General features: G+C 74.2%; 53 protein-coding genes and 1 riboswitch (1 of these 54 cut by a window edge). Of the genes, 27 read left to right on the forward strand and 26 right to left on the reverse strand.

The features are described from left to right. The first annotated feature begins 171 nt into the window (after positions 1-171). Positions 172-306: riboswitch (cobalamin riboswitch) on the forward strand. 32 nt (positions 307-338) lie between these two features. The 5 genes from ACGFZF_RS00325 to ACGFZF_RS00345 all read left to right on the forward strand — a co-directional run bounded on the left by ACGFZF_RS00325 (position 339) and on the right by ACGFZF_RS00345 (position 6,963). After that, positions 339-1,301 (forward strand): cobalamin biosynthesis protein, encoded by a 963-nt coding sequence (locus ACGFZF_RS00325; protein WP_393550080.1) that lies wholly within the window; start codon positions 339-341, stop codon positions 1,299-1,301. Continuing rightward, positions 1,298-2,803, forward strand: coding sequence for a cobyric acid synthase (locus ACGFZF_RS00330; protein WP_393550082.1), 1,506 nt, complete (start codon positions 1,298-1,300; stop codon positions 2,801-2,803). The genes ACGFZF_RS00325 and ACGFZF_RS00330 overlap by 4 nt, the downstream gene beginning before the upstream one ends. 142 nt (positions 2,804-2,945) lie before the next feature. Continuing rightward, positions 2,946-4,982: a putative cobaltochelatase gene (locus tag ACGFZF_RS00335; RefSeq protein WP_393550084.1), complete on the forward strand. Its 2,037-nt coding sequence runs from the start codon at positions 2,946-2,948 to the stop codon at positions 4,980-4,982. Next, positions 4,982-5,590, forward strand: coding sequence for a cob(I)yrinic acid a,c-diamide adenosyltransferase (cobO, locus tag ACGFZF_RS00340; RefSeq protein WP_356778961.1), 609 nt, complete (start codon positions 4,982-4,984; stop codon positions 5,588-5,590). Before ACGFZF_RS00335 ends, cobO begins: the two co-directional genes overlap by 1 nt. Continuing rightward, a complete protein-coding gene (locus tag ACGFZF_RS00345; RefSeq protein WP_393550087.1) occupies positions 5,584-6,963 on the forward strand; it encodes a cobyrinate a,c-diamide synthase in 1,380 nt (459 codons plus the stop codon). The genes cobO and ACGFZF_RS00345 overlap by 7 nt, the downstream gene beginning before the upstream one ends. A gap of 2 nt (positions 6,964-6,965) precedes the next feature. Here the strand turns inward: ACGFZF_RS00345 and ACGFZF_RS00350 are convergent, their stop codons facing one another. Next, on the reverse strand, positions 6,966-7,691 hold the full coding sequence (locus ACGFZF_RS00350) for a ZIP family metal transporter (protein ID WP_393550089.1): 726 nt from the start codon (positions 7,689-7,691) through the stop codon (positions 6,966-6,968). Positions 7,692-7,759: 68 nt separating this feature from the next. Here ACGFZF_RS00350 and ACGFZF_RS00355 point away from each other — a divergent pair, with 68 nt between their 5' ends. Together ACGFZF_RS00355 and cobC are read left to right on the forward strand one after the other, a co-directional pair. Next, positions 7,760-9,013 carry an SAM-dependent methyltransferase gene (locus tag ACGFZF_RS00355; protein WP_393550091.1) on the forward strand — a complete coding sequence of 418 codons (1,254 nt, stop codon included), beginning with the start codon at positions 7,760-7,762 and terminating at the stop codon, positions 9,011-9,013. After that, positions 9,010-10,638, forward strand: a complete 1,629-nt coding sequence (cobC, locus tag ACGFZF_RS00360) for an Rv2231c family pyridoxal phosphate-dependent protein CobC (RefSeq protein WP_393550093.1) — start codon at positions 9,010-9,012, stop codon at positions 10,636-10,638. The genes ACGFZF_RS00355 and cobC overlap by 4 nt, the downstream gene beginning before the upstream one ends. A gap of 262 nt (positions 10,639-10,900) precedes the next feature. On the opposite strand, the gene ACGFZF_RS00365 is transcribed toward cobC, so the two are convergent. Further along, on the reverse strand, positions 10,901-11,881 hold the full coding sequence (locus ACGFZF_RS00365) for an SCO1860 family LAETG-anchored protein (protein ID WP_393550095.1): 981 nt from the start codon (positions 11,879-11,881) through the stop codon (positions 10,901-10,903). A gap of 327 nt (positions 11,882-12,208) precedes the next feature. Beyond that, positions 12,209-12,928 carry a siderophore-interacting protein gene (locus ACGFZF_RS00370; RefSeq protein ID WP_393550097.1) on the reverse strand — a complete coding sequence of 240 codons (720 nt, stop codon included), beginning with the start codon at positions 12,926-12,928 and terminating at the stop codon, positions 12,209-12,211. Between the two features lie 90 nt (positions 12,929-13,018). Here ACGFZF_RS00370 and ACGFZF_RS00375 point away from each other — a divergent pair, with 90 nt between their 5' ends. Together ACGFZF_RS00375 and ACGFZF_RS00380 are read left to right on the forward strand one after the other, a co-directional pair. Beyond that, positions 13,019-15,175 (forward strand): penicillin acylase family protein, encoded by a 2,157-nt coding sequence (locus ACGFZF_RS00375; protein WP_393550099.1) that lies wholly within the window; start codon positions 13,019-13,021, stop codon positions 15,173-15,175. Then, complete coding sequence (locus ACGFZF_RS00380) at positions 15,162-15,728, forward strand: GNAT family N-acetyltransferase (protein WP_393550102.1); 567 nt, start codon at positions 15,162-15,164, stop codon at positions 15,726-15,728. The genes ACGFZF_RS00375 and ACGFZF_RS00380 overlap by 14 nt, the downstream gene beginning before the upstream one ends. A gap of 56 nt (positions 15,729-15,784) precedes the next feature. Here the strand turns inward: ACGFZF_RS00380 and ACGFZF_RS00385 are convergent, their stop codons facing one another. After that, on the reverse strand, positions 15,785-16,870 hold the full coding sequence (locus ACGFZF_RS00385) for an amidohydrolase family protein (protein ID WP_393550104.1): 1,086 nt from the start codon (positions 16,868-16,870) through the stop codon (positions 15,785-15,787). Between the two features lie 85 nt (positions 16,871-16,955). After that, positions 16,956-18,467, reverse strand: coding sequence for an esterase (locus tag ACGFZF_RS00390; RefSeq protein WP_393550106.1), 1,512 nt, complete (start codon positions 18,465-18,467; stop codon positions 16,956-16,958). Between the two features lie 275 nt (positions 18,468-18,742). Here ACGFZF_RS00390 and ACGFZF_RS00395 point away from each other — a divergent pair, with 275 nt between their 5' ends. Continuing rightward, on the forward strand, positions 18,743-19,846 hold the full coding sequence (locus tag ACGFZF_RS00395) for a pyridoxal-phosphate-dependent aminotransferase family protein (RefSeq protein WP_393550984.1): 1,104 nt from the start codon (positions 18,743-18,745) through the stop codon (positions 19,844-19,846). 104 nt (positions 19,847-19,950) lie between these two features. On the opposite strand, the gene ACGFZF_RS00400 is transcribed toward ACGFZF_RS00395, so the two are convergent. Beyond that, entirely contained in the window at positions 19,951-21,018 is a 1,068-nt protein-coding gene (locus tag ACGFZF_RS00400) for an alkene reductase (protein WP_393550108.1), read from the reverse strand. Between the two features lie 114 nt (positions 21,019-21,132). On the opposite strand from ACGFZF_RS00400, the gene ACGFZF_RS00405 reads away from it, so the two are divergent. Further along, positions 21,133-21,684, forward strand: a complete 552-nt coding sequence (locus tag ACGFZF_RS00405; RefSeq protein WP_393550111.1) for a MarR family winged helix-turn-helix transcriptional regulator — start codon at positions 21,133-21,135, stop codon at positions 21,682-21,684. 117 nt (positions 21,685-21,801) lie between these two features. Here ACGFZF_RS00405 and ACGFZF_RS00410 read toward each other — a convergent pair whose 3' ends face one another. The 5 genes from ACGFZF_RS00410 to ACGFZF_RS00430 form a co-directional block, all read right to left on the reverse strand. Further along, positions 21,802-22,848 carry an aminotransferase class V-fold PLP-dependent enzyme gene (locus tag ACGFZF_RS00410; protein WP_393550985.1) on the reverse strand — a complete coding sequence of 349 codons (1,047 nt, stop codon included), beginning with the start codon at positions 22,846-22,848 and terminating at the stop codon, positions 21,802-21,804. A 78-nt stretch (positions 22,849-22,926) separates the two neighbouring features. Further along, positions 22,927-23,640, reverse strand: coding sequence for a DsbA family oxidoreductase (locus ACGFZF_RS00415; RefSeq protein ID WP_393550113.1), 714 nt, complete (start codon positions 23,638-23,640; stop codon positions 22,927-22,929). Between the two features lie 64 nt (positions 23,641-23,704). Further along, complete coding sequence (locus ACGFZF_RS00420) at positions 23,705-24,181, reverse strand: GNAT family N-acetyltransferase (RefSeq protein ID WP_393550115.1); 477 nt, start codon at positions 24,179-24,181, stop codon at positions 23,705-23,707. A gap of 100 nt (positions 24,182-24,281) precedes the next feature. Next, a complete protein-coding gene (locus tag ACGFZF_RS00425) occupies positions 24,282-24,491 on the reverse strand; it encodes a 4-oxalocrotonate tautomerase family protein (protein ID WP_393550117.1) in 210 nt (69 codons plus the stop codon). A gap of 27 nt (positions 24,492-24,518) precedes the next feature. Then, positions 24,519-25,247, reverse strand: coding sequence for an SDR family NAD(P)-dependent oxidoreductase (locus ACGFZF_RS00430; RefSeq protein WP_393550119.1), 729 nt, complete (start codon positions 25,245-25,247; stop codon positions 24,519-24,521). A gap of 118 nt (positions 25,248-25,365) precedes the next feature. Between ACGFZF_RS00430 and ACGFZF_RS00435 the strand changes: the two genes are divergently transcribed. Beyond that, positions 25,366-26,274, forward strand: coding sequence for a LysR family transcriptional regulator (locus ACGFZF_RS00435; protein ID WP_393550121.1), 909 nt, complete (start codon positions 25,366-25,368; stop codon positions 26,272-26,274). A gap of 134 nt (positions 26,275-26,408) precedes the next feature. Here the strand turns inward: ACGFZF_RS00435 and ACGFZF_RS00440 are convergent, their stop codons facing one another. Continuing rightward, entirely contained in the window at positions 26,409-27,887 is a 1,479-nt protein-coding gene (locus tag ACGFZF_RS00440; RefSeq protein ID WP_393550986.1) for an aldehyde dehydrogenase family protein, read from the reverse strand. A gap of 133 nt (positions 27,888-28,020) precedes the next feature. Here ACGFZF_RS00440 and ACGFZF_RS00445 point away from each other — a divergent pair, with 133 nt between their 5' ends. Next, entirely contained in the window at positions 28,021-28,791 is a 771-nt protein-coding gene (locus tag ACGFZF_RS00445) for an IclR family transcriptional regulator (RefSeq protein ID WP_356605633.1), read from the forward strand. A 125-nt stretch (positions 28,792-28,916) separates the two neighbouring features. Here ACGFZF_RS00445 and ACGFZF_RS00450 read toward each other — a convergent pair whose 3' ends face one another. After that, the gene (locus ACGFZF_RS00450) at positions 28,917-29,423 is read right to left on the reverse strand and encodes a cupin domain-containing protein (protein WP_356605635.1); all 507 of its coding nucleotides are present in this window, start codon (positions 29,421-29,423) and stop codon (positions 28,917-28,919) included. Between the two features lie 164 nt (positions 29,424-29,587). Here ACGFZF_RS00450 and ACGFZF_RS00455 point away from each other — a divergent pair, with 164 nt between their 5' ends. The 4 genes from ACGFZF_RS00455 (at position 29,588) to ACGFZF_RS00470 (ending at position 34,068) form a co-directional block, all read left to right on the forward strand. Further along, on the forward strand, positions 29,588-30,574 hold the full coding sequence (locus tag ACGFZF_RS00455) for a hypothetical protein (protein WP_393550124.1): 987 nt from the start codon (positions 29,588-29,590) through the stop codon (positions 30,572-30,574). Beyond that, on the forward strand, positions 30,571-31,845 hold the full coding sequence (locus ACGFZF_RS00460) for a sensor histidine kinase (protein ID WP_393550127.1): 1,275 nt from the start codon (positions 30,571-30,573) through the stop codon (positions 31,843-31,845). The genes ACGFZF_RS00455 and ACGFZF_RS00460 overlap by 4 nt, the downstream gene beginning before the upstream one ends. Continuing rightward, positions 31,845-32,492, forward strand: a complete 648-nt coding sequence (locus tag ACGFZF_RS00465) for a response regulator (RefSeq protein WP_393550987.1) — start codon at positions 31,845-31,847, stop codon at positions 32,490-32,492. The genes ACGFZF_RS00460 and ACGFZF_RS00465 overlap by 1 nt, the downstream gene beginning before the upstream one ends. 127 nt (positions 32,493-32,619) lie before the next feature. Continuing rightward, a complete protein-coding gene (locus tag ACGFZF_RS00470) occupies positions 32,620-34,068 on the forward strand; it encodes a peptidoglycan D,D-transpeptidase FtsI family protein (RefSeq protein WP_393550129.1) in 1,449 nt (482 codons plus the stop codon). A gap of 67 nt (positions 34,069-34,135) precedes the next feature. On the opposite strand, the gene ACGFZF_RS00475 is transcribed toward ACGFZF_RS00470, so the two are convergent. Next, complete coding sequence (locus tag ACGFZF_RS00475) at positions 34,136-34,762, reverse strand: GNAT family N-acetyltransferase (RefSeq protein WP_393550132.1); 627 nt, start codon at positions 34,760-34,762, stop codon at positions 34,136-34,138. Between the two features lie 69 nt (positions 34,763-34,831). Between ACGFZF_RS00475 and ACGFZF_RS00480 the strand changes: the two genes are divergently transcribed. Together ACGFZF_RS00480 and ACGFZF_RS00485 are read left to right on the forward strand one after the other, a co-directional pair. Beyond that, positions 34,832-35,224: a hypothetical protein gene (locus ACGFZF_RS00480; RefSeq protein WP_393550988.1), complete on the forward strand. Its 393-nt coding sequence runs from the start codon at positions 34,832-34,834 to the stop codon at positions 35,222-35,224. A 73-nt stretch (positions 35,225-35,297) separates the two neighbouring features. After that, a complete protein-coding gene (locus ACGFZF_RS00485; protein ID WP_393550134.1) occupies positions 35,298-36,512 on the forward strand; it encodes an MFS transporter in 1,215 nt (404 codons plus the stop codon). Positions 36,513-36,527: 15 nt separating this feature from the next. On the opposite strand, the gene ACGFZF_RS00490 is transcribed toward ACGFZF_RS00485, so the two are convergent. Together ACGFZF_RS00490 and ACGFZF_RS00495 are read right to left on the reverse strand one after the other, a co-directional pair. Then, the gene (locus tag ACGFZF_RS00490) at positions 36,528-37,661 is read right to left on the reverse strand and encodes a hypothetical protein (protein ID WP_393550136.1); all 1,134 of its coding nucleotides are present in this window, start codon (positions 37,659-37,661) and stop codon (positions 36,528-36,530) included. Then, positions 37,658-38,587 carry a 5-dehydro-4-deoxyglucarate dehydratase gene (locus tag ACGFZF_RS00495; RefSeq protein WP_393550139.1) on the reverse strand — a complete coding sequence of 310 codons (930 nt, stop codon included), beginning with the start codon at positions 38,585-38,587 and terminating at the stop codon, positions 37,658-37,660. The genes ACGFZF_RS00490 and ACGFZF_RS00495 overlap by 4 nt, the downstream gene beginning before the upstream one ends. 203 nt (positions 38,588-38,790) lie before the next feature. On the opposite strand from ACGFZF_RS00495, the gene ACGFZF_RS00500 reads away from it, so the two are divergent. After that, the gene (locus ACGFZF_RS00500; protein ID WP_393550141.1) at positions 38,791-39,663 is read left to right on the forward strand and encodes an NAD-dependent epimerase/dehydratase family protein; all 873 of its coding nucleotides are present in this window, start codon (positions 38,791-38,793) and stop codon (positions 39,661-39,663) included. A gap of 216 nt (positions 39,664-39,879) precedes the next feature. Here the strand turns inward: ACGFZF_RS00500 and ACGFZF_RS00505 are convergent, their stop codons facing one another. After that, positions 39,880-40,848: an AraC family transcriptional regulator gene (locus ACGFZF_RS00505; protein ID WP_393550143.1), complete on the reverse strand. Its 969-nt coding sequence runs from the start codon at positions 40,846-40,848 to the stop codon at positions 39,880-39,882. A gap of 52 nt (positions 40,849-40,900) precedes the next feature. Here ACGFZF_RS00505 and ACGFZF_RS00510 point away from each other — a divergent pair, with 52 nt between their 5' ends. Both ACGFZF_RS00510 and ACGFZF_RS00515 read left to right on the forward strand, forming a co-directional pair. Further along, the gene (locus ACGFZF_RS00510; protein ID WP_393550145.1) at positions 40,901-41,131 is read left to right on the forward strand and encodes a hypothetical protein; all 231 of its coding nucleotides are present in this window, start codon (positions 40,901-40,903) and stop codon (positions 41,129-41,131) included. Positions 41,132-41,167: 36 nt separating this feature from the next. After that, a complete protein-coding gene (locus ACGFZF_RS00515; RefSeq protein WP_393550147.1) occupies positions 41,168-42,385 on the forward strand; it encodes a TerD family protein in 1,218 nt (405 codons plus the stop codon). 100 nt (positions 42,386-42,485) lie between these two features. Here ACGFZF_RS00515 and ACGFZF_RS00520 read toward each other — a convergent pair whose 3' ends face one another. After that, entirely contained in the window at positions 42,486-43,910 is a 1,425-nt protein-coding gene (locus ACGFZF_RS00520; RefSeq protein ID WP_393550150.1) for an alkaline phosphatase PhoX, read from the reverse strand. An 88-nt stretch (positions 43,911-43,998) separates the two neighbouring features. Between ACGFZF_RS00520 and ACGFZF_RS00525 the strand changes: the two genes are divergently transcribed. Then, on the forward strand, positions 43,999-44,766 hold the full coding sequence (locus ACGFZF_RS00525) for an SDR family NAD(P)-dependent oxidoreductase (protein WP_393550152.1): 768 nt from the start codon (positions 43,999-44,001) through the stop codon (positions 44,764-44,766). Between the two features lie 148 nt (positions 44,767-44,914). Here ACGFZF_RS00525 and ACGFZF_RS00530 read toward each other — a convergent pair whose 3' ends face one another. Continuing rightward, on the reverse strand, positions 44,915-46,360 hold the full coding sequence (locus ACGFZF_RS00530) for a hypothetical protein (protein WP_393550154.1): 1,446 nt from the start codon (positions 46,358-46,360) through the stop codon (positions 44,915-44,917). A 197-nt stretch (positions 46,361-46,557) separates the two neighbouring features. Here ACGFZF_RS00530 and ACGFZF_RS00535 point away from each other — a divergent pair, with 197 nt between their 5' ends. The 3 genes from ACGFZF_RS00535 to dapA all read left to right on the forward strand — a co-directional run bounded on the left by ACGFZF_RS00535 (position 46,558) and on the right by dapA (position 49,953). Further along, on the forward strand, positions 46,558-48,405 hold the full coding sequence (locus ACGFZF_RS00535; protein WP_393550156.1) for an endonuclease/exonuclease/phosphatase family protein: 1,848 nt from the start codon (positions 46,558-46,560) through the stop codon (positions 48,403-48,405). Positions 48,406-48,520: 115 nt separating this feature from the next. Next, positions 48,521-48,967: a GNAT family N-acetyltransferase gene (locus ACGFZF_RS00540; protein WP_393550159.1), complete on the forward strand. Its 447-nt coding sequence runs from the start codon at positions 48,521-48,523 to the stop codon at positions 48,965-48,967. Between the two features lie 107 nt (positions 48,968-49,074). Continuing rightward, on the forward strand, positions 49,075-49,953 hold the full coding sequence (dapA, locus tag ACGFZF_RS00545) for a 4-hydroxy-tetrahydrodipicolinate synthase (RefSeq protein ID WP_393550161.1): 879 nt from the start codon (positions 49,075-49,077) through the stop codon (positions 49,951-49,953). A 32-nt stretch (positions 49,954-49,985) separates the two neighbouring features. Here the strand turns inward: dapA and ACGFZF_RS00550 are convergent, their stop codons facing one another. The 3 genes from ACGFZF_RS00550 to ACGFZF_RS00560 all read right to left on the reverse strand — a co-directional run bounded on the left by ACGFZF_RS00550 (position 49,986) and on the right by ACGFZF_RS00560 (position 51,776). Beyond that, positions 49,986-50,213, reverse strand: coding sequence for a hypothetical protein (locus ACGFZF_RS00550; RefSeq protein WP_393550163.1), 228 nt, complete (start codon positions 50,211-50,213; stop codon positions 49,986-49,988). An 84-nt stretch (positions 50,214-50,297) separates the two neighbouring features. Further along, positions 50,298-51,281 carry a 2,3,4,5-tetrahydropyridine-2,6-dicarboxylate N-succinyltransferase gene (gene dapD / locus ACGFZF_RS00555; RefSeq protein ID WP_393550165.1) on the reverse strand — a complete coding sequence of 328 codons (984 nt, stop codon included), beginning with the start codon at positions 51,279-51,281 and terminating at the stop codon, positions 50,298-50,300. Between the two features lie 174 nt (positions 51,282-51,455). Then, entirely contained in the window at positions 51,456-51,776 is a 321-nt protein-coding gene (locus ACGFZF_RS00560) for a multidrug efflux SMR transporter (protein WP_356605671.1), read from the reverse strand. A gap of 63 nt (positions 51,777-51,839) precedes the next feature. Between ACGFZF_RS00560 and ACGFZF_RS00565 the strand changes: the two genes are divergently transcribed. Next, complete coding sequence (locus ACGFZF_RS00565) at positions 51,840-52,910, forward strand: oxidoreductase (protein WP_393550168.1); 1,071 nt, start codon at positions 51,840-51,842, stop codon at positions 52,908-52,910. Here the strand turns inward: ACGFZF_RS00565 and ACGFZF_RS00570 are convergent. From ACGFZF_RS00570 to ACGFZF_RS00585, 4 genes are all read right to left on the reverse strand, one after another. Then, the gene (locus ACGFZF_RS00570) at positions 52,900-53,265 is read right to left on the reverse strand and encodes a VOC family protein (RefSeq protein ID WP_393550170.1); all 366 of its coding nucleotides are present in this window, start codon (positions 53,263-53,265) and stop codon (positions 52,900-52,902) included. The two genes, ACGFZF_RS00565 and ACGFZF_RS00570, sit on opposite strands and share 11 nt — an antisense overlap. 64 nt (positions 53,266-53,329) lie before the next feature. Next, positions 53,330-53,668, reverse strand: a complete 339-nt coding sequence (locus ACGFZF_RS00575; protein WP_356605676.1) for a metal-sulfur cluster assembly factor — start codon at positions 53,666-53,668, stop codon at positions 53,330-53,332. Continuing rightward, positions 53,665-54,138, reverse strand: coding sequence for a Fe-S cluster assembly sulfur transfer protein SufU (sufU, locus tag ACGFZF_RS00580; protein WP_356605678.1), 474 nt, complete (start codon positions 54,136-54,138; stop codon positions 53,665-53,667). The genes ACGFZF_RS00575 and sufU overlap by 4 nt, the downstream gene beginning before the upstream one ends. A 9-nt stretch (positions 54,139-54,147) precedes the next feature. Beyond that, positions 54,148-54,710, reverse strand: partial view of a cysteine desulfurase gene (locus ACGFZF_RS00585; RefSeq protein WP_393550173.1) — the 3' portion only. The gene runs 706 nt beyond the window's last position; 563 of the gene's 1,269 nt are visible here — the last part of the coding sequence; its start codon lies beyond the right edge, outside the window; its stop codon occupies positions 54,148-54,150.

Genomic DNA, 54,710 nt, shown 5'->3' on the forward strand with positions numbered 1-54,710 from the left:
CCGTGGGGGGGGGGGCGGGCGGGTCGGGGTGCTGGCGGCCCGGCGCGGGGGGGGGGCCCCCCCCCCGGGCGGGGGGGGCCCCCCCCGGGGGGGCGCCCCCCCCGGCCGTCGTGCTGTGGGGCTTCGCACACTGTCCCACCGCAGGTCAAGGGTGAGTTGACGGGTGTTCGCACAGCGTGGTGGACTTCCGGGGCCATTACGGCGGCAGAAGAGGAAGCCCGGTGCGATTCCGGCGCGGTCCCGCCACTGTGACCGGGGAGAGCCTCCCCGGGAGTCAGGAACTCTCCCCGCCGGTCACGTCGAGCCAGGGCGCGGACCCTGAGTGAGGACACAGCGCCATGCCCGGCCGCAGTGCAGCCACAGGTGTATTCGCGTACGGCGCCGCCGCCGGTCTGGCGGTGGACCTGCTCGTCGGCGACCCCCGCCGCGGCCATCCGGTCGCCGCGTTCGGGCGGGCCGCGGGCGCCGTCGAACGGCTTCTCTGGCACGACCACCGCGGATGGGGCGCCCTGCACACCGCCGTCTGCGCCGGTGGCGCGACCGCGGCCGGCGCACTGGCCGCGCGGGCTGTACGGGACCGGCGCGCCGCCTCCGCCGCGCTGACCGCCGCCGCCGTGTGGGCCGTCGTCGGCGGCACCACCCTGGGCCGGGAGGCCCGTGCCGTCGGCGGGGCGCTCGCCGCCGGGGACCTGGACGTGGCCCGCGAGCGGCTGCCCCATCTGTGCGGGCGCGACCCGCAGTCCCTCGACGGCCCCGCGATGGCCCGCGCCGTCGTCGAGTCGGTCGCCGAGAACACCTCCGACGCGGTCGTGGGGGCGCTCGTCTGGGGCGCCGTCGCCGGGGTGCCGGGGCTCGTCGGCTTCCGGGCGGTGAACACGCTCGACGCGATGGTCGGCCACAAGTCCCCGCGCCACCGGCGCTTCGGCTGGGCCTCGGCCCGGCTCGACGACCTGGCGGGCTGGCCGGGCGCCCGGCTGACCGCCGTGCTGGCCACGGTGGCCGGCGGCGACCCGCGCGGCGCCGCCCGCGCCTGGAGGACCGACGCCGGACGCCACCCGAGCCCCAACGCGGGCCCGGTGGAGGCCTCGTTCGCCGGCGCCCTCGGCGTACGGCTCGGCGGGACGCTCTCGTACGGCGGCCGGGTCGAGCACCGGCCCGTGCTGAACGGGGCGGGACGGGACGTGGAGGTCGCGGACATCGAGCGGGCCGTGCGGCTGTCGCGACGCGTGACGGGACTGACGCTGGCGGCCTGCGTGGGCGGCCGGCTGATCATGGATGCGATCAAGCGGAGGCGGATATGAGGGGCGGACTGCTGGTCGCCGGGACCACGTCCGACGCGGGAAAGAGCGTCGTCACGGCCGGCATCTGCCGCTGGCTGGTCCGCCAGGGGGTGAAGGTGGCCCCGTTCAAGGGCCAGAACATGTCCCTGAACTCCTTCGTGACCCGCGAGGGCGCGGAGATCGGCCGGGCTCAGGCCATGCAGGCGCAGGCGGCCCGGGTGGAGCCGACCGCGCTGATGAACCCGGTGCTGCTGAAGCCGGGCAGCGACCGTTCCAGCCAGGTCGTGCTGATGGGCCGGCCGGTGGGCGAGCTGAGCGCGCGCGGCTACCACGGAGGCCGGCAGCAGGAGCTCTTCGAGCCGGTCCTGGCGTGCCTGGAGGAGTTGCGGGGCACGTATGACGCCGTGATCTGCGAGGGGGCGGGCAGTCCGGCCGAGATCAACCTGCGGCGCACGGACATCGTGAACATGGGCATCGCGCGGGCCGCTCGGCTGCCGGTGCTCGTGGTCGGCGACATCGACCGGGGCGGGGTGTTCGCCCAGTTCTTCGGGACGACGGCCCTGCTCGCGCCGGAGGACCAGGAGCTGATCGCGGGCTACCTGGTGAACAAGTTCCGCGGCGACGTGACGCTGCTGGAGCCCGGGCTCGACATGCTGCACGGGCTGACCGGACGGCGGACCTTCGGCGTCCTGCCGTACGCCCACGGCCTCGGCATCGACGAGGAGGACGGGCTGCGGGTCTCGATGCGGGGCGCCGTCCGCGAGTCGGTCGTGGCGCCGCCGGTCGGGGAGGACGTCCTGCGGGTCGCGGTCTGCGCGGTGCCGCTGATGTCCAACTTCACGGACGTGGACGCGCTGGCGGCCGAGCCCGGCGTGGTGGTGCGCTTCGTGGACCGCGCCGAGGAACTCGTCGACGCGGACCTGGTGATCGTGCCGGGCACCCGCGGGACGGTGAAGGCGCTCGCCTGGCTGCGCGAGCGCGGCCTCGCCGACGCGCTCGCGCGCCGGGCCGCGGAGGGCCGTCCGGTCCTGGGGGTCTGCGGTGGCTTCCAGGCGCTCGGGATCCGGATCGAGGACGAGGTCGAGTCGAAGGCCGGGGCCGTGGACGGGCTCGGCCTGCTGCCGGTCCGGGTCCGGTTCGCGGTCGACAAGACGCTGGCCCGGCCGGTCGGCGAGGCGCTCGGCGAGCGCGTGGAGGGCTACGAGATCCACCACGGCGTCGCCGAGGTGCTGGGCGGGGAGCCGTTCCTGGACGGCTGCCGGGTCGGCGCCGTCTGGGGGACGCACTGGCACGGCTCGCTGGAGAGCGACGGCTTCCGCCGGGCGTTCCTGCGCGAGGTGGCGGCGGCGGCCGGGCGGCGGTTCGTCCCGGCGCCGGACACCTCGTTCGGCGCGCTGCGCGAGGAGCAGCTGGACCGGCTGGGCGACCTGATCGAGGAGCACGCGGACACGGACGCGCTGCTGCGGCTGATCGAGAGCGGTCCGCCGGCCGGACTGCCGTTCATTCCGCCGGGCGCCCCGTGAGCGCCGCCGGCACCAGGACCGGCACCGTCCGCGCGTCCGCCGGCGCCCACGCGCGCACCCCCGTCGGCACGCGCCGCCCGTTCGCGCGCGAGGCGCGTGCGCTCCGGGACACCCACAGCGAACCCGAAGGAAGGATCGACCGATGAGCACCCGGTACCCGTTCACCGCCGTCGTCGGCATGGACGACCTGCGGCTGGCGCTGCTGCTGAACGCCGTCAGCCCGGCGGTGGGCGGTGTCCTCGTCCGCGGCGAGAAGGGCACCGCCAAGAGCACGGCCGTCCGCGCGCTCGCGGACCTGCTTCCGGAGGTTCCGGTGGTGGCGGGCTGCCGGTTCAGCTGCGACCCGGCCACGCCCGATCCGGCCTGCCCGGACGGGCCGCACGAGGCCGCCGCGCCCGCCGCCCGCGCCGCCCGCGCCGCCCGCATGGTGGAGCTGCCGGTCGGCGCCTCCGAGGACCGGCTGGTCGGCGCCCTCGACATCGAACGGGCCCTCGCCGAGGGCGTGAAGGCGTTCGAGCCCGGGCTGCTCGCCGACGCGCACCGCGGGATCCTCTACGTGGACGAGGTCAACCTCCTCCACGACCACCTGATCGACCTGCTGCTCGACGCCGCCGCCATGGGGTCCTCGTACGTCGAGCGCGAGGGCGTCTCGGTGCGGCACGCGGCCCGCTTCCTGCTGGTCGGGACGATGAACCCCGAAGAGGGCGAGCTGCGGCCGCAGTTGCTGGACCGCTTCGGGCTGACCGTCGAGGTCGCCGCGTCCCGCGAGCCCGAGCAGCGGGTCGAGGTCGTGCGGCGCCGACTGGCCTACGACGACGATCCGGCCGCCTTCGCGGCGCGCTGGGCCGACGAGGAGCGCGCGCTGCGGGACCGGATCGTCGCGGCCCGGGCGCTGCTGCCGGCCGTGGTCCTCGGGGACACCGCACTGCTCCGGATCGCCGCGACCTGCGCCGCGTTCGAGGTCGACGGCATGCGCGCGGACATCGTGATGGCCCGCACCGCGACCGCGCTGGCCGCGTGGGACGGGCGGACGGACGTCACCGCCGAGGACGTGCGGCAGGCGGCCCTGCTCGCGCTCCCGCACCGCAGGCGGCGCAATCCCTTCGACGCGCCCGGCCTCGACGAGGACAAGCTCGACGAGACGCTGGACCGGTTCCGGGACACGGACACGGACGACGACGATCCGGACCCGGATCCGGGCCCGGGCGACGGCGGCCCCGGCGGAGGCGGGGGCGTACCGCCGCAGGGCGAGGGGCCGGAGGCGGCCCCGGAGAGCACCGGGTCGGACGAGGGTCCGGCGCCCGCTCCCGCGCCGGGCGGGTCCGGCGCGGGCGAACGGGCCGCCGTCAAGGCCGCCGAGCCCTTCCGGACGAAGATGCTCAGCGTGCCCGGGCTCGGCGAGGGCGCGGCCGGGCGCCGCTCCCGCGCCCGTACCGAGCACGGCAGGACGACCGGCGCCGTGCGCCCCCGGGGCACGTTGACGAAGCTGCACCTGTCGGCGACCGTGCGGGCCGCCGCGCCGCACCAGAAGGCCCGCGGGCGGAGCGGTGCCGGGCTGGTCGTCCGCCGGGACGACCTGCGGCAGGCGACCCGCGAGGGCCGCGAGGGCAACCTGGTGCTGTTCGCCGTGGACGCGTCCGGTTCGATGGCGGCCCGGCAGCGGATGAGCGCCGTCAAGGGGGCCGTGCTCTCCCTGCTCCTGGACGCCTACCAGCGGCGCGACAAGGTCGGTCTGATCACCTTCCGCGGCCGGGACGCCGAGGTGGCGCTGCCGCCGACGTCGTCGGTGGACGCGGCGGCCGCTCGCCTCGAACAGCTCCCGACCGGCGGCCGTACGCCGCTGTCGGCCGGGCTCCTCAAGGCGCACGACGTGCTGCGCGTCGAGCGGCTGCGCGACCCCTCGCGCCGTCCCCTGCTCGTCGTCGTCACCGACGGCCGGGCGACCGGCGGCCAGGACCCGGTCGCGCTGGCCGCCCGGGCCGCGCGGCTGCACGCCGCGGAGGGCACGGCGGCCGTCGTCGTGGACTGCGAGACGGGGCCGGTGCGCCTCGGGCTCGCCGGGGACCTCGCCCGTGAACTGGGCGGCACCGCAGTGACCCTGGACGAGCTGCGCGCCGACTCGATCGCCGGACTCGTCAGGGACGTACAAGCCGGACACGCGACCAGGAGGGCCGCTTAATGCCACAGGGACAGCCGACCGTCGTTCCCGACGACGGTCTGACCACCCGCCAGCGCCGCAACCGCGCGCTGGTGATGGTGCACACCGGCGTCGGCAAGGGGAAGTCCACCGCCGCCTTCGGCATGGCGCTGCGCGCCTGGAACCAGGGCTGGCCGGTCGGGGTGTTCCAGTTCGTCAAGTCCGCCAAGTGGCGGGTCGGCGAGGAGAACGCCCTCAAGGCGCTCGGCGAGACGGGCAAGGGCGGCACCGTCACCTGGAACAAGATGGGCGAGGGCTGGTCCTGGATCCAGCGCGAGGTCGCCGAGGGCGAGCAGTCGCACGAGGACAAGGCACGCGAGGGCTGGGAGCAGGTCAAGCGGGACCTGGCCGCCGAGGCGTACAAGTTCTACGTCCTCGACGAGTTCGCCTATCTGCTGCACTGGGGCTGGATCGACACCGCCGAGGTGGTCGAGGTGCTGCGCGACCGGCCGGGGCAGCAGCACGTGGTGATCACCGGCCGCAACGCGCCCCAGGAGCTGCTGGACTTCGCGGACCTCGTCACCGACATGTCGAAGGTGAAGCACCCGATGGACGCGGGTCAGAAGGGCCAGCGGGGCATCGAGTGGTAGCACGTCTCGTCATCGCCGCGCCGTCCTCCGGCGCGGGCAAGACCACGGTCGCGACCGGTCTGATGGCCGCGTTCGCCGGGCGTGGTCTGGCGGTGTCCCCGCACAAGGTGGGCCCGGACTACATCGATCCGGGCTACCACGCCCTGGCCACCGGCCGACCGGGCCGCAACCTCGACGCGTACATGTGCGGCACGGGCCTGGTCGCGCCGCTCTTCGCGCACGGGTCGCGCGGCTGCGACCTGGCGGTCGTCGAAGGGGTCATGGGGCTGTACGACGGCGCCGCCGACCAGGGCGAGCTGGCCTCGACCGCACAGGTCTCGAAGCTGCTGAAGGCTCCCGTGGTGCTGGTCGTGGACGCCTCGTCCCAGTCGCGGTCGGTGGCCGCGCTGGTGCACGGCTTCGCGTCCTGGGACCCGGAGGTGCGGATCGGCGGGGTGATCCTCAACAAGGTCGCCACCGACCGGCACGAGCACCTGCTGCGCGAGGCGCTCGGGGAGTCGGGCGTGCCGGTGCTCGGCGTCCTGCGCCGGGCCCCGGCGGTCGCGACGCCGTCGCGGCATCTGGGCCTGGTGCCGGTCGCGGAGCGGCAGGCGGCCGCCGTGGAGGCGGTGGCGGCGCAGGCGGAGCAGGTGCGCGCGGGCTGCGACCTGGACGGGCTGCTGGCGCTCGCACGCAGCGCCCCCGACCTCCGCACCGAGGCGTGGGACCCGAACGGTCCGTGGGCCGGGGCTCCGGGCCGGGCGGCCCGGCGGCCGGTCGTGGCCGTCGCCGGCGGGGCCGCGTTCACCTTCTCGTACGCCGAGCACGCCGAGCTGCTCACGGCCGCCGGCGCCGAGGTCGTCACCTTCGACCCGCTGCGGGACGAGGCCCTGCCCGAGGGGACGTCCGGGCTCGTCATAGGCGGCGGTTTCCCGGAGATGTACGGCCCGGAGCTGTCCGCCAACGAGCCGCTGCGCAAGGCCGTGGCCGAACTGGCGCGCTCCGGCGCCCCGGTCGCCGCGGAGTGCGCGGGGCTGCTCTACCTGGCGCGGTCCCTCGACGGGACGCCCATGTGCGGGGTCCTGGACACCGACGCGCGGATGTCCGAGCGGCTCACCCTCGGATACCGGGACGCCGTGGCCGTGAGCGACAGTCCGCTCGCCGCCGCCGGCGCCCGGATGCGGGGCCACGAGTTCCACCGGACCGTGATCGAGCCGGGCGCGGGCGCGCGGGCGGCCTGGGGGCTGCGGCAGCCCGAGCGCCGGGTCGAGGGCTTCGTCCAGGACGGGGTGCACGCGAGCTACGTGCACACCCACTGGGCGGGAGCGCCGGAGGCCGCCGCGCGGTTCGTCGCGCACTGCGGGCCCGGCCACGGCGCGGAGTCGGGTACGTGACGTCAGCCGGACAGGCCCACCACCAGCCAGATGAATCCCACGCCCGACACCGTGCACAGCAGGGTGGAACGGGCGGGGTGTTCGTGATGGGCCTCGGGCAGGATCTCGGCGGCGGCGAGGTAGAGCAGGGCGCCGCCGAAGAACCCGAGATAGCTGCCGAGCAGTTCCTCCGGCAGGGTGAACAACAGGGTGGACGCGGCGCCGACGATCGGCGCGAGCGCGTCCGCGACCAGCATCGCGACCGCCCTGCGCCGGGCGTTCCCGTACAGGCTGGTGATCGTGTACGTGTTGAAGCCGTCGGCGAAGTCGTGGGTGATGACGGCGAGGGCCACGGTGGCGCCCATGCCTCCGCCGACCTGGAAGGCGGCGCCGAGCGCGATGCCGTCCATGAGGCTGTGCAGGATCATGGCCGCCGCCGCGGTGAGCCCGACCTGCGGGACCCGCTCGTCGGCCCCGACGCCGTGCGCGGCCCGGCGGACGGCCAGCAGCCGCTCGACCACGTGGGCGAGGAGGAAGCCGCCGACGAAGAGCAGCAGCGCCTGCGGGACGCCGAACACCTTGTGACCCGCGGCCTCCATGGCCTCCGGCAGGAGGTCGAGGCCGACCACGCCGAGCATGAGGCCGCCCGCGAGGCCGAGGACCAGGTGGCGCCGGTCGGTGACGCGCTGCGCCGTCCAGCCGCCGAACAGCGTCATGAGGAACGCGCCGAGCGCGACGAGTACGGCCATGCGCCCTTGCTATCCGATCGGCGGGGCCCCGCGCACATCACCGCGCGGGGCGCGGAGAGGCCGGCCGCATGATCACGGTGATCGGGTCCGGTGCGGGCGCGGACGCGGGCTCCCCGGCCGGCGGGACCGCGTGGGTGGTGGACGTCCGGGGCGACGTGTTGACGCAGGGGGATCTCGACCTCATCGGCACGCACGTGTCCGGGGGCGGGACGCGGGTGGTGGTGCGCGCGCTCGGGGACCCCGGATTCTTCGGGGTGGTGCGGGCGCTGGCCGCGCGCTTCGGAGCCGAGGCGCTCGACGTGCGGCCGGGCCCCGGCGCGGTGGGTCTCGCCTTCGCCCGGCTGCGGCGGTCGTGGGACGACGCCGTGGTCGTGGACGGCGCCGCCGCGGGCGTGGCCGGGGCGGCGCTGGACCGTGCGGTGAACGTGTGCCGGGCGCATCCCAAGGTGGCCGTGCTGCCGGGTCCCGGCGTGGGTCCGGCGGAGCTGGGCGCCGAGCTGGTGCACCGGGTCGAGTCGCGGACGCTGGTGGTGTTCTCGGCGCTCGGCGACCCGTTCCGTGAGCGTGTGGAACGGGTGGCCCCGCACGAGGCGATGTGCCGCGTCTGGGAGGGCGTGAACCTGGTCCTGTGCCTGGACGAGACGCGGGCGGAGCGACCGGCTCCGGCCGTGACCGGTCCGCTCACAGGGCCGGGCGGCTGGGCGCTGCCGGACGCGGAGTTCGGGGCCGGCGCGGGGGTGGCTCCCGCACGGTCGTCGGGAGCGGCTTCCGGGGCGGAGGGGCCGGACGCGACCGTCGTCGCGCCGGTGCCGCCGCCGCTGCCGTACGAGGCGCGGGCACTGGTGCTGGCCCGGCTCGGGCCGCGTGCCGGGGACCTGGTCTGGGACATCGGTTCGGGCTGCGGTTCGGTGGCGGTGGAGTGCGTCCGGCTGGGCGCGGCGGCGGTCGCGGTGGAGCGCACCGCGGGCGGTGTCGAGCGGATCCGCGGGCACGCGGCCGCGCAGGGTGCCGAGCTGCGGGTGGTGCACGGGGCGGCGCCCACGGTGCTGTCGCATCTCTCCGATCCGGACGGGGTGTTCGTCGGGGGCGGCGGCCGGGATCTGCGGGCGATCGTGCTCGCGGCGGCGCGGCGCGCGCGGCGCGCGGTCGTGGTGGCCCCGAGCGCGCTGGAGGAGGTGGCTCCGGCCCGTGCGGCGCTGGCGGCCTGCGGGTTCGCGGTCGACGGTGTCCTGCTGCAGTCGCAGCGGCTGCTGCCGCTGCCCGACGGGTCCTCGTCGCTGACCCCGTCGGCGCCGGTGTTCCTGGTCTGGGGCACCCGGTGACCGCGGGCGGGGCGGCGCAGGGCCGGCCGGCGGGCGGGCTGGTGGCCGGGGTCGGCGCGCGGTCCGGGGTCGGCGCGGACGAGGTGACGGGTCTGCTGGAGGCGGCGCTGCGGGAGGCCGGGCTGCCGGTCTCGGCCGTGCGCGCGCTGGCGACGGTGGCGACGCGCGCGGCCGAACCGGGGATCACGGGCACGGCGGAACGGCTCGGGGTGCCCGTGCGGGCGTACCCGTCCGAGGTGCTGGCGGGTGTCCCGGTGCCGCATCCGTCCGCGGTGCCGCTGGCGGCCTCGGGGACCGGTTCGGTGGCCGAGGCGGCGGCGCTGCTGGCGGCCGGCGAGGCCGGGGGCGGCGCCGAACTGGTCGTACCGAAGCGGAGATCGCGGCGCGCTACGTGCGCCCTCGCCCGTTCCGTGCCGCTTCGTCCGAACGAAGAGGCGCTCTCCGTACGGTTGTTGCCCTCGGGACACGGGTACACCGGTGGTCAGGCGGCGTTCGACCCACCCCCACCCAGCCCGGCGCCCGAACTCCGCTCACCCCCCACCATCCCCACCCACCCGACGGCGGCCATGGATACGCACGCGCACAGAGACGCCCACGATCTGCGGCACCACGGTGACGCGGAGGTACGGGACGAGAAGCTGATCGACCTCGCGGTGAACGTCCGGACGAACACTCCCCCGGACTGGCTGCGGGAGCGGATCGCGGACTCGCTGACAGGGCTCGCGGCCTATCCGGACGGCCGCTCCGCCCGGGCGGCCGTCGCCGAACGGCACGACCTGCCGGCCCGGCGGGTGCTGCTCACGGCGGGCGCGGCGGAGGCGTTCGTGCTCCTCGCCCGCGCGCTGCCCGCCCGGCACCCGGTGGTGGTGCACCCGCAGTTCACCGAGCCCGAGGCGGCGCTGCGCGACGCCGGGCACGAGGTGGGGCGGGTGCTGCTGCGCGCCGAGGACGGCTTCCGGCTGGATCCGGGGCTGGTTCCCGAGGACGCGGATCTGGTGGTGATCGGGAACCCGACGAACCCGACGTCCGTGCTGCACCCGGCGGAGACCATCGCGTCGCTGGCGCGGCCGGGACGGACGCTGGTGGTGGACGAGGCGTTCATGGACGCGGTACCGGGCGAGCGCGAGTCGCTGGCCGGGCGGACGGACGTGCCGGGTCTGGTGGTGCTGCGGAGCCTGACGAAGACCTGGGGGCTCGCGGGGCTGCGGATCGGCTACGTCCTCGCGGACCCGGAGACGATCGCCGCGCTGGAGCGGGCCCAGCCGCTGTGGCCGGTGTCCACGCCGGCGCTGGTCGCCGCGGAGGCGTGCATGTCCCGGGCGGCGCTCGCGGAGGCGGAGCTCGCCGCGTACCGGGTCGGGGTCGAGCGGGCCCATCTGCTGGCCGGACTGGCCGAGTTCGACGAGGTGCGGGCGGTGGCCGCCGCGGAGGGCCCGTTCGTGCTGGTGCGGATCGACCGGGCGGACGTGGTGCGCGAGCGGTTGCGGGCGCTGGGCTTCGCGGCGCGCCGCGGCGACACCTTCCCGGGCCTCGACCGGAACTGGCTGCGGCTCGCGGTGCGGGACCGCGTGACGACGAACCGCTTCCTGCAGGCCCTGGACCAGGCACTGCTCATCGCGGGCTGAGGGCGGCGGGGCCGGCACCGGCCCCCGGTGCGCCGCGGGGAGGGCGGTGCCGTCGGCCTCGCCCTCCCCGCGGTGTGCCACGGGCCCGACACGCCTCGGTCCGTGGCGGGCGGCACGGACCCCCCGGCGCTCCCCAGCACCGATCCGCGCGCCCCGGCTCGTCTCTGCCGGGACCTGGGGAGCGTCTTGCCCCCCGTCGGTTCCGGCTCCGCCCCCCGTTCCCCGTGTCCCTCCGCCCCTGGGACTTCGCGGCCCGGGGCCGTCAGCCGCGGGCGCGGCCGCGGGCCAGGACGAGCGCTCCGCCACCCGCGGCGAGCAGCACGACGGCGCCGCCCGCCAGGTACGGGGTCATGGAGCCGCCGCCGGTCTCGGCGAGGTTCTGGCCGGTCGGGTTCGAGCCGCCGTTCTGGGTCACACCGCTCCCGCCGGTCTGCTCGGGGGACGGCTGCCCGGTGGGCCGCTCGGTCGGCTGCTCGGTCGGCTGCTCGGTGGGCTGCCGCGTCGGCTCCTCGGTGGGACGCGTCCCCTTCGGCGTCTTGCAGGTCGCCTCGGCCAGCGTCACCACGCCCTTGACCTCGGCCACTCCCAGTTCCAGCGGGTTGACCTCCACCTTGAGCTCCAGGGCGGTGGCGGCGGCCGTGCGCGAGGTCGTCGAGGTACGGGACAGGTCGAGGGTCACCTTGCCGACGCGTGGCACGACGACCTTGGTCTGCCCGCCCGTCGACAGGGTCGTCTTCTTGCCGAAGACGGTCACGTGCCCGAGGACGTTGGCCTCGGCGACCGGCCGCCCGCCCGTCTCGCACAGCGCCTTGGCGGTGACCTTCTCGATCTCGATCAGGGACAGCAGGGGCAGACCCGGCACGTGCACCCGGGCCTTGACCAGGTTCACGTACCCCTCGGCCTTCTTCTCGTCCACCGTCGCCCTGGAGGTGGCGACATCGGCCCGCAGGATGTCGATGGGCCGGCCCTTCTCGGCCCCCCTCACCTTCACCGTGAGGGCCGTCCTGTTCTCCGTCTCGGGCGCCTTGACCTCGTTGAGGGAGGTGCGCAGCGGCACGTCCACGGTCTTGTCGAGCAGCGAGACGTCGAGGCCGGTCCGCAGGACGACGGCGGTGGCACGCCCTTCGCCGCCCGTGGCGTGCGCCGCGGGGGCCGCCAGGACCACGGGGCCGACGGCCAGCGCGGCGACGGTCGCGGCAGCGGCGGTACGGCGGACGGGCAGACGGAAGGTGTTGCTGTTCACGGTGGCGGAACCCCCACGGAAGACGAAAGGCGTCGCCGGCCGCACACCGCGGGGACACGCGGCCCGTGCGGCGTCGGCGACTTGGGACACCGGAATCTTTACGCACGGAGAGTGAACCGGCAGACACCTGACGTGAGTTCACTCCAAAGGGGGGTTTCCGTGTCCATATTCGATTCTTTCGGCACATCCGTTCCCGCAAGTCCCGCGCGTCGCACGCCGCGCGGGCGCGCGCGGAGGGATTCAACGACGCGCGCCCGCTCCGGGTAACGGAAAGTCAACCCGACGCCGCAGGTGGCGGCTTCGTGGCGACCGGCCGGAAGGCACCGCTCAGGAAGCGCGCCAGTAGCCGAGGGCGTGCACCCGCTCCTTGGGCAGCGACAGGTCCTTGCGCAGGTACGAGCCGAGGGTGCGGGTCGTGGCCGTGTCGCAGGCGACCCAGACGTACGGGTCCTCGCCGGCCAGGTCCGGAAGCTCGGCCTTCACGCGCTCGACGAGGGCGGCACCACCGTCCGCGCGCGGGACGCGGCGCAGGTCGTGCCGGTCCGGGTCGAGCCGCACCGGCAGGCGCTCGTCGGAGTCGTGCGCGGTCTCGAACCACAGGGTGGCCGGCACTCCGGGCATCGCGTCGAGCAGCGAGTTGACCGCGGGAAGGGAGGCGGCGTCACCGATCACGAACAGACGCTCGGGGCGCGGCTCCGGGACGGTGAAGCCGGTTCCCTGGAGGGTGGCGGCCACGGTGTCGCCGGGCTTGCAGGTGCGGGCCCAGTGGCTGGCGAGCCCGTCGTGCAGGGCGAACTCCAGGCTGAAGGTGCCGGCCTCCGGGTCCGGGTCGACCAGGGTGTAGGCGCGCTGGTGCGGCTTGCCGCCGCCCTCGAACCAGATCCGGACCCACATCGTCGGGTGGACCCCCGCGGCGGCGAGCAGCCCGCCGTCCGTGACGTGCACCCGGCGGTAGTGCTCGGTGACCTGCTCGGCCCCGGTCACCGTGAACGTGAAGTCCTTGCCGCGCATCAACTTGAGGACCACCCCCTCCCAGCCGTGCCCCATCGCGCTCTCCTCCCCTTGGGCCCGGGATTGCTTCCCGGACGGTCGTCACATAGGTTAGGGCAGCCTAACCTAAGAGAGATCGGGAACAGAGTGACATTCGAGGTCTTCCGGGACGCCTGGGGGATTCCGCACCTGCGGGCCGCCGGTCCGCGCGAACTCGCCTTCGCGCAGGGGCGCGTGACCGCCACGGACCGGGCCTGGCAACTGGAGGTCGAACGCCACCGGGCGCAGGGCACGACGGCGGCGTTCCTCGGAGCCGGTGAGATCGCCTGGGACACCTTCGCACGGCGGGCGCGGCTCGCCGACACCGCCCGCCGCTGCTTCGACCGGCTCGACGCCGAGACGGCCTCCTGGGTGCGCGCGTACGTGGCCGGGGTCAACGACGGCCTGCCGGAAGGAGCCGGACGGGCACCGGAGTTCGCCGCGACCGGACTCGTCGCCGGCCGGTGGGAGCCGTGGACGCCGCTGGCGGTCTGGCTGACCACCCACATCCTGTTCGCCGGCTTCCCGACCAAGCTCTGGCGCGAGGAGGTCGCCACGCGGCTCGGCGAGGAGTGGACCGAGCTGTTCGCCACCGACGGGCCGGGCACGGCGGGCTCCAACGGCTGGGTCGTGTCCGGCGGACGGACCGCGAGCGGCGCCGCGATCGTGGCCGGCGACCCGCACCGCTTCATCGAGGCGCCCGGCGTCTACCAGCAGATCCGGCTCGCCTGCCCCGCATACGACGTGGTGGGCCTCGCGGTCCCGGGCGTCCCCGGACTGCCGCACTTCGGTCACACCGGACACGTGGCCTGGGCGATCACCAACGCCATGGCGGACTACCAGGACCTGTACCGGGAACGGCTCCGCCGTGGCCCGGCCGGGGACGTGCAGGCCCTCGGCCCCGACGGCTGGCGTCCGGCGGCCGTCCACACGGAGACGATCGAGGTCGCGGACGCCGATCCGGTCGAGGTCGAGATCGTCGAGACGGACCGCGGGCCGCTGATCACCGGACCGCTGCCGCCGGCGGCGGAGGCCGACGCGCACGCCGGTTCCGGACAGGCCGCCGCGTCCGGCCAGGACACCACGGCGGCCTGGGAGGCCGTCAGCCTGCGGTACCTGCCCCGGGTGACCGGCGAGCTGGGCTTCGGCGTGCTGGGCGAGCTGCTCGCCGCCCGTACCGTCGCCGACGTGGACCGCGCCGTCGACGGATGGATCGAGCCGGTCAACGTCGTCCAGGCCGCCGACGTCCACGGCGGCCTGCTGCACCGGGTCGCCGGGCGGGTGCCCGTCCGGGACCGGGTCAACTCCCTGCGGGTGGTGCCCGCCTGGGAGGCGCGCCACGCCTGGCGGGACGCCCCCGCGCCGCTGCCGCGGGCCGGCGTCGACGGCCACGCGGTCATGGCCAACGCCCGGGGTCTCGCGGCCCCGCTCGGCGTGGAGTTCGCGCCGGCCCACCGGGCGGCCCGGATCGACACCCTGCTCACCGCGTCGACCGCCTGGACCCCCGAGGCGATGACCTCGGTCCACACGGACACCGACAACCCCTCCGCCGCGCGCCTCCTGGCCGCCGTACGGGCGACGGACCCGGCGCCGCCGCACGAGGCGGACGCCGCCCTCTCCCCCGCCGCCGCGCGGGTACGGGAACGTCTCCTCGCCTGGGACCGGCGGATGGAGGCCGACAGCACCGACGCCGGGCTGTACGCCGCCGTCCGCGGCGCCGTGGTGCGCCGCCTCGCCGGGCACGCCGCGTTCGCGCCGCTGCGCGAACGCGCGCCGTACCCCGATGTCTTCCAGCCCTGGCTCGCGCTCGGACCGCGGGTGGCCTACGCCCTGGAGACGCTGCTCGTCACCGGTCCCGTACCGGCGGCCGACGTCGCGCGGATCGTCCGCGAGGCGCTCGAGGAGGTCGCCGCCGGGCCCGAGCCCCTGGCCTGGGGCGCGACGCACCGGCTCGCCCCCTGGCAGGCGCTGGCGGACGCCGACGACGCGCAGTGGCCCGGTCTCGCCGGGGACCACGACTGCGTGCTGTCCACGTCCAGCGTCCCCGGATACACCGACCGCAGCGCCCGCAGCTCGGCCGCCCGGTACGTGTGGGACCTCGCCGACCGCGACGCCAGCCTCTGGGTCGTGCCGTTCGGGGCCTCGGGCGTCGCCGGTGACCCGCACCACCGTGACCAGCTGCCGCTCTGGCTGCGCGGGGACCTCGCCCCCGTCACCACCGACTGGAACCACCTCTCCAAGGAGCTCCCCCATGACGACCACTGAGCCCGCGCACCTGCAGACCGTCGAGGGGTTCGGCACCGTTCGCATCGACCGCATCGACCCCGAGGCCGACGCGGTCCTCATCCACGGCTGGGTCAACGAGGAGCGGGCCCGGTTCTGGGGCATGGGAGGCACCACCGTCGAGCAGGTGCGGGACATCTACGCGCACCTCGACTCGCTCACCACGCACCACGGCTACCTGGCCCGTCGCGACGGCGAGCCCGTGGCGATCCTCCAGACCTACGACCCCGCCGCCGACCGCGTCGGCGAGTGCTACGACGTGCGGCCCGGCGACATCGGGGTGCACCTCTTCCTCGCGCCGACCGCCCGCCCCGAGCCCGGATTCTCCGGCAGCCTGCTCAAGGCACTGACCGACTTCGCGCTGGCCGGCCGCACCCGCGCCGTCGCCGAGCCGGACGCCGGCAACGAGAAGGCGATCGCCCGGCTGGCACGCGCCGGCTTCGTCATGGGCCCGGAGGTCGTCCTGCCGGAGGTGGACCTTCCGGAGGTCTTCATCCCGGAGAAGAAGGCCCGTCTGGCGTTCCTGACCCGCTGACACACGCCGACCGCGAGACCCCTGGGACGCACCAGGGTGCCTCGCCCTCGGGCGGATCAGCCGATCACCCGTCCGTCGACGACGACCCGCCGCGGCGCCGCGAGAGCGCGGACGTCCGCGCGCGGGTCCTCGTCGTAGACGACGAGGTCCGCCGGGGCCCCCTCCTCCAGGGAGGGCCGGCCCAGCCAGGAGCGCGCTCCCCAGGTCGTCGCCGAGAGGGCCTCGACCGGCGGGATACCCGCCTTGACCAGCTCCTCGACCTCCGACGCGACCAGGCCGTGGGCGAGGGAGCCGCCCGCGTCGGTGCCGACGAAGACCGGGACGCCCGCGTCGTAGGCGGACCGGACGGTGTCGTAGCGGCGCTCGTACAGCCGCCGCATGTGCGCCGACCAGCGCGGGAACTTGCTCTCGCCACCGTCCGCGAGCCGCGGGAAGGTCGCGATGTTCACGAGCGTCGGCACGATGGCGACGCCCCGCTCGGCGAAGAGCGGGATCGTGTCCTCGGTCAGTCCGGTGGCGTGCTCGATGCAGTCGATCCCGGCCTCCACCAGGTCCCGCAGCGAGTCCTCGGCGAAGCAGTGCGCGGTGACCCGGGCCCCGAGCCGGTGGGCCTCCGCGATCGCCGCCTCGACCTCCGCCCGCGGCCAGCAGGCGGTCAGGTCCCCCGCGTCCCGGTCGATCCAGTCGCCGACGAGCTTGACCCAGCCGTCGCCCCGCCGCGCCTCCCGGCCCACGTACTCCACCAGTTCCGGCGGCTCGATCTCGTGGGCGTAGTTGCGGATGTAGCGGCGGGTCCGGGCGATGTGGCGGCCGGCACGGATGATCTTCGGCAGGTCCTCGCGGTCGTCGATCCAGCGGGTGTCCGAGGGTGAGCCGGCGTCGCGGATGAGCAGCGTGCCCGCGTCGCGGTCGGTCAGCGCCTGCTTCTCGCTCGTGGCGTCGTCGACGGGGCCGTGCCCGTCGAGGCCGACGTGGCAGTGCGCGTCGACCAGGCCGGGCAGGACCCAGCCCCGCACCTCCAGGGCCTCGCCGGACGGCCGGGTGAAGGTGATCCGCCCGTCGACGCACCACAGTTCGTCCCGTACGTCCTCCGGGCCGACGAGCACCCGCCCCTTCACATGCAGCACCACGCGATCGCTCATGTCTGCACTGTACGAGGGAGGGCCGACCGGCCGGACCCCGGCCGCCGGGCGGGCGGCGGGGGCCGGGCGGCGGGCACGACGCCCCCTAGTCGTCGATCACCGCCCCGAAGCGGGCGTCCGCGGCGGGCGCCCCGAACGTCGCCGCGGAGAACGTCCGCGACCCCACGGGCGTCACCCCGCCCGACGGGGCCGGGAACAGCCAGACGCAGCCGTCCGCGGTGTCCTCGCCCGGTGCCGAGACGAGCAGCTCGAAGCGGCCGTCGGCGTTCGGGTCGACGAAGCGGACCTGGCCGCCGAAGGCGTCGCCCTTCTCGATCACGCCCGGTACGGAGGTCGTGCTCTGCGTCCAGGACACGGCGCGGGCGGCCGTCGGCCCCCGGGGCGAGCCGCGCAGCACCGTGATCATGCCCGCGTCGGCGGCCGCTCCGATGTCCTCGCCGGGTGCGCCGATCGCGAGGTCCGCGTACCCGTCACCGTCGGTGTCGCCGACGGAGAGATCGGCGCCCCAGCCGTCACCGCGCTCGGAGGTGCCGGGGACGCCGGTGGTGTTCTGGGTCCACCACGCGGGCGGGGTGCCGACGCCCGTGGCCCCTTCGGGTCCCCGCGGGCCGCCGCGGTAGACGCCGACCATGCCGCCGGTCGTGCTCTCGCCGCCGTCGTCGGGGCTGTGCGGCTCACCGGTGACCAGGTCGTCGTAACCGTCTCCGTCGAGGTCGCCGGAGGCGGCGACCGGTCCGCCGCGCAGGGAGCGTTCGAAGACGAGGGCGTCGCTGCCGCCCGCGAGGTACCAGGACCAGCCGTGGCCGGGCTCGGCGCCGGTGCTCACTCCGCTGATCACCACGTCGGCGAAGCCGTTGCGGTCGTAGTCCCCGGTGGTGACGGACCGGGCGACGATGTCGCGCAGGGGCTCGTCCGCCCTGGCACCGGCCCGCGGGCGCGGCACGGCGCGGGTGTCGTGCCCGCGCGTCGCCTCCGGCGCGGGGGCGGACTCGAAGACGTGCCACTCGACGCGGCCGCGGTCGAGGGCGATGAGCTGGTCGCCGGTGGTCTCCGCGGTGAACCGGCCGGCGGCGAAGGCCGAGCCGAAGCGTGCCCCGGCGGTGGTCCCGAGCAGGCTGCCGAGCCACTGGCTCCCGCTGCCCTGCAGGCCGTACCGGCTGCCCCACAGGACGACGGCGCCACCCGCGTCCGCGGTGCGGCCGACGTCCTCGCCGGGAGCGCCGACCACGGCGTCGTCGTAGCCGTCGCCGTCGAGGTCCCCGGTGGCGACGGCGGTCCCGAAGCCGTCGCCGGCCTCGGCCGTGCCGGGCACCCCGCCGGTGTCCTGGCTGAGGACGGTGGCGCGGGCGGTGTCCAGGCCGCGGGCCGTGCCGTACTGGACGGTGACGAGGCCGGCGCCCCGCCGGCCGCCGACGCTCGCGCCCGGGGCGCCGATGAGGACGTCGTCACGGCCGTCGCCGTTGAAGTCGGTGTTGTGGTCGTCCGCGCGGGTCCCGCCGGGTACTCCGGCGTGTGCGGCGGGTGCGGCCACGAGCCCCGCGCCCGTGACGAGGAGAAGGGTCGCCGCGGCGAGGGCGGCGGAACGGTGCTTGCGCATGGAGCGGCTCCTGGAATCGGAACGATCCGGGCTGCATCGGGGGTGTGGCCGGACGGGCCCGTCCCGTCTCCGGCACAGGGTTCGACACCGCGGGCGCCGCGAGGGTTGTACGGGCGGCCGGGAGTTCGGTCGGTGAGTGCCGTACGGGCGCCCGAGGGGGTTGCCGGGGCGCGGGCGGCGGAGGGGCGCCCGCACGGGCCGCGGAGGCCGTCTCGGTACCCTGAACCGGAGCTCCACCCGCACAGAACCGAGTCGAAGAAGGCACCGCCGTGACCGTGACACACCCGCTCCTGGACCTGGCCCCGCTGACCGCCGCCCAGTTCGCGTCGATCGAGCGCCGGGTGGCCGCGCTGCTCAGCACCGAGCAGGACGTGGTGATCACGCAGGGCGAGGCGCTGCTGCCCCTGGAGGGGTGCATCCGCAGCGGGGCGCGGCCGGGCTCGACCGCGCTGAACATCGTCACCGGCCCGTACGGCCAGACCTTCGGCAACTGGCTGCGGGACTGCGGCGCGACGGTGGTGGACCTGGAGGTGCCCTTCCACACCGCGGTGACGGCCGCTCAGGTGGAACGGGCGCTGGCCGAGCACCCGGCGATCGACTTCGTGTCGCTCGTCCACGCGGAGGCGGCGACCGGCAACACCAACCCGGTCGCGGAGATCGGCGAGGTCGTGCGGGCGCACGGCGCGCTGTTCTACCTCGACGCGGTGGCGTCGATCGGTGCCGAGCCGGTGCTGCCGGACGCGTGGGGCGTGGACATGTGCATCATCGGCGCCCAGAAGGCGATGGGCGGGCCGGCCGGCGTCTCGGCGGTGTCGGTCAGCGCGCGGGCCTGGGAGCGGTTCGCCGCCAACCCGGCCGCGCCGCGCCGTTCGTACCTCTCGCTGCTGGACTGGAAGGAGCGCTGGATCGACGGCGGGCGCAAGGCGCTGCTGCACGCGCCGGCGCAGCTGGAGATGCTGGCCCTGGAGGCGTGCGTGGAGCGGATCGAGGCGGAGGGTCTGGACGCGCTGATGGCCCGTCACGCCTCCGCGGCCGCCGCGACCCGGGCGGGCGTCCTGGCGCTGGGCGGCGGTCTGGAGCCCTACGTGCACGAGGCGCGGGACGCGGCCCCGGTCGCGACGACGCTGCGCTCCCCGGCGGGTGTGGACGCCTCCGAGCTGGTCGCCCGGGCCCTGGCGGCCGACCCGTCGCTGCCGCTGATCGCGGGCGGCGGCGCGCTGGCCAAGGAGATGATCCGGGTCAACCACTACGGGGTGGACGCCACGCCGGGCGCGGTGCAGTCCTCGCTGGCGGCGCTGGGCGCGGCGCTCGGCGAGACGGGCCGGACGGTGGACCTCGAAGCCGCGCGGCGCGCGGTCACGGAGACCTGGGGCCGGTAGGGGCTGTCCCGGTGCGCGGGGACAGGGGCGGCGGAGGCACCCCGGGTTCCGGGGCGCCGCCGTCTCCCCTCACCGCCGGCGGCCGCCGGCGGCCGGACATGCGGTCACAGCGCGGGGTAGTCGGTGTATCCGCGGTGGTCGCCGCCGTAGAAGGAGGCGCGGTCCGGGGTGTTGTACGGGCCGTCGGCGCGCAGCCGGGCGGGCAGGTCCGGGTTGGCGATGAAGAGGGTGCCGTACGCGACGATGTCGGCGGTCCCGTCCTCGATCAGGGCCAGCGAGGAGGCGGCGGTCGGGCCCTCCGTCGCCGGGTTGAGGACGAGGGTGCCGGTGAACTGCTTGCGCAGGGCGAGGGTCAGTTCGCGGACGGCCGGCGCGGCCTCCAGGACGTGCAGGTACGCGAGGCCGAGCGGTTCGATCGCCGCGACGAGGGCCGTGTAGGTCTCCTCGGACTCGGTCTCGTCGATGTCGTTGTAGGGGTTGGCCGGGGAGATCCGCAGCGCGGTGCGCTCGGCGCCGATCTCGGCGGCCACGGCGCGGACGACCTCGACGGCGAAGCGGATCCGGTTCTCCACGGAGCCGCCCCACTCGTCGGTGCGCCGGTTGGAGCCGGTGGCGAGGAACTGGTGGACCAGGTAGCCGTTCGCGCCGTGGATCTCGACACCGTCGAAGCCGGCGTCCACGGCGTTGCGCGCCGCGGCGGCGAACTCGGCGACGGTGGCCCGTACCTCGTCGCCGGTCAGCTCGCGGGGAGTGACGAAGTCCTTGGGCCCCTCGAAGGTGAAGACCTGGCCGGCGGCGGCGACGGCGGAGGGGGCGACCGGGTGGAGGTCGCCGTCCAGGAGGTCGGGGTGGCCGATCCGGCCTGAGTGCATCAGCTGGACGAAGATCGTGCCGCCCCGCGCGTGGACGGCGTCGGTGACCTCGCGCCAGGCGGCGGTCTGCTCGGCGCTGTGCAGCCCGGGGGTGCCGGGGTAGCCCTGGCCGACGGCGGTGGGCTGGGTGCCTTCGGTGATGATCAGGCCGGCCGTGGCCCGCTGGGCGTAGTACTCGACGACGAGCGGAGTGGGCGTGCGCCCCTGGGCGTCGGCGCGGCTGCGGGTCATCGGGGCCATGGCGATGCGGTTGGAGAGCCGCGCGCCGGCCAGGTCGATCGGGTCGAAAGCGGTGGTCATGGCTGTCCTCCAAAATTTATGTGGTCGGCCAAATATGTGGCCGGTCGCCACTGTAACGCATTACTTGGCCGACCAAGGTAATCTGGGGACATCACCCCCGCGAGGAGCAGAGCGATGTCCGAGAGCACCACCGCACCCCCGTCCGAGCCCGTCTGTACCGGGCCGCTGCCCTCCGCCGCACAGGGCGGGCCGGTGAGCCACGGGCTGTCCCGGGTCGCTCGGCTGCACCGGATCGCGGCGGGCCGGCTGCTGAAGGACGTGGGGCTCTTCCCGGGCCAGGAGTTCCTGATGATGTGCCTGTGGGACTGCGGACCGGTCCGTCAGTCGGAGCTGATCAAGGCGATGGGACTGGACCCCTCGACGGTCACGAAAATGCTCCAGCGCCTGGAGCAGAGCGGCCATGTGCGCCGCAGCCCGGATCCCGCCGACCGGCGCGCGGTCCTGGTCGAGGCGACGGAGGAGGCGCGCGGGCTCCGCGCGGACGTGGCGGACGTCTGGACGGGCCTGGAGCGGTACACGCTGGCCGGCCTCACGCCGGACGAGCGCGGTGAGCTGGCCCGCCTGCTGGCCAAGGTCGAACGGAACCTGTGCGTCGAGATGGCCGACTGCCCCGAGCTCCGGGCGACCCGCCCCGCCGGCCCGAGCCGAACCGACACCCCGGGCTGAACCGACACCCCGGCGATCCGCCGCGTGCGGCTCCGGACATCCGCCGCGTCCGGCCCCGAAGCCCCCCGGACTCCGGGGCCGGACGCGCGGCCCGGGGCCGGACGCGACGGAAGGCGGTCAGCCGCCCAGGACGGCCAGCGCGTGGTCCACGTCCGCGGCGGAGTTGTACAGGTGGAAGGACGCGCGCAGGTTGCCCGCGCGGGACGAGAGCAGGATGCCGGACTCGCGCAGCTCGGCCTGGCGCTCGCCGAGGCCGGGGACGCCGACGATGCCCGAGACGTCCGGCACCGGCGCGTACCCCAGCGCGGTGAGCCCCTCTCGGAAACGTGCCGCGAGCGCCTTGTTGTGCGCCTCGATCCGCTCGATGCCGACCTCCTCCAGGAGGGCCAGCGAGCGGGCCGCGCCGTGGTACGAGAGGAAGGCCGGCGGCTCGTCGAACCGCCGTGCGGAACGGGCCAGTTCACGCACCGGGCCGTAGCTGTTGACCCACAGCTCCTCGCCCGTGACCCAGCCCGCGTGGATCGGGAGCAGCGAGTCCTGCGCCTCCTCCGTGACGGTGAGGAAGGAGGCGCCGCGCGGGCAGAGCAGGTACTTGTAACCGCCGGCCACCGTGTAGTCCCACTCCCCCGCCCGCAGCGGCAGCCAGCCGGCCGACTGCGTGGCGTCCAGGAGCGTCCGGGCCCCGTGTGCCGCCGCCGCGGCGCGTACCGCCGCGAAGTCCGCGGTCCGGCCGTCCGCCGACTGGACGCCGGAGAAGGCGACGAGAGCCGTCTCGGGCCGGACGGACTCGGCGAGGAGTTCCAGCGGGACGAAGCGCGTCTTGAGGTCGCCGCGGACGGTGAACGGAGTGATGACCGAGCTGAAGTCGCCCTCGGGGAAGAGGATCTCGGATCCCGCCGGCATCGACTGGGCGATCATGCCGATGTGGACGGAGACCGAGCTGCCGACGGCGACGCGGTCCGGGTGGACGTCGACGAGCCGGGCGTACGTCGCGCGGGCCTCGGCCACGATGTCGAAACTGCCGGCGCCGTCCGGCCGCCCGTCCGCCGTCTCCTCGGCGAGGAGCGTGACCGCCTCGATGGTCCGGCGGGGCAGCAACCCGCAGGTGGAGGTGTTCAGGTAGGTGTACCGGGGCGCGAACTCGGCTCCGCCGAGGGGGTCCATGACATCCATGTCCCCAGGTTGGATTCCCCCCGACCATACGTCAATTGCATATGATCAAGGGGAATCCCCAAGCAGGTCTTATACGTCGCAGGTGCCGTCCACGTCGCAGGCGCCCCCGCCGTCCGTGGCCGCGGCCACGGCGACCGGCTGGAGGGCCCGGCTCTCCCACGCCTGCTCCAGTGCCTGCGTGAAGACCTCGGCGGGCTGGCCGCCGGAGATCCCGTAGCGGCGGTCCAGGACGAAGAAGGGCACGCCGTTCGCGCCCAGCTCGGCCGCCTCGCGCTCGTCGGCGCGGACGGCGTCGGCGTACGCCGTCTCGTCGGCGAGCACCGTCCGGACCTCGGTCTCGTCCAGGCCCGCCTCCACGGCCAGCGTCACGAGCGTCTCCGCGTCGAAGACGGAGCGCTCCTCGGCGAAGTTGGCCCGGTAGGCGAGGTCGAGGAGCTGGTCCTGCCGGCCGCGCTCCTTCGCCAGGTGGAGCAGCCGGTGGATGTCGAAGGTGTTGCCGTGGTCACGGCCCTCGGTGCGGTAACCCAGCCCCTCGGAGTGCGCGTTGGAGGCGACGTGGGCCTCCATGGAACGGGCCTCGTCCACGGTGCGGCCGTACTTGCGGGCCAGCATCTCGATCACCGGGGCGGTGTCGCCCTTGGCGCGGTTCGGGTCGAGCTCGAAGGAGCGGTGGACGACCTCGATCTCGTCGCGGTGACCGAAGGCCGCGAGCCCCTTCTCGAAGCGCGCCTTCCCGATGTAGCACCACGGGCAGGCGATGTCGCTCCAGATCTCGACGCGCATGTTCTCGGCTTCTCTCCGGTCTCGGGGGTGGGTCCGTGGTCGGGAACACCCCCGGACGCCGGATTCATTCCGCCGGGGACGTCACTGTGAGGCGAAGCACGAGGTGGGAGCCGTCGCGGGGGTGGTCGGGGTCGGGGACCCAGCCGTGCGCGGCGTAGAAGGCCCGGGCCCGCTCGTTCTTCTCGAAGACCTCCAGGCGGGCGGTCCTCACGCCCGCGGCCCGCCAGGCGTCGAGACAGGCGGCGTGCAGCTCGCCGCCGACCCCGAGGCGCCAGCGGTCCGGCCGGACGTGGAGCTGGGTGAGTGTCATGATCCCGTCGACCACGCGGGAGGCGGCGATGCCCGCGAGCTCGCCGTCACGCTCGGCGCACAGCACGGCGCCGCCCTCCACGGCCCGGGTCCAGGCGGCCCGCGTGCGGGACAGCTCCTCGGGGCCCTCGAACTCGACGTCGGGTATGTGGCCGCGGTAGTAGGTGGCCCGGGCCGCGAGGTGCAGGGCGGCGATGGCGTCGAGGTCGTCGGCGTTCGCTGTTCTGATCATGGAACGAGGGACGCGGACGGCCCGTCCTTGGTTGCGATCCGGGGCGGGGGCGGAGCCGCGGGATCGGATCTCGGGAGACCCGGGATCCGACCGGAGGGCCTCAGCCGCGGGTCTGCCGGCGGCGGTACTCGTCCGTGGGGACGCCGCCCACGCCCCAGTCCTCCAGAGCGACTTCGTCGATGAGGACGAACGTGGTGGCCGGGTCCTTGTCGAGGACCCTGACCAGCAGGTCGGTGACACCGGCGATGATCTCGGCCTTCTGGGCGGCGGTGGCGCCTTCCCGAGTGATCTTGACGTTCACGTACGGCACGTGGAAGTCCTTTCGGGTGAGGGAAGGTCAGGAGCGGCCGGTCACGTGGCCGCCGTCCACACGCAGGGCGTGGCCCGTCACGAAGCCGGCTCCCGCGAGGTACAGCACCGCCTCGGCGATCTCGGAGGCTTCCCCGACCCGGTTGAGGAGGGCGAGCCCGCCGAGGCCGTCCACGTCGCCGCCCTCGTGCAGCGGGGTGCGGACGATGCCGGGGGAGACGAGGTTGACCCGGATGCCGTCGGCCGCCAGCTCGGCGGCCAGGCTCGTGGTCAGCCCGTGCACTCCGGCCTTGCTCACCACCGGCGCGCTGGCCGGGAAGCCGGCCAGTCCGTGGTCCACCAGGACGGTGCCGATGTTGACGATGCTGCCGCCCTCACCCTGCGCGCGAAGCGCCCGTACCACGGTCTGGGTGGTGAGGTAGGTGCCCTTGAGGTTGCCCGTCAGGAAACCGTCGAGTTCGGCCTCCGTGACCTCCGTGAAGGGCTTGGAGGCGAAGGTACCGGCGTTGTTGACCAGCACGTCGATGCGGCCGAAGCGCTCGAGGGCCGTGCGGACCAGGGCTTCTCCGGTCTCCTTCTCGGCGATGCTGCCCGCGACCCACGCAGTCCGCTCCGGATGGCCGAGGCCGACGGCGGTCTTGGCCAGGCGGTCGGCGTCGCGGCCGTTCATGACGACGTTCGCGCCGCTCGCCAGGAAGGCCCGGGCGATGTCCAGGCCGATGCCGCTGGAGGATCCGGTGATGAGAGCAGTGGTCATGGTGGGTGCCTTTCGGGGCGGCTCGGCGGACTGGTTCGTCCGGCTGACACCCAAGAACCTATGAACCCTCAACACATAACACCACAACGTAGATTGGAGCATGTGATAATCCCAGGTTATGGATGTGGATCTGCGCGACCTGGAGCTCCTCGACGCGACCGCCGAGGCGGGCTCGCTGACGGCCGCCGCGGAGCGGCTGTACGTCAGTCAGCCGGCCCTCAGCCAGCGGCTCACGCGGCTGGAGACTCGCCTGGGCATGCAGCTCTTCGACCGCAAGGGGCGCCGCCTGGTGCCCAATGCGGCCGGCCGCCGGCTGCTGGTCGCCGCCCGCCAGGTCCTCGGTGAACTGGATGCGGCCTCCCGCGACCTGCGGGAGATCCGCGACGGGCATGGCCGACGGGTCCGCTTCACCGCGCAGTGCAGCACCACCCTGCCGTGGCTGCCACCAGTACTGCGCGCCTTCCGCGAGCGCGAGCCGGACATCGACGTGCGCATCGAGGCCGTCGCCGACGACGCCCCGATCCCGGCGCTGCTCGCCGACCTGGTCGACGTCGCGCTGGTCACCAAGCCGGATCTGCAGATGGACCGGGTGTCGCTGACCAGGTTGTTCGACGACGAGATGATGGCAGTGGTGCCCGCCGCACACCCATGGGCCTCCCGCGGGCACCTGACCGCCCGTGACTTCGACGGCGCCGACCTGGTCCTCTACGACGGCTACGACCAGAACCGCATCCCGTCGATGCCGCTGCCGATCCCGGCCGGGGCCCGCCCCGGCCGGATCACCACGATGCCGGTGGTGACCGACCTGGTGATCGAGATGGTGGCCGGCGGCCAGGGCGTGACCGTGCTCCCCAACTGGGTGGCCGCCCCGTACGTGTCCTCGCACGGCCTCGCGCTGGTCCGCATCGGCAAGGACCCGCTGACCCGCACATGGTTCTGCGCCACCCGTACCGGCCCGCGCCCGCCCCACCTCGAGGCATTCGTCGAGGAACTCACCACCCGTCTCACCGCCCCGATCAGCGCCTGAGGGCTGTCGATCAGCCCGGCGGGATCGACACGACCGCCGCTCGGACCGCCTCCCGGCGGTCGTGCGGCTCCCCCGGCGGGCCGCACGTGCCGGCCCCGGGCGGACGCCGTGGATCGGCGCCCCGCCCGGCCGGGTCAGCGCCTCGGCAGCCCCAGCGGATTGCCGTCCTGCAGCTCCGGCGGCAGGAGCCGGCCGGGTGTCGACTGGTACGTGACCGGGCGCAGCCAGCGCTCGATCGCGGTGGCGCCGACCGAGGTGGACGTGGACGTGGTGGCCGGGTAGGGACCGCCGTGGTGCTGGGCGCCCGCCACGGCCACGCCCGTCGGCCAGCCGTTGACGAGCACGCGGCCCGCCAGCGGGGTGAGCTCGGCCAGGATCCCGGGGGCCTGCGGGTCCTCGTCGGCGAGGTGGAGGGTGGCGGTGAGGTTGCCGGGGAGGAGGGCGAGGAGCCGGCTGATCTCGTCCCGGGAGCCGTACCGCACGACCACCGTCACCGGCCCGAAGCACTCCTCCAGGAGGAGTTCGTACCCGCCCTTCAGCAGGGTCGCGGCGTCGACGGTCAGGAAGCCGGCGCTGACGGTGTGCTCGCCGCCGGACCCGGGGGTGACCGGCGCGGACACGCCGGGCAGGGCGGCGCGCTCCGTGACGCCCGAGACGAAGGCGGCCCGCATCCGGTGGTCGAGCATGACACCGGGCTCGGACTGGCTGACGGCGGCGGTCAGGGCGTCCACGAAGCGGTCGCCCGCCTCTCCGCCCGGCGCGAGGACGAAGCCGGGCTTGGTGCAGAACTGCCCCTCGCCCAGGGTCATCGAGCCGGCGAGGCCGGCGCCGATCTCGGCGGCCCGCTCCGCGGCGGCGGCGTCGGTGATCACGACCGGGTTGAGCGAGCCGAGTTCGCCGTGGAAGGGGATCGGGGCCGGGCGGGCGGCCGCCGCGTCGAAGAGCGCGCGCCCGCCGCGTACCGACCCGGTGAAGCCGGCGGCGGCCACCAGCGGGTGGCGGACCAGCGCGACGCCCGCGTCGAATCCGTGGACCAGGACGACCACGTCCTCGGGGAGGCCCGCCTTCACCGCGGCCCGGCGCAGCAGGGAGGCACAGAGCTCGGAGGTGGCCGGGTGGTCCGGATGGGCCTTGACCACGACCGGGCAGCCGGCGGCGAGCGCGCTGGCGGTGTCGCCGCCGGGGACGGAGAAGGCGAGCGGGAAGTTGCTGGCCGCGTAGACGGCGACGACGCCGAGCGGGATCTTCCAGCGCCGCAGGTCCGGGGTGGGCGGCGTGGTCGTCGGGTCGGGCAGGTCGATCCGCACGTCGAGGAAGGCGCCTTCGTCGACGACGTCGGCGAACGACCGCAACTGTGCGGTGGTGCGGGCGAGTTCACCGGTGAGCCGGACCGGGCCGAGTGCCGTCTCGGCGTCGGCGGCCTCGATGACGTGCGCGGCGGCCTCGTCGAGCAGGTCGGCCGCGGTGCGGAGCAGGGCGGCCCGCGCCGTGCGGTCGGCGAGCGCGTCACGGGTGGCGTGCGCGGCCCGCACGGCCTGGTCGATCTCCTCGGCTGTGGCCTCCACCGCAACCTGCTCCCGCGGCTTCCCCGTCCGGGGGTCCACACTCCACACTGGTTCAGCTGCCACCGCCACGCCCCTCTTCACGCCATGTTCGCTATTCTGAACATGGTTCCTGTAGGTGAACAGGACTCTATTGACGGGCGCGCCGTCTCCACAAGAGGCGGCGGCAAGAGGGGCGAGGGCGATGTCGACTGCCGACACGGGTGGAGCGCAGGTCAAGTCCGCTGTGCGCACGGTGGAACTGCTGGAGTACTTCGCCGGACGCCCCGGCATGCACTCGCTCGCCGCCGTCCAGGAGGCCGTCGGCTACCCCAAGTCCAGCCTCTACATGCTGCTGCGCACCCTGGTGGAGCTCGGCTGGGTGGAGACCGACGCGACGGGCACCCGGTACGGCATCGGCGTCCGCGCCCTGCTGGTCGGCACCTCGTACATCGACGGCGACGAGGTGGTGGCCGCCGCCCGGCCCACGCTCGACCGGCTCTCCGACGACACCACGGAGACGATCCACCTGGCGCGGCTCGACGGCACCAACGTGGTCTACCTGGCGACCCGTCAGTCCCAGCACTATCTGCGGCCGTTCACCCGGGTCGGCCGCCGCCTGCCGGCCCACTCGACCTCGCTGGGCAAGGCGCTGCTCGCCACCCACAGCGACGAGCAGGTCCGCAAGCTGCTCCCGGAGACGCTGCCGGCGCTGACCGAGCACACGATCACGGACCGCGAGAACCTCATCGAGGAGCTGCACGCGATCCGCGAGCAGGGGTACGCCGTGGACCGCGAGGAGAACACCCTCGGGCTCCGCTGCTTCGGCATCGCGATCCCCTACCGGACCCCGGCCCGGGACGCGATCAGCTGCTCGGTGCCGGTGGCCCGGCTCACCCCCGGGCACGAGCAGATGATCAAGGACGCACTGTTCGACGCGCGCGACCGGCTGACCCTGGCGACCCGCCGGCTCTGAGGCCCGAGGGCCTGTCGTGGAGCCCCGCACGGACAGCGCCGTGCGGCGCACGGCGACCCGCCGCCCTTCGCGGCCCTGCGGCGGGCGCCGCCGCCGGTCAGGAGCGGCCGCCGGCCGGGGACGGTTCAGCCCCGCTCGGCGAGCACCTGCTGCCAGACCGGGCTGTCGACGTAGTGGTTGTCGAAGCGCTCGGACGACTCCTTGATCTCCGCGAAGCTCGCCTCGCCCCGCATCACCCGGCCGAGCAGCCGCAGGTAGTCGAAGCGCGCCATGCCCGGCGTGAAGACGAAGAGCACGTCGGCCTCGGCGCCCGGGGCCGCGGCGAAGGCGTGCGGGGTGTGCGGCGGGACGAGCAGGAAGTCGCCCTCCTCCAGCACCGTGAGCTCCTCACCGACGAGCACCTGCAGGGAGCCGCCGAGCACGAAGAACATCTCCGACGCCTTGGTGTGGAAGTGCGCCGGGGCGCCGACCGCGCCCTTCGCGAAGGACGACCGGTAGCTGGTCAGCAGCCCGCCGGTGGTGTCCGAGTCGGCGAGGAGGGTCATCACGCTGCTGGGGTCTGCGGTGGTCTCGGCGTCGGCGGCGCGGGTGAGGAGCGGGGCGAAGGTCTTCGGCGTGGTGATCTCGTTCATGAAGATCACTCTAGGCTCCCGGATGACCGGCCATCAGGTGCATTTCACGACCGAAATCATGGGTCAATTCTCCTCCGCGGAGCAGGCGTCCTCCCCCGCCCGGCGGAGACGGTCCGCCGTAGGGAGGGACGTGCGGCGGGCCTCCCGGGCGAAAGCGTGGGGACATGACACGGACCCTGGCACGCCCGACGCCGACACCTCCGCCCGCCGGCCGCACCCGGCGGGTGCTGCGCACCCTCACCGAGATCGCCTGCCTGCCCTACATCGGCCTCAAGGTCGCCTGGGTGGCCGGCAGCGACCTCGGCATCCCGGCCGGCAGCCCGCTCCTGGAGCACCGGACCCTGCTGATCGTCGCCAACTCGGTCTCCGTGGTGGCCGACGCCCTGGTCGTGGTCCTCGCGCTGCTGCTCACGCAGCCGTGGGGGCTGCGCGTCCGGCCCTGGCTGCTGGCGCTCCCGATGTGGGCCGCGACCGGGCTGCTCACCCCGATCATGATCGGCTTCCCGGCCCAGCTCGCGACCGCCCTGTTCACCGGGCCGAGCGAACCGACGGCCGGGGGCGAGCCGTTCCTCGACACATGGGTGTTCGGCGTCGTCTACGGCGGCTTCATCGTCCAGGGCCTCACCCTGGGCACGCTCTTCGTGCTCTACACCCGGGACCGCTGGGGTCACCTGTGGCACGGCACGGTCGGCGACGTCCCCGCCCGCCTCCTCGGCGCCGGGGCGCGTGCCACGGCGGTCGCCGCCGCGCTGCTGGCCCTGGCCCCCGCCGCCGTCCGGCTGGCCTGGGCCCTCGGCGCGGACCAGGGCCTGTCGGCCGGGCAGATCGCCGACCGCACGGCCGACTTCCACGTTCTCCAGTGGGCGCAACTGCTCCTGATCGGCGCAGCCGTCACCGGCGTCCTGCTGCTCGCGTTCAGCCGCAGCCGTGCGCTGCCGGTCCGCTCCGTCCTGGCCGTGGCCTGGGTCGGCTCGGGCGCGGTCGGCTGCTGGGGCGCGTACATGAGCCTGGTGGCGGCCGTCCCGGACGGCGATGCGGCCAGAACCTTCACCGACCTCGCACGGCTGACCTACGCTGGCGAGATGATCACGGGGGTGCTGGCGGCTGGTGTCACGGCCGTCTTCCTACGACGCCGGGACGCGGGCGCGTGAGACGGGCGGGCGTCCTGCTGCTGGGACAGCGGGCCAGACTGCGCTGGGTCCATCTCATCCTGGGCGGCGCCCTGTTCATGCCGTTCTGGCTGGTCGGCACGGTGCTCGTGGCGCCGTTCGACGACGGGCGGTCGGCGTTCGAGGGCGACCTGGGCACCCAGTTCGCCGCGTACGCCGTCGGGCTGCCGCTCGCCGCGATCGTCTCGCTCTTCCCGCTCACCCGGCCCATGTCGGTGGCGGCGGCACGGGCACTGTGCGGAGTCGCGGCGGACCGCTTCGCCGAGGGACCGGCCCGCGGCCGGTCCGACCGCGCCAGGACGGCGGGCTGGTTCGTCCTCCACCTGGGGACCGGGGCACTGGTCAGCGGGGCGACCCTGGCGCTCCCGCCGTTCGCGGTCTCGCTGCTGCTCCTGCCCTTCTGGGCGGGGCTGCGCGCCTCGGCCGCGGCCGAGTTCTGGGCCCTGGACCGGCCATGGGTGCAGTGGGCCTGCCTTCCGGCCGGACTGCTCATGCTGCTGGGCCTCGCGGCCGTGGCAGCGGCGACGGGCGCCTTCCTGGCCGGCCGGGCACCGCGGCTGCTCGGGCCGAGTCCGGCGGACCGGCTCCTGGCGGCCGAGCGGCGCGCCGCCGAACTGGCCGTACGCAACCGGCTCGCCCGTGAACTGCACGACTCGGTGGGCCACGCGCTGAGCGCCGTCACCCTCCAGGCGAGTGCCGCCCGCAGGGTGCTGGACAGCGACTCGGCGCGCGACCGGGAGTTCGTACGGGAGGCGCTCGCCGCGATCGAGGAGACGACCCGGCGCACGGTCGGCGAGCTGGACTCCGTCCTCGGCCTGCTGCGCCGGGGCGACGACGAGGCGGAGCTCGCGGGGCCGGGGCTCGGCGCCCTGGACGCCCTGGTGCGGGGCGCGGGGCCGCGGGTGGCGCTCACGGTCACGGGAGACCTGGAGCGGGTACCGGAGGCGGTGTCCCGGGAGGCGTACCGGATCGTCCAGGAAGGACTGACGAACGCGGCACGGTACGCGGGCGGGGCCCCCGTCACCGCACGGCTCGCGCTGCACGGAGAGGAACTGGAGATCACGATGGAGAACCCGCTCACCGGCGGCGTGCCGGTGGCACGGCCGGACGGAGGCCGCGGTCTGCTCGGCATGGGCGAACGCGCGCGGCTGCTGGGCGGCGCGGTCCAGGCCGGCCCTTCCGACGACGTCTGGCGGCTCGCCGTCCGGCTGCCCCTGGCGGGCGGCCCGGCCCGGAAGGGGGGCGCCCGGTGATCCGGATCGTCCTGGCCGACGACGAGCGGATGGTGCGCACCGCCCTGCGGGTCATCCTGGACGCCGAGCCGGACCTGGAGGTCGTCGGCGAGGCCTCGACCGGCGCGGAGGCGGTGTCGGTGGTGCGCGAGCTGCGGCCGGACGTCGTGCTGATGGACGTGCGGATGCCGCTGGTCGACGGGATCCGGGCGACCGGGCAGATCCTCGCGGGCATGGCCGAGCCGCCTCGGATCGTGGTGGTCACCACCTTCGAGAACGACTCCTACGTGTACGACGCGCTCCGGGCCGGCGCGGCCGGCTTCCTGCTGAAGCGGGTCGCCGCCGAGGAGCTGGTGGGCGCGGTCCGGCTGGTGGCCCGGAGCGACTCGCTGCTCTACCCGGCCGCGGTGCGGGCCCTGGCGGCCGAGCACGCCCGCCGGGGGCCGGCGCAGGCACCGCCGTGGGTGGCCCGGCTGACCGAGCGGGAGGCCGAGGTCCTGCGGCTGATGGCGACGGGGCTGACCAACGCGGAGATAGCCGGCCGGATCGGGGTGGGCCCGGCGACGGCCAAGACCCACGTGGCGGCGGTCCTGTCGAAGACCGGTACACGGGACCGCACCCAGGCGGTGGTCGCGGCGTACGAGTCGGGGTTCGTCACACCCGGCTGAGCGGCTCCGCGTCCCGCCGGCGGAGGGGTGTGACCGCGCTCTCAGCTCCCGCCGCGCGGATGAAGGTTCCCTGAGAAACGGGACACATCCGGAACGTCCGCCCCCGTTCCGTTCGTCCCTCCACGGGATGAACAAGACGATCAGGCGCGCCGCGGTCTTCTCGCTGCTCCTGGTTCTCGCCCTGCTGGGGCGGGCGACCTGGGTGCAGGCGTACGAAGGCAAGGCGCTCGCGGACGACAAGACCAACCGGCGGAAGATCATGGCGCAGTACGCGCAGCCGCTCGGGAACATCGTCGTGGCCGGGGAACCGGTCACGGGTTCGAAGAGGACGGAGGGTGGCGATCTCGCCTACAAGCGCAGCTACACCGACGGCGAGCTCTACGCCGCGGTCACCGGCTACAGCTCCCAGGCCTACGGCGCCACGCAGCTGGAGGGCATCTACTCCGACGTCCTGGACGGCACCGACACCCGCCTGAAGAACCCGCTGGACGCCCTCACGGGCAAGCAGCAGGAGCCCGGCGACGTGCTCACCACCATCGACCCGGACGTGCAGAAGGCCGGCTACCGGGCGCTCGGCGACAAGAAGGGCGCGGCCGTCGCCATCGACCCGAGGACGGGCCGGATCCTCGGCATGGTGTCCACCCCCTCGTACGACCCCTCGAAGATCGCCGGGCTCACGGACGGCTCCGCATGGCGGGACCTGACCACCGACGAGGACAAGCCGCTGGTCAACCGGGCGCTGCGGCAGCCGCTGCCGCCGGGCTCGACCTTCAAGCTGGTCGTCGCGGCGGCGGCGCTCGAGGACGGCCGGTACGCCTCGGTGGACGCGCCGACCGACAGCCCGAACCCGTACACGCTGCCGGACACCCGGACCGTGCTGAAGAACGAGAACGCCTCGGCGCCCTGCGAGGACGCCAGCCTGCGCACCGCGCTGCGCTACTCCTGCAACAACGTCTTCGCCAAGCTGGCCGTCGACCTCGGCCAGGACAAGGTCAAGGCCATGGCGGAGAAGTTCGGCTTCGGCGACACCGAGCGTGACGTGCCGGTCCGCGCCCACCCGAGCGTGTACCCGTCCGGCATGGACAGGGCCCAGACGGCGCTGACCGGTATCGGCCAGTTCGACGTGACGGCCACCCCGCTGCAGATGGCGATGGTGTCCGCGGCGATCGCGAACGACGGGCTCCTCGCGTCCCCGCACATGGTCTCGAAGGTGGTCGACTCCGACGGGGACGCCCTCCGGACCTTCGACGACGGGGACACCCGGCGGGTCGTCTCGTCCGAGACGGCGCGCCAGCTGCGCAGCGCGATGGTGACGGTGGTCGAGCAGGGCACCGGCACGAACGCGGCGATCGGCGGTGCCGAGGTCGGCGGCAAGACCGGAACGGCCCAGCACGGCGAGAACAACAGCAAGACGCCGTACGCCTGGTTCACGTCCTACGCCAAGGACGCGGACACCGGGAAGGAGGTCGCGGTCGCCGTCATGATCGAGGACTCGGGCGCGGCCCGCTCGGAGGTCAGCGGCAACGGTCTGGCGGCCCCCGTGGCCCAGAAGATGATGAAGGCGGCGCTGAGGTGACACCGAGGCCCGGACCACCCGGGCGCCGCGCGGTCGCGGCGCCCCCGGGCCGTGTCCGAACCCCGGCTCAGTCGAGGGGCCTGGCCATGAAGAGGGCGGTCTCGCCCTCGGACGCGGTGCCGGTGTAGAGGGTGGTGTCCAGGCCGCAGAGCCGGAAGCCCATGCGCCGGTAGGCCCGTACCGCCGGCACGTTGACGCTGGTGACCTCCAGCCATGCGGTACGGGCGCCCACCGCCCGCCCGTGGGCCAGCGCCCGGCGCATCAGCTCGCCTCCGATGCCGCGGCCGCGGTGGGCGGAGTCGACCGTGATCTGCCGGACGACCAGGCGCCGGTTCCACCGCTCGTGGGCGACCGCGACGAAACCGCGGAGCGAGCCGTCGGAGTCCACCGCGACGATCTCGTGCACACCGGCCTCGTCCGGCCCGGCGGCGGCGTCGTCCGTGATGACGGCGTTCCCGGTGCTTCCAGCGCTTCCGGTGCTTCCGGCGTCGTGCGCCCCGGTCGCGGCTTCCCCCGCGTCGCCGTCGTCGGGGAACACCTTGACCAGCGGCGGGTCGACGGGGACGAGCCGGAGCCCGAACCCGATGTCGCCCGCGGCGACTTCGTAGACGTAGTCCGTGGTGAAGGAGTCGTCGAGCCCGGCGAGGGCGGATTGGTCGGAAGGCCCCGCGACACGGTATGCAAGGTCACTCATGATCCGAGCATAGATTCGATCTCGTGGAGGACCGCCGTGCGGCTGCCCCGTTCCCTCTCCGGCTGGACCATGGCGGTGTTCGGGCTGCTCGCCGCGGCCATGGGGGTGGTGGGGCTGGTCGCCCCGGACCTCCTGCTGTCGGCGATGGGCTTCGATGCGGTGCCCGACGCCGCCCGGGCCGACGGCGACCACACGCTGGTCTTCCTGACCGCCTCCTCCATGGCCGCGCTCAACATGGGCGTCTACTACGTGCTGGCCGCCCTGGCCGACTGGAAGGCATTCTTCCGCTGGACGGTGCCCTTCCGGCTGCTGACCTGTGCCGTGTTCACCCTCGCGGTCGTCACGGGCCGCGCCCCCGCCGGGTTCCTCGGCGTGGGCCTGTGGGAGGGCGTGGGCGCGGTGGTGACGGGCGCGGCGCTGCGCCACGAGGGCCGGGCGGCCCGGAGGAACGCCGTGGCGTGACCTCCGCCCCCGCGCGCGGCATAGGGCGGATGACCGATCCGCGGGGCCCGCCTCAGACGCCACGCTGAGCGGCATGAGACGAACCGCGGGCCTCTATCTGGCAGGTGTCCTGGTGTCGGGCTTCGGGTCCACCGCGTTGTGGCTGGTCTCGGGGATCTGGGTCAAGTCCCTGACCGGCTCGGACGCCCTGGCGGCCCTGGCCGCCTTCGCCCTGTGGGCACCGGCCCTGTGCGGCCCGCTGCTCGGCGCGATCGCGGACCGGGCGCGGCGGCGTCCGCTCATGGTGGGCGCGGACCTGGCGATGGCGGCGCTGCTGCCGGTGCTGCTCTGGGTGGACTCCGCGGACCGGATCTGGCTGCTGTTCGCGGTGCTGGTGCTGTACGGGCTCCAGGGCGTCGTCCACGAGGCGGCGGAGGTCGCGCTGGCCGCGAGCGTGCTCGACCGGCGGCTGCTCGGGGAGTTCAACGGGCTGCGGACGACGGTGGGCGAGGGCATGAAGCTGGTCGCCCCGCTCGTGGCGGCCGGTCTCTTCGCGCGGTACGGCGGCGGGCCGGTGGCACTGCTCGACGCGGCGACGTTCGCCCTGGCGGCGGGAGCGTTCGCGCTGCTGCGGGTGCGGGAGGAACGGCCGCGACGCCGGGAGGCGGCCCACTGGCTGCGGGACACGGCCGAGGGTCTGCGGGCGATCCGGTCCTCGGCGACGCTGCGGCCGCTGGTCCTCGGCGGCTCCTTCACGATGCTGCTGGCGGGTCTGAACGGTGCCGCGGTGTACGCGGTGGTGGACCGGGGACTCGGCCACGCCCCGGCGTACGCGGGCGTGCTGTACGCGGTGCAGGGGGTGGGTTCGGTCGTCGCCGGGCTCGTGGCGGGCCCCGTGCTGCGCCGGGTGCCGGGGCGGCTGTTCGCCGCGGCGGGGCTCGGGCTCTTCGCCCTCGCGGTGGGCGCCCGTGCCCTGCCGTACGACGCGGTGGCACTGGCGGCGAGCGCGGCGATCGGCCTCGGTCTGCCCGCCGTCCTGATCGCCGCCATGACGGCAGTCCAGCGGGAGGCCCCGACGGAGGCGGTCGGCCGTGTGGCGGCCACCGCCCACACGCTGGTCTTCGTCCCGAACGCGCTCGCCCTGGCGCTCGGCGCGGGCCTGGTCGCCGTCCTCGACGTCCGCGTCCTGCTGCCGGTGGTGGGGGCGCTGGGGCTGGCCGGGGCGGGAGCGCTGGCGGCGCCGCTGCGGACGGGCTCCCGCTCGGGCCGGAAGGCGCGGCCCGCGCCGGAGCCACGGACCGCGCGCTGAGCCGGGGCGGGCGGGTCAGCTCAGCGTCCGCAGGGCCTCCCGGACCGCCGCCAGGTCGGCGTCCGAGGCCAGACCCGCGTGATAGAGCCGGAGTTCGCCCGCGCCGGCCTCGGCCGCCCGCTTCGCGTCGTCGGCCAGGGTCCGTGGGGAGCCGCCCATGCCCGTGACCACCGGGAGGTTGGCGGCCAGGACGGTCCCGGCCCGCGCGTGCGCCGCGAAGGGGGCCACGGAGGCGGCCGGCGTGACGACGCCGTCCGCGAGCCCGAGGACGTGCGCCGGGTCCACGCCCGCGTTGGCGCCGCAGCGCCCGGGGTCCGGATCGGCGTGGAGCAGGACGCGGAAGCCGGGCGGGGCGGCCGCCCGGACCGCCCGCACGGCGTCCTCCTGGAGGCTCCGCGCGGTCCGGGTGCGCCAGGACAGGACGGCGTCCTCGAAGCGGGCGAGGGGCCGTCCGGGCCCGCCCCCGGACCAGACCGGCGCCAGAGCGCCGCGTACCGCGGCCGCCAGCTCGTCGGGGTCGACGCCCTCGACGGCGTACCCCTCGCGGCAGGACGGGCAGAAGCACAGGGACATCAGGTACTGCTCCCGGTCCCCCAGCGGCACGCCCGCCGTCTTGTCGTGCGCGTGGAGGTGGGCCAGGCCGTACCAGCCGCAGGACTCCAGCTCGGTGCCGGCCGCTCCGGGCCGGACCGCCGCCTCGGCCGCGAGCTCCACGAGGTGGGCACGGACGGCGGGCCGGGCGATGCAGGGCGCCCAGGGGTAGCGGTCGCCGTAGGCGTTGACGACGGAGGTCGCCGGGTGCTCGCCGCCGAGCCGGGAGTTGTGGGCGAGGACGACCCAGCTGTGCACCTCCAGGCCCGCGTCGGCGAGGGCCCGCGCGGCCTCGCCGTAGCTGTCGCCCGGCGCCCACTCCCCCGCCGGGCAGGGCCGCAGGGTGTGGCCGGACCAGCGGTCCGGGTCCGGCGGGTAGAGCACCGCGGCGTGCTCGGCGGTGACGATCCGGTGCGCGGGGTGCCGGGGGGTCAGGGCGCGCGTGGAGTGGTACGCGGACGCCAGGGTGACGGTCTCGACGCCGAGGCCGGCGAGCAGTCCGGGCGCCGCCGGGTCGCCCACGACGTCCCAGGGGTAGACGAAGGTCCCGGCCCTCATGCGCCGGCCGCCAGGAGTGCGCGGCCGCGCTCGATGATCGCGAGGAGTTCCTTCAGGTGCTCGGGCGCGGGTTCGCTCAGCGGCGGGCGGACCTCGCCGACGTCCCGGCCCGCGCTGCGCACGGCCGCCTTGACGAGCGAGACGGCGTATCCCCGGCCCTGCGCGCGCAGTTCGACCAGCGGGCGGTAGAAGCCGTCGATGAGCAGGTTCACGGTCGCGTCGTCGCCGGAGGCGAGGGCGGCGTGGAAGGCGAGGGCGATGTCGGGGGCGAAGCAGAAGACGGCGGAGGAGTAGAGGGTGACGCCGATGCCCCGGTAGGCGAGTCCGGTGAGTTCGGCGGTGGGCAGGCCGTTGAAGTAGAGCAGGTCGAGGCCCTCGGCGCGGACCGCGCTGACGATCCGCTGCATGAGGTCGAGGTCGCCGAGTCCGTCCTTCAGGCCGATGACGCCTTCGACGCGGGCCAGGGCGACGACGGTCTCGGGGGTGAGGACGGCGTTGTCGCGCTGGTAGACGATGACGTCGAGGGCGGTCGCGGCGGCGAGTTCGGTGTAGTGGCGCAGCAGCCCCGCCTGGTCGGCGACGACGAGGTAGGGAGGCATGGCGAGGAGGCCGTCGGCGCCGGCGTCCTCGGCGAGCCTCGCGTAGTGGACGGCGAGTGCGGTGCCGTATCCGGCGCCGGCCACCACGGGCACGCGGCCGGCGGCCTCCTCGACGGCGGCTCGGACGCAGGCGTGGAACTCCTCGGGGGTGAGTGCGTGGAACTCACCGGTGCCGCAGCAGGCGAACACGGCGGCGGCGCCCGCGTCGATGCCGTCGCGTACGTGGGCGCGGAAGGTGTCGAGGTCGACGGCGCCGTCCGGGCCGAAGGCGGTGACGGGGAAGAACAGCAGGCCGTCGAGCCGGTCGGCGAGCGAGGCTGAGGTCACGGGCGCTCCCAGGGAAGTCCGTCGTGCAGCAGCGTGCACAATTCTGATTGCCGTCCATATTCTTGAACATCTTCACGCTAGAACAGCCGTGAAGCGCCGGTCAAGGCGCAAACAACCCTCCCCCGCGCACTCTTGACGGCCTCCACGCCACTCCCTAGCGTGTCCACGTTTGTGAACCCGATCTACGGACGGAGATCCTGTCCATGTCCTCTGCGGATTCTGCGGATTCGGCGACTTCAGCGGCTTCAGCCGATTCGGCGACTCCAGCGCCCTCGCCCCGCACCGTCCTGCTCACCGGCGCCGCCGGTGGCGTCGGCACCCTGATGCGGGAGTTGCTGCCCGCGTACGGCTACCGCCTGCGGCTCCTCGACGTCGTCCCCGTCGACGGCGCACCGGACGCGGTCGTCGCCGACCTCGCCGACCGGGAGGCGCTGCGGGAGGCCGTCCGCGGCGTCGACGCCGTCGTCCATCTCGCCGGGATCTCCCTGGAGTCCACCTTCGAGAAGGTGATGGCCGCCAACGTCACGGGCCTGCACCACCTGTACGAGGCGGCCCGCGAGGAAGGGGTGGGGCGGATCGTCTTCGCCTCCAGCAACCACGCCGTCGGCTTCACCCCGCGCCCCCGCGCGGGCGACCCGGTGGTCCCCGTCGACACCCCGCACCGGCCGGACACCTTCTACGGCCTCTCCAAGTGCTTCGGCGAGGACATGGCACAGTTCTACTGGGACAAGCACGGACTGGAGACGGTCTCCGTGCGGATCGGCTCCTGCTTCCCCGAGCCGACCTCGGTCCGGATGCTGTCCATGTGGCTGAGCCCGGCCGACTGCGCCCGGCTGCTGCACGCCTGCCTCACCGCACAGGGCGTGGGCCACACCGTCGTCTACGGCTCCTCGGCCAACACCCGGCTCTGGTGGGACCTCTCCTCGGCCCGGGCCCTGGGCTACGAGCCGCGGGACGACTCGGAGCCGTACGCGGAGAAGCTTCTCGCCGCACAGGGGGAGCCGGCCGACGACGACCCGGCGAACGCGCACCTGGGCGGCCACTTCTGCACCTCGCCGCCGCGCTGGCCGCACTGACGCGGCCCCCGGCGGAGGGGGGATGCACGGGCCCGGCCGGACTGATGCGGGGGAGCGCCGGCCGGGGCCCGGGTCACGGCATGCGCTGGCACACGCGACACCCGAACAGTAGGCCGGGGCGGGACCGCACCGCGATCCGCCGAACGCGGCGGCTGTCCGGATAACGCGACCGGACCGGACACCGCCGTCCCCGTACCGGACGGGTCCGGGGCGCGCTCAGCCCGGCCCGCGCAGCGTCTGCGAGGGCGACTCGCCGAACCGCGCCCGGTACTGCGCGGCGAACCGGCCCTGGTGGGTGAAACCCCAGCGCCACGCCACGTCGCCCACCCCGAGCTCGCCGGGCTCCGCGGCCCGCAGATCCTCGTGGACCCGGTCGAGGCGGACCTCCCGCACGAACGCCATCGGCGCCATCCCCACGTACTCGCGGAACGACTCCTGGAGCCGTCGCACGCTGACCTTGGCCAGCGTGGCGAGCTCGGTGGTGGTGAAGGGGTGCTCCGGCCGGGCGCGCACGGCGTCCATCGCGCGCTTCACGGGCGCCGGACGCAGCGGCTCCCCGGGGTGCGCGAGCTCCTCGCGCCAGGGGTGCTCGGCGGCCAGCAGCAGCCCGTTGAGCAGCGCCTCCTGGAGCGGGCGGGCGACCAGCTCGTGGTGGGCCAGGCTGTCCCCCGCGAGCGCCTCCTCCGCCACCCGCCGGGCCAGCCGCACCCAGGCGAGCCCCGGCCCGCGGGAGATGTCCAGGCGCGGCTCGAAGCCGAGCCGGCCGACGGGCGGGCGTCCGATCAACCGGGTGAGCTGGTCGCGCAGGGCCGCCGCGTCGATCTTGACGGAGACGGCCCGGCAGTCCCCGCTCCAGCGGTCCAGGAAGGTGTCGCCGAGGGGGTCGAGCAGCAGCGCCTCGGCCGCGGTCGCCCGCATCGGGGACCCGCCACCCTGCCGCAGCTCCATGGTGCCGCTCATCGGCGCGTTCACGTGGAACGCGCCCAGCTCGCCGAAACGCATCCGCACGTCGGCACCGCAGGACAGGTCGCCGATGACCAGCGGCCCGAGCGCGAAGGTGTCGAACCGGGCGGCGAAGGGACGTTCCTGCCGCTCGATGACGTCCATGAAGTTCGCGTAGTACCGCGCGTCTATCTCAAGCCGCGCCTCGTCGACGTCCCGCGTACGGAAGCTGCTCCCACCCACACCCGAAGAATATTCACATGACGGGCCTCTCCCCGACCGCGAGGATGTCGCCATGCCTCGCCCTCATGGATTCAGCTACGAACGACGCGCGGACGGCACCGTCGTCCTCACCCACCAGGGACGCGCCGCGGGCACCCTGCGCGGCAGCCGTGCGGAGAAGTTCCTGGCGGAGGTCGCGTCGGGGGACGCCCAGCTGGTCATGGCCCGCTGGACCGGCTCGTACAAGTTCGGCAACGAACGCACGGCCCGCAACCACCCGCGTCACCAGGGTGGCCGAAGGTAAGGGAACGGCAAAGCCGCCTCGCTCGTTACCCCTGGCATGACCGCTATGACCCCCGGCTCGAACATCCCTCTCTCCGTCGCGCGCGTGGCGGTGGACGTCGCCGCCCCGGTGCGGCTCGACGTCTCGGGCCTGCTGCTCAACGCCGACGGCAAGGTGCGCTCCGACGACGACTTCATCTTCTACAACCAGCCGGCCGGCCCCGGTGTGACCTACCGCTCCGGCGGCGGCACGGCGCCGGACGCGATCGTCGTGGACACCGGGGCGCTGCCCGCCGGCATCGAGAAGATCGTCGTCACGGCCAGCCCCGACGCCGCGGGCCAGACCTTCCAGGGCGTCGAGCCCACGGCGACCATCCGGAGTGCCGACGACGGCAGCGTGCTCGCCACCTTCACCCCGCCGCAGCTCGGCACGGAGACGGCGCTGGTGGTCGTGGAGATCTACCTGCGCAACGGCGCGTGGAAGGCCCGCGCGGTGGGCCAGGGGTACGCGAACGGGCTGGCCGGCATCGCCACCGACTTCGGCGTCTCGGTCGACGAGGAGCCGGCCGCCGCACCGGCGGCTCCCGCCGCGGCCCCCGCCACCCCGGCGGCCGCCCCGGTGGACCCCCGGATCGCCGCGACGACGCCGTCGATGCCGGCCGCTCCCCCGGCGGCGCCCGCCGCGCCGCCGGCGACCGGCAAGATCAACCTCGACAAGGGCCGGGTCAACCTCCAGAAGAACCAGACGGTCTCCCTGGTCAAGGGCGGCCGGCCGCTGCTCTCCCAGGTCAAGATGGGTCTCGGCTGGGAGCCCGCCTACCGCGGCAAGGACATCGACCTGGACGCCTCGGTCATCGCCTACGGCCCCCAGCGCAACCACCTGGACAGCTGCTACTTCGGCAAGCTGTCCATCCTGAACGGCTCCGTCAAGCACTCCGGCGACAACCTGACCGGCGAGGGCGCGGGAGACGACGAGGTGATCGTCGTCGACCTCGGCAGGCTCCCGGCGGACGCCACCGGCCTGGTCTTCACGGTGAACTCCTTCTCCGGGCAGAAGTTCACCGAGGTGGCCAAGGCCTACTGCCGCCTGCTGGACGCGGCGACCGGCGAGGAGCTGGTCCGCTTCGACCTGACGACCGCCGAGCCGCAGACGGGCGTCATGATGGCCAAGCTCATCAAGCAGTTCTCCGGCGAATGGGAGATGACGGCGATGGGCGAGTTCGTGAAGTCCCGCACGGTCCGCGGCATGGTGAAGCCGGCCGCACAGGCGCTGTAGCGCACCCCTGGCACGAGGGAGCCCGCCGGTGCGACCGGCGGGCTCCCTCACGTGCGCCGGAGGCCGTCGAGGAGCCGACGGCACTCCGGCCGGTCCGCGGTCAGGCGCGGGGCTGGCGGCGCCAGGGGCCGGTGACGGCGACCATGATCCCCGGGTCCTGGATGTTGGCGAAGAGCGTGTCGCCGTCGGGCGAGAAGACGACACCGGTGAACTCGCTGTCGTTCAGGTCGTTGCGGGCGATCGGGTAGGTGCGGCCCCGCTCGGTGGCGCCGAACAGGTGCGAGACGCCCTCGCCGTCCTCGGCGATGACCAGTCCGCCGTACGGGGAGACGGTGATGTTGTCCGGGCCGTCGAAGGCGCCGTCCTGCGACGGGTCGGGGTTCACGCCCAGGAGCACCTGGAGGGTGAGGGTGCGGCGCTTCGGGTCGTAGAACCAGACCTGGCCGTCGTGCGGGGTGCCGGGGCTCTCGTCACGGGCGTACGAGGAGACGACGTACGCGCCCCCGTCGGCCCACCACATGCCCTCCAGCTTGCGGGCACGGGTGACCTCGCCGGCGGCGAACTGCTCGCGCACGGCGACGGTGCGGGCGTCGCGGTCGGGGACGTCCACCCAGTCGACGCCGTAGACCGTGCCGATCCGGGTGGCGCGCGAGAGGTCGTCGACGAACCGGCCCGCGGCGTCGAAGCACCGGGGCGCCTGGAGGACGCCCGCGTCGTCGGCGAGGGTGGCCAGCCGGCCTCGCCCGTGGCGGAAGCCCTTCGGCGGGACCCAGCGGAAGAGGAGGCCGTTGGGCTTGGCCGCGTCCTCGGTGAGGTAGGCGTGGCCGTGCCGGGGGTCGATGACGACGGCCTCGTGGTCGTAGCGGCCGAATGCCTTGATCGGCTGCGGGTCGCGGTTGGCGCCGCGGTCGTGGGGGTCGACCTCGAAGACGTAGCCGTGGTCCTTGGTCATGCCGTTCTGGCCGGCCCGGTCGGAGTTCTCCTCGCAGGTGAGCCAGGTGCCCCAGGGAGTGCGGCCGCCGGCGCAGTTGGTGGAGGTGCCGGCGATGCCGACCCACTCGGCGACGCTGCCGTCGCGGTGCACCTCGACGACCGTGCAGCCGCCGGCCGCGGCGGGGTCGTAGACGAGGCCCTCGGCGAGCGGGACGGGGTACGTCCACTTGGAGCGGGGCCCCTTGAGCTCGTGGTTGTTGACGAGCAGGGTGACGCCGCGGCGGCCCTCGAAGGTCGCGGTCCCGTCGTGGTTGGACGGGGTGGGCTCACCGGACTCCAGCGTGGTGACACCGCTCCGGGTGATGACGCGGTAGGTGAAGCCGGCGGGCAGCGCGAGGATCCCCTGCGGGTCGTCGACGAGCTCCCCGTAGCCGAGCCGGTGCCCGTGGCCGCGGCCGTGACCGTGCCGGTCGTCGTCCTCGGCGGCGAGCGCCTCGGGCGCGGTGGCCAGCGCGCCGACGGCGCCGGTGAGGGCCAGACCGGCGCCGGTGGCGGCGGACTTCCTGGCGAATTCTCTACGGTTGAGGGGCATGGCGATTTCGTCTCCCTGGGTCACCCGGTGTCGGGGCACACGGTCCCGCCCGCGTATAAACGGGGGTTGAACAGAGAGGCGACCATTGATGAACCTGCCCCACTCCGGCCGGCGCGTCCTCGTCAGCGGGGCGTCCCGGGGACTCGGCCGCGCCGTGGCCCGGGCCTTCGCGGCGAACGGCGACCGGGTCGCCGTCCACTTCGGTTCCCGGGCGGACGAGGCCCGCGAGACCCTCGACTCCCTGGAGGGCACCGGCCACGTCCTGACCGGCGGGGACCTCTCCGATCCGGCGGGCGCCGCCGCCGTGGCGGACGCGGCGGCGGAGGCCCTCGGCGGCATCGACGTGCTGGTGAACAACGCCGCCGTGAACATCCGCCATCCGCTGCCGGAGACCCCGTACGAGGAGTGGGTCGAGCTCTGGCGGCAGCACGTGGCGGTGAACCTGCTGGCCACGGCGAATCTCAGCCACCTGGCGGCACGGCGCATGATCGACCGGGGCACGGGCGGACGGATCGTCAACATCGGCTCCCGCGGCGCCTTCCGGGGCGAGCCCGACCACCCGGCCTACGGCGCGACGAAGGCCGCCGTCCACGCGCTGGGCCAGTCGCTCGCGGTCTCACTGGCCCCGTACGGCATCGGCGTCGCCTCGGTGGCCCCCGGCTTCTTCGCCACGGAACGCGTCGCCGACCGCCTCACGGGCCCCGAGGGGGCCGGGATCCTCGCGCAGAGCCCGTTCCACCGCGTCGGCACGGCCGAGGAGATCGCCGCGGCGGTCCTCTGGCTGGCCTCGCCCGCGGCGGAGTGGTCCTCCGGCACGATCCTGGACCTCAACGGCGCCTCGCACCTGCGGACCTGAGGCCCGCACCGGGGCGCCGGGCGGCGGATCCGACGCCCGGCGACGGACGGCGGATCCGGACCCGGGGCGACGGACGGCGGTCCGTCCCGTCGCGGCGGCTCGAGGACCCCCGCCCGGGACACGGCGCCGTCCGTCCGGAGGGCCTGGCTCAGGCCCCCGAACGGGACCGCGCCTTGAACGCGGCCTTCCGGGCCTCCTTCGCCGCACGCTTGTCGCGGTGCAGGCGGCCCATCGCCTCCAGGACCTCCGCCGTCGCCGGGTGGTCGACCCGCCACGCCGCCTCGAAGAAGCCGCTGTGCCGACCCGTCAGGCCCTCGATCAGGTCCTGGAGCTCCTCCAGGTCGCCGTCCGCGTCGAGTTGCGCCGCGATCGTGTCGACGGCCAGCCAGAAGATCATCGACTCCGGCGGCGCCGGGATGTCCGCCGCGCCGCGCTCCGCCAGCCAGACCCTCGCCAGGCCCCCGAGCCGGGCGTCGTCCAGCACCTCGCGCACCGCCGGCTCCGCGTCGGGCCCGACCAGGGCCAGCGCCTGCTGGCAGTGCAGCCGCCGCAGCGGCGAGCCGGGGTCGGAGCCCCGGGCCGCGTCGAGCAGTTCGCGGGCCGCCGCCACCGCGTCCCGGCCGTCCAGCCAGAGCAGGGTCTCGGCGCGGGCCGCCGGCTCGGGGTAGAAGGCGAGCCCGTCGAGCAGGACGTCCGCGCCCTTGTCCGTCAGGTCGCCGACCGCCGGCGCGTCCACACCGGCCTCCAGCATCCGGGCCCGCACGCCGTAGAGGCCGAGCGGCGTCAGCCGGACCATGCCGTAGCGGGTGACGTCCTCGTCGTCCACCGCCGGCGCGGGCTCCTCGCCCTCCTCCGCCATCAGCGCCTCGTCGACGGGCTGGTACACGACCAGGCCGATGGGTTCGAGCAGCCGGAACTGGTCGTCGAGGCGCATCATCGCCTCCGAGACCTGCTCCAGGACGTCGTCCGTCGGCTCCCCCATGTCGTCCGGGACGATCATCGAGGCGGCCAGCGCCGGCAGCGGTACGGCGCCCTCGCCCACCCCGCCCTCGCTGACGGTCAGCAGGTAGAGGTTGCCGAGCACCCCCTCCAGGAACTCCGCCTCCGCCTCCGGGTTCCAGTCGAGGAGGTCGAAGTCGATCCGGCCGTCCTCGCCGACGGCCTCCGCCAGGTCGTCGAGCACGGGCGCGGTGGCGTCGGCGAACACCGCGTCCAGGCCGTCCAGCCAGATGCCGAGGATGTCGCGCGGCGTCCCTCCGGTGACGAGCGCGAGGTTCTCGCCCGGGGACACCGCACCCGCCTCGTCGTCGTCCTCGCCGTCCTCGACCTCCACGAGTCCGGTGTCGACCGCGACGCGCCACGCCTCGCTCGCGCAGGCCCGGCCGTCCTCGTCCACCGTCAGCCCCAACACCTCCGCGGCCGAGGGCAGTTGCTCGTCGACGAGCTCGCCGCCGGCGCCGACCCGGGTCTCGGGCCCGGCCCAGCGGGCGAGCCGCACGGCGCGGGCGAGGAGAGGGGTGACCAGGGCGTCCCGCGCCAGCTCCGCGTCCGAATGCAGCCGAACCGGGGGCAGGGTGGGGCGATCCGATGCCATCTGGGGTCTTCTCCTCGGAAAGGTACGTGGGGCCAGGGCGGCTTTCAGCGTAGACGTATTTGGGCCGGGGCCAGGCGGTTCACCGATCCGTCAGCCTTCGTACACCCGTCGACTCTTGACAAGTCCCCCGCTCTCACAAGAGATTGACGCGCGTAGATTCCATCGACCGATCCTCCAAGCGCCTCCGGAGAACCTTGATGCCTTCCTCCATACCGAGAACGGCGGCCGTGGCCGCCGTCGTGTCCGCCGCACTCGCCGCCGGCCTGCTCGCCGGCGCGGGCGGCGCAGCCGCCGAGGACAGTGCCACCGCCGCCGGCGTCCGCATCCACGACATCCAGGGCACCACCCGCGTCTCGCCCCTCGTGGGCCAGCAGGTCACGGGCGTCACGGGCGTCGTCACCGGCGTCCGTACCTACGGCTCGCGCGGCTTCTGGATCCAGGACCCGCAGGCCGACGACGACCCGGCCACCAGCGAGGGCCTCTTCGTCTTCACCAGCTCCGTCCCGACCGTCGCCGTCGGCGACGCGGTGAGCGTGAACGGCACCGTCGGGGAGTACGTGCCCGGCGGCCTGAACTCGGGCAACCAGTCCCTCACCCAGCTGGCGAAGCCGGCCGTCACCGTGGTCTCCTCCGGCAACCCGGTCCCGGCCCCGGTCACCATCTCCGGCTTCTCCGTGCCGGACGAGTACGCCCCCGAGGGCGACCCGGCCGCGGGCGGTTCCGTCAACGGCCTGACGCTCGACCCCGAGTCGTACGCCCTGGACTACTACGAGTCCCTGGAGGGCACCAACGTCCGGGTGGGGACCTCCCGGGTGGTCGGTGCCACCGACCCGTACTCCGAGCTCTGGGTGACCGTGAAGCCCTGGGAGAACGCCAACCGCCGCGGCGGCACGGTCTACGGCGCGTACGACGCCCAGAACGGCGGCCGCCTCCAGATCCAGTCGCTGACCCCGGTCGCGCAGCAGCCCTTCCCCAAGGCGAACGTCGGCGACGTGCTGGCCGGGACGACCGAGGGACCGCTGGACTTCAACCAGTTCGGTGGCTACACGCTGACCGCCCGCACCCTGGGCAAGGTCGTCGACCGCGGCCTGGAGCCCGAGACCACGGACCGCCAGCACAAGAACGAGCTGGCCGTGGCGACGTACAACGTCGAGAACCTGGACCCGTCCGACCCGCAGGAGAAGTTCGACGCCCTCGCCGCGGCCGTGGTGGACAACCTCGCCTCGCCCGACATCGTCGCCCTGGAGGAGATCCAGGACGACAACGGCGCCAAGAACGACGGCACGGTCTCGGCCGAGCAGACGCTGAAGAAGTTCACGGACGCCATCGTGGCGGCCGGCGGACCGGCGTACGCATGGCGTTCGATCGACCCGGAGAACAACAAGGACGGCGGCGAGCCCGGCGGCAACATCCGTCAGGTCTTCCTCTTCAACCCCGAGCGGGTCTCCTTCACCGACCGCGCGGGCGGCGACGCGACCACCGCCACCGCCGTGGCCCGCGGCGAGAAGGGCGGCGCCGCGCTGACCCTCTCGCCCGGCCGGATCGACCCGGCGAACACCGCCTGGGAGGCCAGCCGCAAGCCGCTCGCGGGCGAGTTCACCTTCCGCGGCCGCACGGTCTTCGTGATCGCCAACCACTTCGGGTCCAAGGGCGGCGACGAGGGCATCACCTCGCACCACCAGCCGCCGGTCCGCTCCTCCGAGGCCAAGCGCCTCCTCCAGGCGCAGGCCGTCAACGCGTTCGTCAAGGACGTCCTCGCGGTCGACAAGCAGGCCGACGTGCTGGTCCTCGGCGACATCAACGACTTCGAGTTCTCCGGGACCACGAAGGCGCTGACGGACGGCGGGGCACTCTTCCCCGCGGTGAAGTCGCTGCCGCGCAGCGAGCGGTACTCGTACGTCTACCAGGGCAACAGCCAGGTCCTCGACCAGATCCTGACCAGCCCCGGGGTGCACCACTTCGAGTACGACAGCGTCCACATCAACGCGGAGTTCGCGGACCAGAACAGCGACCACGACCCGCAGGTGCTGCGCTTCCGCCCGTAGGCACCCTCCCGCCACCCGTCCGGGCCCGCCCCGGGCGGGTGGCGGCGTGCCCGGGGGCCCGGCCCTCCGGGACCGGGCGCCGGGGCCCCGCAGTGGTCGTGGCAGACTCCGGGCCATGCTGCTTCGCCCCGCCACCCGCGCCGAACTGCCCGCCGTCCTCGCCCTGCTGGCCGACGAGGAGAAGGTGTCCGACCCCGGCTCGATGGTCGTCACCGAGACGTACGAGCGGGCGTTCGCCGACATCGAGGCCGACCCGCGCAACGAGGTGCTGGTGCTCGTCGACGAGGGCGGGACGGTCGTGGGCTGCCTGCAGGCCACCTACATCCCGGGGCTCGGCAAGGGCGGCGCCGAGCGGGCCCTGATCGAGGCGGTCCGGATCAGGGCCGACCGGCGGGGCGGCGGCCTGGGGCGGGAGCTGATGGACCGGGCGGTGGAGCGGGCCCGCGCCCGCGGCTGCGCGCTCGTACAGCTGACCAGCTCCAAACGGCGGACGGACGCCCACCGCTTCTACGCCTCCCTCGGCTTCGCGCGCAGCCACGACGGGTTCAAGCTGTTCCTGTAGGCAGAGCCGCGGACGGCCTGCGCCGGGCACACTTCAGAGCTGCTGACGTCTCACCCCAAGCAGATCTAAGTGGACCTTCGCGGGCGGCTCCGCCCAGACTTTCCCGGATGAGCACTGAACGCCCCTTCGGCCGCGCGCTGTGCGCGATGATCACCCCTTTCACCCCCGCCGGCGCGCTCGATCTCGACCGGGCCCGCGAGCTCGCCGTCCGTCTCGTCTCCGAAGGCTGCGACGGGCTCGTCCTCAGCGGCACGACGGGCGAGTCGCCGACCACGACGGACGCCGAGAAGGCGGCGCTGGTCCGGGCCGTCCGTGCGGCCGTCGGACCGGGGCACTCGGTCGTCGCGGGGGTCGGCACCGCCGACACCCGGCACACCGTCGCGCTGGCCGAGCAGGCCGCGGAGGCGGGCGCGGACGGACTGCTGGTCGTCACCCCGTACTACAGCCGTCCCCCGCAGGCCGCGGTGGAGGCGCACTTCCTCAAGGTGGCGGACGCGACGGACCTGCCGGTGATGCTCTACGACATCCCGGGCCGCACCGGCACCCGCATCGAGCCGGAGACCCTGACGCGTCTCGCCGGCCACCCGAGGATCGTCGCCGTCAAGGACTGCGCCGACGATCTGCCGGCCTCCGCCCGGATCATCGCGAGCACCTCGCTCGCGTACTACTCGGGGAGCGAGGAGCTGAACCTGCCGCTGTACGCGGTGGGTGGTGCGGGGTACGTCAGCACCGTGGCCAACGTCGCGCCGGGCCCGATGCGGGCGGTGCTCGACGCCTTCGACAAGGGCGACACGGCGGAGGCGGCCCGGCTCAACGCCCGCACGCTGCCGCTGGTCACGCTGATGATGGCCGCCGGCCTGCCGGGCACGGTGACGGCGAAGGCGCTGCTCGGCGACCACGTCCGGGAACCGCTGCAGCCCGCCGACCGGGAGACGGTCGACGGGCTGCGGGCGGCGTACGAGGAGCTGGTCCGGTCGTGGGCGTAGGGAGCCCGGCCTGACCGGCAGGAGGGCACCCCTCACGTGGTTCCGAGGACGGCCACGTGCTCCAGGACGTCCTCCAGGGGGTCGTCGATCTGGCCGGTGGAGACCAGCGAGACCCTCGGGGCGTTGTGCGCGTTCGTGTGGGTCTCGTCCGCCGCGGCAACTCCCGCCGACAGCAGCACGACCGCCGCGGCCAGCGCTCCGGCGGCCCCGGCCGCACGGGCCGCACGGGCCGCTCCGACCGCGGTGGGCCTCGTCCTCATGTCCCGCTCCTCGCCTCGTCCGCTCGTGCGACGTCGTGACTCCGCGTCGCGTTGCTAACGCGGAGTCACCGACGTCGGTCACGCTCAGTTGTGGCTGTGCAGGACCTCGTTGAGCCCGCCCCAGACCGCGTTGTTCGGACGGGCCTCGACGGCGCCGGTCACCGAGTTGCGGCGGAAGAGGATGTTCGAGGCGCCGGACAGGTCACGGGCCTTGACGACCTCGCCGTCGGGCATGGTGACGCGGGTGCCGGCGGTGACGTACAGGCCGGCCTCGACGACGCACTCGTCGCCGAGGGCGATGCCGACGCCCGCCTCGGCGCCGATCAGGCAGCGCTCACCGATGGAGATGACGACGTTGCCGCCGCCGGACAGGGTGCCCATGGTGGAGGCGCCGCCGCCGATGTCGGACCCGTCGCCGACGACGACGCCGGCGGAGATCCGGCCTTCGACCATCGAGGTGCCCAGGGTGCCGGCGTTGAAGTTGACGAAGCCCTCGTGCATGACGGTGGTGCCGGCGGCGAGGTGCGCGCCGAGACGGACGCGGTCGGCGTCGGCGATGCGGACACCGGCGGGCGCGACGTAGTCGGTCATCCGCGGGAACTTGTCGATGGAGGTCACCTGGAGGTGCAGACCCTCGGCGCGGGCGTTCAGCCGGACCTTCTCGACATCGTCCACGGCGACCGGGCCGAGCGAGGTCCAGGCGACGTTGGCGAGGAGGCCGAACACGCCGTCGAGGCTCTGGCCGTGCGGCTTGACCAGCCGGTGGCTGAGCAGGTGCAGACGCAGGTAGGCGTCGTGGGCGTCGAGCGGCTTCTCGTCGAGCGAGGAGATGACGGTGCGGACGGCGACCACCTCGACGCCACGGCGGGCGTCCACCCCGAGGGCCTTGGCGGCGCCCTCGCCGAGGGCGCCGACGGCGGCGTCGGGGGTGAGTCGCTCGGTGCCGGCGGGGCCGGGCGCGTCGGTCAGCTCGGGGGCCGGGAACCAGGTGTCGAGAACGGTGCCGTCACCGGCGATGGTGGCGAGGCCGGCGGCGACGGCGCCGGTGGTGCGAGGAGCAGTGGTCATGCGGAAAACCTAACGGTCGGCCCCCTGCCCGGGCCAACCGGTCTCAGGTGTCGGTCGAGCGACCTGGCGAAAGAGCCGAGGCCGCGGGGCCGGTCTTGGCGGGTTCTCCGACGGCGGCGGCGGGCGTCCCCTGCCGGGCGTCCGGGGGGGCGCGTCGCGGCGGCGGGTCGGCCCTCAGTGCGCGCCGCCCAGGTTCAGCACCACGACCCCCGCGACGATCAGGGCGATCCCGGCCAGTTTGGCGGCGCTGACCGACTCGTTCATGAAGAGGATGCCGATCGCCGCGACGGCGGCGGTGCCCACGCCCGACCAGATCGCGTACGCGGTGCCGATCTGGAGGGTCTTGAGGGTCTGGGCCAGCAGGCCGAAGGCCACCAGGTATCCCACGACCGTGATCGCCGAGGGCCAGAACCTGGAGAAGCCCTCGCTGTACTTCATCGCCGTCGTCCCGACGATCTCAGCCGCGATGGCCCCCGCGAGCAATCCGTATCCCATGGACCGAAGGTATCCAAACTCGTGTGCGACCGTGCGCCTCGGCTGCCCGCTACCGTGTCCCGCATGACGCACTACTCGGGGCCGTACGGATACGGCTACCCTCCGCCGCCTCCACCGCCGAAGCCCGGCGTGATACCCCTGGCGCCGCTCCGCTTCGGCGAGATCCTGACCGGCGCCTTCACCACTTTCGGCCGCTACTGGAAGCCCCTGGTCGGCGTCGCGGTGGCCGCCTTCGGCGCCGCCACGGTGCTGGTCGTCGCCGCCCTCGGCATCGCCTACGCGGCGGTCGGCGACCACCTGACCCGGATCATCGACCTCCCGTCCGGACAGGACCCGTCCTGGGACGACGGCCGGCCGCTGCTCGTGGCGTTCGGCTGTGTCTGGCTCTTCGCCATGGTGGCCCTGGTCGTGGCGAGCGGCGTCGTGTACGCGGCCTGCCCGGCCGTGCTCCAGGAGGCGGTCCTGGGCCGCCCCACGACCTTCGGCCAGGTCTGGCGCCGGGCCTGGTCGCGGATGCCGGCCGTACTGGGGACCGTCTTCCTGACCATGCTGCTCATGCTGGTCCCGTTCGCCCTCTTCGCACTGGCGATGGTGGGCCTGGTCCTCGCCTTCGTCGCCGCGGCGACGGAGTCGGGCGACGCCTCCTTCGCCCTGCCCCTGTTCGCCCTGCTCGCCCTGCTGGCGCTCGCCCCGCTCACGACCTGGCTGTGGGTGAAGCTCAGCCTGGCGCCGGCGGCCGCGGTCTTCGAGGACCAGCGTGCGACGGCCGCGATGCGCCGCTCGTGGCAGCTGGTCACCGGTTCCTGGTGGCGGATCTTCGGCGCCCTGCTGGTGGCGGGGATCATCGCCTCGGTCGTCAACTTCGCGCTGCAGCAGGTGTTCGGCGCGATCGCCTCGATCCCGACGGCGTTCCCCGCCGGCGACGGCACGGGCCCGGAGTCCTTCACCGAGGTCCTCGCGCTGCTCGGCCCCGGCCTGGTGATCGCCGCGATCGGGTCGCTCGCCGGTCAGATCCTCTCGTCGGTGCTGCCGCCGCTGGTGGCGGGGCTGGTCTACGTCGACCAGCGCATCCGCAAGGAGAACCTCGCGCCGGCCCTCGTCCAGGCCGCCGGGGCCCCGCCGTTCAGTCCGTGAGCGACCGCTTCGGCCGCAGCACGCAGAACTCGTTGCCCTCCGGGTCGGCGAGGACGACCCAGGTCGCGTCCTCGCCCTGCCCGACGTCGATCCGCCGGGCGCCGAGCGCGACGATCCGCTCGACCTCCGCGTCCCGGTCGTCGGGCGTGAGATCGATGTGCAGACGGTTCTTGACGGTCTTGGACTCCTGCACCGGCAGGAAGCACATCCCCGGAAAGGCGTGCTCGTCGGCGCCGATGACGATCTCGTCCTCCGCCTCGAAGAGCACCTTCCAGTCCAGCACCTCGGCCCAGAAGCGGGCCTGAGCCGGAAGGTCGTGGGCGTCGACGGCGACGTGGTACATGCGAACGGCCATGCCCGCCAGTATGCCTGGCGGGCATGGCCGTACCGTGCGAGCCGCGGACGCGGCGCCGTTCGGATCAGACGTTGAAGCCGAGCGCGCGCAGCTGCTCGCGGCCGTCGTCCGTGATCTTGTCCGGGCCCCACGGCGGCATCCAGACCCAGTTGATCTTCAGCTCGCTGGCGAGGCCGTCGGTGGCGGCCTTCGCCTGGTCCTCGATCACGTCGGTCAGCGGGCAGGCCGCCGACGTCAGGGTCATGTCCAGCGTGACGACGTTGGAGTCGTCGATGTGGATGCCGTAGATCAGGCCGAGGTTGACCACGTCGATGCCCAGCTCGGGGTCGACGACGTCGTACAGCGCCTCGCGGATCTCTTCCTCGGAGGCCGGCTTCATCGTGGCCTCAGCATTCTCGGTCATGCCGACTTCCTCGCAGACTCTTGTTCCGCTCCGGCCATCGCCTGCGCCGTCGCGTCCTTCCACGCCATCCAGCTGAGCAGCGCGCACTTGACCCGGGCGGGGTACTTGGAGACGCCCGCGAACGCGACCGCGTCCTCCAGGACCTCCTCCATCGCGTCGTCCGGCTCGATCTGGCCCTTGGACTGCATCAGCTCCAGGAAGGTGCCCTGGATCTTCTGCGCCTCGGCCAGCTCCTTGCCGACGAGCAGCTCGTTCAGCACCGACGCCGAGGCCTGGCTGATCGAACACCCCTGACCCTCGTACGAGACGTCCTCGATGCGCGAACCGTCGTACTTCACCCGGAGCGTGATCTCGTCACCGCACGTCGGGTTGACGTGGTGCACCTCGGCGTCGCCGTCCCGCAAGCCCCGGCCGTGCGGGTGCTTGTAGTGGTCCAGGATGACGTCCTGGTACATCGAATCCAGCTTCACGACCAACCCCTACCCGAAGAAGTTCCGTACGTGCTCCAGACCCGCGACGAGGGCGTCGACCTCGGCCGGCGTGGAGTACAGATAGAACGACGCCCGCGTGGTCGCAGGAATTCCGTAGCGCAGGCAGACCGGCCGGGCGCAGTGGTGCCCGACCCGGACCGCGATGCCCTCCTCGTCGAGGACCTGGCCCACGTCGTGCGGGTGGATGTCGCCGAGCGTGAAGGAGATCGCGGCGCCGCGGTCCTCGGCCGTGGTGGGGCCGATGATCCGCAGATCCGGCACCTCCTGGAGCCGGCGGACGGCGTACTCGGTGATCGCGTGCTCGTGGCGCGCGATGTTCTCCATGCCGATCGCCGACAGGTAGTCCACGGCCGCGCCGAGGCCGACGGCCTGGGCGATCGGGGGCGTACCCGCCTCGAACTTGTGCGGGGCCGGCGCGTAGGTCGAGGAGTGCATCGAGACGGTCTCGATCATCTCGCCGCCGCCGAGGAACGGAGGCAGGTCCTCCAGGAGCTCCTGCCGTCCCCACAGCACGCCGATGCCGGTCGGGCCGCACATCTTGTGACCGGTGA

This window comes from Streptomyces sp. NPDC048338 (assembly GCF_043201055.1).
Classification (GTDB): domain Bacteria; phylum Actinomycetota; class Actinomycetes; order Streptomycetales; family Streptomycetaceae; genus Streptomyces.

Bases quoted from the DNA above. Each gene is read 5' to 3' on its own strand.
- ACGFZF_RS00325 (WP_393550080.1), top strand. From the start codon at position 339: ATGCCCGGCCGCAGTGCAGCCACAGGTGTATTCGCGTACGGCGCCGCC.
- ACGFZF_RS00330 (WP_393550082.1), top strand. From the start codon at position 1,298: ATGAGGGGCGGACTGCTGGTCGCCGGGACCACGTCCGACGCGGGAAAG.
- ACGFZF_RS00335 (WP_393550084.1), top strand. From the start codon at position 2,946: ATGAGCACCCGGTACCCGTTCACCGCCGTCGTCGGCATGGACGACCTG.
- cobO (WP_356778961.1), top strand. From the start codon at position 4,982: ATGCCACAGGGACAGCCGACCGTCGTTCCCGACGACGGTCTGACCACC.
- ACGFZF_RS00350 (WP_393550089.1), bottom strand. From the start codon at position 7,691: ATGGCCGTACTCGTCGCGCTCGGCGCGTTCCTCATGACGCTGTTCGGC.
- ACGFZF_RS00355 (WP_393550091.1), top strand. From the start codon at position 7,760: ATGATCACGGTGATCGGGTCCGGTGCGGGCGCGGACGCGGGCTCCCCG.
- ACGFZF_RS00370 (WP_393550097.1), bottom strand. From the start codon at position 12,928: ATGGGGCACGGCTGGGAGGGGGTGGTCCTCAAGTTGATGCGCGGCAAG.
- ACGFZF_RS00380 (WP_393550102.1), top strand. From the start codon at position 15,162: ATGACGACCACTGAGCCCGCGCACCTGCAGACCGTCGAGGGGTTCGGC.
- ACGFZF_RS00385 (WP_393550104.1), bottom strand. From the start codon at position 16,870: ATGAGCGATCGCGTGGTGCTGCATGTGAAGGGGCGGGTGCTCGTCGGC.
- ACGFZF_RS00390 (WP_393550106.1), bottom strand. From the start codon at position 18,467: ATGCGCAAGCACCGTTCCGCCGCCCTCGCCGCGGCGACCCTTCTCCTC.
- ACGFZF_RS00400 (WP_393550108.1), bottom strand. From the start codon at position 21,018: ATGACCACCGCTTTCGACCCGATCGACCTGGCCGGCGCGCGGCTCTCC.
- ACGFZF_RS00405 (WP_393550111.1), top strand. From the start codon at position 21,133: ATGTCCGAGAGCACCACCGCACCCCCGTCCGAGCCCGTCTGTACCGGG.
- ACGFZF_RS00410 (WP_393550985.1), bottom strand. From the start codon at position 22,848: ATGGACCCCCTCGGCGGAGCCGAGTTCGCGCCCCGGTACACCTACCTG.
- ACGFZF_RS00415 (WP_393550113.1), bottom strand. From the start codon at position 23,640: ATGCGCGTCGAGATCTGGAGCGACATCGCCTGCCCGTGGTGCTACATC.
- ACGFZF_RS00420 (WP_393550115.1), bottom strand. From the start codon at position 24,181: ATGATCAGAACAGCGAACGCCGACGACCTCGACGCCATCGCCGCCCTG.
- ACGFZF_RS00430 (WP_393550119.1), bottom strand. From the start codon at position 25,247: ATGACCACTGCTCTCATCACCGGATCCTCCAGCGGCATCGGCCTGGAC.
- ACGFZF_RS00435 (WP_393550121.1), top strand. From the start codon at position 25,366: ATGGATGTGGATCTGCGCGACCTGGAGCTCCTCGACGCGACCGCCGAG.
- ACGFZF_RS00445 (WP_356605633.1), top strand. From the start codon at position 28,021: ATGTCGACTGCCGACACGGGTGGAGCGCAGGTCAAGTCCGCTGTGCGC.
- ACGFZF_RS00450 (WP_356605635.1), bottom strand. From the start codon at position 29,423: ATGAACGAGATCACCACGCCGAAGACCTTCGCCCCGCTCCTCACCCGC.
- ACGFZF_RS00455 (WP_393550124.1), top strand. From the start codon at position 29,588: ATGACACGGACCCTGGCACGCCCGACGCCGACACCTCCGCCCGCCGGC.
- ACGFZF_RS00470 (WP_393550129.1), top strand. From the start codon at position 32,620: ATGAACAAGACGATCAGGCGCGCCGCGGTCTTCTCGCTGCTCCTGGTT.
- ACGFZF_RS00475 (WP_393550132.1), bottom strand. From the start codon at position 34,762: ATGAGTGACCTTGCATACCGTGTCGCGGGGCCTTCCGACCAATCCGCC.
- ACGFZF_RS00480 (WP_393550988.1), top strand. From the start codon at position 34,832: ATGGCGGTGTTCGGGCTGCTCGCCGCGGCCATGGGGGTGGTGGGGCTG.
- ACGFZF_RS00485 (WP_393550134.1), top strand. From the start codon at position 35,298: ATGAGACGAACCGCGGGCCTCTATCTGGCAGGTGTCCTGGTGTCGGGC.
- ACGFZF_RS00490 (WP_393550136.1), bottom strand. From the start codon at position 37,661: ATGAGGGCCGGGACCTTCGTCTACCCCTGGGACGTCGTGGGCGACCCG.
- ACGFZF_RS00500 (WP_393550141.1), top strand. From the start codon at position 38,791: ATGTCCTCTGCGGATTCTGCGGATTCGGCGACTTCAGCGGCTTCAGCC.
- ACGFZF_RS00510 (WP_393550145.1), top strand. From the start codon at position 40,901: ATGCCTCGCCCTCATGGATTCAGCTACGAACGACGCGCGGACGGCACC.
- ACGFZF_RS00515 (WP_393550147.1), top strand. From the start codon at position 41,168: ATGACCGCTATGACCCCCGGCTCGAACATCCCTCTCTCCGTCGCGCGC.
- ACGFZF_RS00520 (WP_393550150.1), bottom strand. From the start codon at position 43,910: ATGCCCCTCAACCGTAGAGAATTCGCCAGGAAGTCCGCCGCCACCGGC.
- ACGFZF_RS00525 (WP_393550152.1), top strand. From the start codon at position 43,999: ATGAACCTGCCCCACTCCGGCCGGCGCGTCCTCGTCAGCGGGGCGTCC.
- ACGFZF_RS00530 (WP_393550154.1), bottom strand. From the start codon at position 46,360: ATGGCATCGGATCGCCCCACCCTGCCCCCGGTTCGGCTGCATTCGGAC.
- ACGFZF_RS00535 (WP_393550156.1), top strand. From the start codon at position 46,558: ATGCCTTCCTCCATACCGAGAACGGCGGCCGTGGCCGCCGTCGTGTCC.
- ACGFZF_RS00540 (WP_393550159.1), top strand. From the start codon at position 48,521: ATGCTGCTTCGCCCCGCCACCCGCGCCGAACTGCCCGCCGTCCTCGCC.
- dapA (WP_393550161.1), top strand. From the start codon at position 49,075: ATGAGCACTGAACGCCCCTTCGGCCGCGCGCTGTGCGCGATGATCACC.
- ACGFZF_RS00550 (WP_393550163.1), bottom strand. From the start codon at position 50,213: ATGAGGACGAGGCCCACCGCGGTCGGAGCGGCCCGTGCGGCCCGTGCG.
- dapD (WP_393550165.1), bottom strand. From the start codon at position 51,281: ATGACCACTGCTCCTCGCACCACCGGCGCCGTCGCCGCCGGCCTCGCC.
- ACGFZF_RS00560 (WP_356605671.1), bottom strand. From the start codon at position 51,776: ATGGGATACGGATTGCTCGCGGGGGCCATCGCGGCTGAGATCGTCGGG.
- ACGFZF_RS00565 (WP_393550168.1), top strand. From the start codon at position 51,840: ATGACGCACTACTCGGGGCCGTACGGATACGGCTACCCTCCGCCGCCT.
- ACGFZF_RS00570 (WP_393550170.1), bottom strand. From the start codon at position 53,265: ATGGCCGTTCGCATGTACCACGTCGCCGTCGACGCCCACGACCTTCCG.
- ACGFZF_RS00575 (WP_356605676.1), bottom strand. From the start codon at position 53,668: ATGACCGAGAATGCTGAGGCCACGATGAAGCCGGCCTCCGAGGAAGAG.